General features: G+C 59.8%; 52 protein-coding genes and 5 pseudogenes (1 of these 57 running past the window's edge). 28 read left to right on the forward strand and 29 right to left on the reverse strand.

Annotated elements, in window-relative coordinates; translation table 11 throughout:
• Positions 1-162: 162 nt before the first annotated feature.
• From DXK50_RS22965 to DXK50_RS22985, 5 genes are read right to left on the reverse strand one after another with little or no spacing between them, the layout of a single operon-like run.
• Positions 163-435: a VirB3 family type IV secretion system protein gene (locus tag DXK50_RS22965; RefSeq protein ID WP_003116617.1), complete on the reverse strand. Its 273-nt coding sequence runs from the start codon at positions 433-435 to the stop codon at positions 163-165.
• A complete protein-coding gene (locus DXK50_RS22970) occupies positions 432-773 on the reverse strand; it encodes a TrbC/VirB2 family type IV secretion system protein (protein WP_014596913.1) in 342 nt (113 codons plus the stop codon). Before DXK50_RS22970 ends, DXK50_RS22965 begins: the two co-directional genes overlap by 4 nt.
• Entirely contained in the window at positions 745-1,713 is a 969-nt protein-coding gene (gene trbB, locus DXK50_RS22975) for a P-type conjugative transfer ATPase TrbB (RefSeq protein ID WP_212631948.1), read from the reverse strand. Before trbB ends, DXK50_RS22970 begins: the two co-directional genes overlap by 29 nt.
• Before the next feature lie 59 nt (positions 1,714-1,772).
• Positions 1,773-2,207, reverse strand: a complete 435-nt coding sequence (locus tag DXK50_RS22980; protein WP_212631857.1) for a CopG family transcriptional regulator — start codon at positions 2,205-2,207, stop codon at positions 1,773-1,775.
• Positions 2,204-4,195, reverse strand: a complete 1,992-nt coding sequence (locus tag DXK50_RS22985; RefSeq protein WP_212631858.1) for a conjugal transfer protein TraG — start codon at positions 4,193-4,195, stop codon at positions 2,204-2,206. Before DXK50_RS22985 ends, DXK50_RS22980 begins: the two co-directional genes overlap by 4 nt.
• A gap of 493 nt (positions 4,196-4,688) precedes the next feature.
• Here DXK50_RS22985 and DXK50_RS22990 point away from each other — a divergent pair, with 493 nt between their 5' ends.
• The 4 genes from DXK50_RS22990 to DXK50_RS23005 all read left to right on the forward strand — a co-directional run bounded on the left by DXK50_RS22990 (position 4,689) and on the right by DXK50_RS23005 (position 10,265).
• Positions 4,689-5,306, forward strand: coding sequence for a type II secretion system protein N (locus DXK50_RS22990; protein ID WP_212631859.1), 618 nt, complete (start codon positions 4,689-4,691; stop codon positions 5,304-5,306).
• Positions 5,307-5,421: 115 nt separating this feature from the next.
• A complete protein-coding gene (locus DXK50_RS22995) occupies positions 5,422-7,056 on the forward strand; it encodes a DUF6531 domain-containing protein (RefSeq protein WP_212631949.1) in 1,635 nt (544 codons plus the stop codon).
• Between the two features lie 17 nt (positions 7,057-7,073).
• Positions 7,074-9,884 carry an RHS repeat domain-containing protein gene (locus tag DXK50_RS23000; protein WP_212631860.1) on the forward strand — a complete coding sequence of 937 codons (2,811 nt, stop codon included), beginning with the start codon at positions 7,074-7,076 and terminating at the stop codon, positions 9,882-9,884.
• A 9-nt stretch (positions 9,885-9,893) separates the two neighbouring features.
• A complete protein-coding gene (locus tag DXK50_RS23005) occupies positions 9,894-10,265 on the forward strand; it encodes a hypothetical protein (RefSeq protein ID WP_212631861.1) in 372 nt (123 codons plus the stop codon).
• Positions 10,266-10,639: 374 nt separating this feature from the next.
• On the opposite strand, the gene DXK50_RS23010 is transcribed toward DXK50_RS23005, so the two are convergent.
• The 4 genes from DXK50_RS23010 to DXK50_RS23025 all read right to left on the reverse strand — a co-directional run bounded on the left by DXK50_RS23010 (position 10,640) and on the right by DXK50_RS23025 (position 14,867).
• Positions 10,640-11,119 carry a Mov34/MPN/PAD-1 family protein gene (locus tag DXK50_RS23010; RefSeq protein WP_212631862.1) on the reverse strand — a complete coding sequence of 160 codons (480 nt, stop codon included), beginning with the start codon at positions 11,117-11,119 and terminating at the stop codon, positions 10,640-10,642.
• Positions 11,107-12,729: a ThiF family adenylyltransferase gene (locus DXK50_RS23015; protein WP_212631863.1), complete on the reverse strand. Its 1,623-nt coding sequence runs from the start codon at positions 12,727-12,729 to the stop codon at positions 11,107-11,109. The genes DXK50_RS23010 and DXK50_RS23015 overlap by 13 nt, the downstream gene beginning before the upstream one ends.
• A gap of 27 nt (positions 12,730-12,756) precedes the next feature.
• The gene (locus tag DXK50_RS23020) at positions 12,757-13,905 is read right to left on the reverse strand and encodes a CBASS cGAMP synthase (protein WP_212631864.1); all 1,149 of its coding nucleotides are present in this window, start codon (positions 13,903-13,905) and stop codon (positions 12,757-12,759) included.
• Between the two features lie 311 nt (positions 13,906-14,216).
• Positions 14,217-14,867, reverse strand: coding sequence for a Cap15 family cyclic dinucleotide receptor domain-containing protein (locus DXK50_RS23025; protein WP_212631865.1), 651 nt, complete (start codon positions 14,865-14,867; stop codon positions 14,217-14,219).
• 1,584 nt (positions 14,868-16,451) lie between these two features.
• Here DXK50_RS23025 and DXK50_RS23030 point away from each other — a divergent pair.
• The 8 genes and pseudogenes from DXK50_RS23030 (at position 16,452) to DXK50_RS23065 (ending at position 24,120) form a co-directional block, all read left to right on the forward strand.
• Complete coding sequence (locus tag DXK50_RS23030) at positions 16,452-16,754, forward strand: hypothetical protein (protein ID WP_212631866.1); 303 nt, start codon at positions 16,452-16,454, stop codon at positions 16,752-16,754.
• 272 nt (positions 16,755-17,026) lie between these two features.
• Complete coding sequence (gene istA / locus DXK50_RS23035; RefSeq protein WP_212631867.1) at positions 17,027-18,571, forward strand: IS21 family transposase; 1,545 nt, start codon at positions 17,027-17,029, stop codon at positions 18,569-18,571.
• A complete protein-coding gene (gene istB / locus DXK50_RS23040) occupies positions 18,564-19,313 on the forward strand; it encodes an IS21-like element helper ATPase IstB (RefSeq protein WP_212631868.1) in 750 nt (249 codons plus the stop codon). Before istA ends, istB begins: the two co-directional genes overlap by 8 nt.
• Positions 19,314-19,315: 2 nt before the next feature.
• Positions 19,316-20,170: a hypothetical protein gene (locus DXK50_RS23045; protein WP_212631869.1), complete on the forward strand. Its 855-nt coding sequence runs from the start codon at positions 19,316-19,318 to the stop codon at positions 20,168-20,170.
• On the forward strand, positions 20,160-21,113 hold the full coding sequence (locus DXK50_RS23050; RefSeq protein WP_212631870.1) for a tyrosine-type recombinase/integrase: 954 nt from the start codon (positions 20,160-20,162) through the stop codon (positions 21,111-21,113). Before DXK50_RS23045 ends, DXK50_RS23050 begins: the two co-directional genes overlap by 11 nt.
• Before the next feature lie 303 nt (positions 21,114-21,416).
• Positions 21,417-22,949 carry a Fic family protein gene (locus DXK50_RS23055; protein WP_212631871.1) on the forward strand — a complete coding sequence of 511 codons (1,533 nt, stop codon included), beginning with the start codon at positions 21,417-21,419 and terminating at the stop codon, positions 22,947-22,949.
• A gap of 59 nt (positions 22,950-23,008) precedes the next feature.
• Positions 23,009-23,149 (forward strand): annotated as a pseudogene (locus tag DXK50_RS25590) (RHS repeat-associated core domain-containing protein); the annotation flags it as partial.
• Positions 23,150-23,811: 662 nt separating this feature from the next.
• Positions 23,812-24,120: a hypothetical protein gene (locus DXK50_RS23065; RefSeq protein ID WP_212631872.1), complete on the forward strand. Its 309-nt coding sequence runs from the start codon at positions 23,812-23,814 to the stop codon at positions 24,118-24,120.
• 566 nt (positions 24,121-24,686) lie between these two features.
• Here DXK50_RS23065 and DXK50_RS23070 read toward each other — a convergent pair.
• The 8 genes and pseudogenes from DXK50_RS23070 to hemA all read right to left on the reverse strand — a co-directional run bounded on the left by DXK50_RS23070 (position 24,687) and on the right by hemA (position 32,397).
• Positions 24,687-24,995 (reverse strand): helix-turn-helix domain-containing protein, encoded by a 309-nt coding sequence (locus DXK50_RS23070; RefSeq protein ID WP_212631873.1) that lies wholly within the window; start codon positions 24,993-24,995, stop codon positions 24,687-24,689.
• Positions 24,992-25,335, reverse strand: a pseudogene (locus DXK50_RS25025) (toxin). Before DXK50_RS25025 ends, DXK50_RS23070 begins: the two are co-directional and overlap by 4 nt.
• Positions 25,336-25,491: 156 nt before the next feature.
• A complete protein-coding gene (locus tag DXK50_RS23075; protein WP_212631874.1) occupies positions 25,492-26,418 on the reverse strand; it encodes a LysR family transcriptional regulator in 927 nt (308 codons plus the stop codon).
• Positions 26,419-26,431: 13 nt separating this feature from the next.
• Positions 26,432-27,631 (reverse strand): MFS transporter, encoded by a 1,200-nt coding sequence (locus DXK50_RS23080; protein ID WP_212631875.1) that lies wholly within the window; start codon positions 27,629-27,631, stop codon positions 26,432-26,434.
• 85 nt (positions 27,632-27,716) lie between these two features.
• A complete protein-coding gene (asnB, locus tag DXK50_RS23085) occupies positions 27,717-29,570 on the reverse strand; it encodes an asparagine synthase (glutamine-hydrolyzing) (protein ID WP_212631876.1) in 1,854 nt (617 codons plus the stop codon).
• A 22-nt stretch (positions 29,571-29,592) separates the two neighbouring features.
• The gene (locus tag DXK50_RS23090; protein WP_212631877.1) at positions 29,593-30,663 is read right to left on the reverse strand and encodes a Gfo/Idh/MocA family oxidoreductase; all 1,071 of its coding nucleotides are present in this window, start codon (positions 30,661-30,663) and stop codon (positions 29,593-29,595) included.
• The gene (locus tag DXK50_RS23095; protein WP_212631878.1) at positions 30,660-31,163 is read right to left on the reverse strand and encodes a GNAT family N-acetyltransferase; all 504 of its coding nucleotides are present in this window, start codon (positions 31,161-31,163) and stop codon (positions 30,660-30,662) included. The genes DXK50_RS23090 and DXK50_RS23095 overlap by 4 nt, the downstream gene beginning before the upstream one ends.
• A 1-nt stretch (position 31,164) precedes the next feature.
• The gene (hemA, locus tag DXK50_RS23100) at positions 31,165-32,397 is read right to left on the reverse strand and encodes a 5-aminolevulinate synthase (RefSeq protein WP_212631879.1); all 1,233 of its coding nucleotides are present in this window, start codon (positions 32,395-32,397) and stop codon (positions 31,165-31,167) included.
• Between the two features lie 156 nt (positions 32,398-32,553).
• Here hemA and DXK50_RS23105 point away from each other — a divergent pair, with 156 nt between their 5' ends.
• On the forward strand, positions 32,554-33,408 hold the full coding sequence (locus DXK50_RS23105; protein WP_212631880.1) for a helix-turn-helix transcriptional regulator: 855 nt from the start codon (positions 32,554-32,556) through the stop codon (positions 33,406-33,408).
• 17 nt (positions 33,409-33,425) lie between these two features.
• Here DXK50_RS23105 and DXK50_RS23110 read toward each other — a convergent pair.
• Positions 33,426-33,698: pseudogene (locus DXK50_RS23110) on the reverse strand (DUF3363 domain-containing protein); the annotation flags it as partial.
• Between the two features lie 82 nt (positions 33,699-33,780).
• Positions 33,781-34,695, reverse strand: a complete 915-nt coding sequence (gene gcvA / locus DXK50_RS23115) for a transcriptional regulator GcvA (RefSeq protein WP_212631881.1) — start codon at positions 34,693-34,695, stop codon at positions 33,781-33,783.
• A gap of 195 nt (positions 34,696-34,890) precedes the next feature.
• Here gcvA and DXK50_RS23120 point away from each other — a divergent pair, with 195 nt between their 5' ends.
• The 8 genes from DXK50_RS23120 (at position 34,891) to DXK50_RS23155 (ending at position 42,303) form a co-directional block, all read left to right on the forward strand.
• Positions 34,891-35,742, forward strand: coding sequence for a transketolase (locus DXK50_RS23120; RefSeq protein WP_212631882.1), 852 nt, complete (start codon positions 34,891-34,893; stop codon positions 35,740-35,742).
• Entirely contained in the window at positions 35,739-36,737 is a 999-nt protein-coding gene (locus DXK50_RS23125) for a transketolase family protein (protein ID WP_212631883.1), read from the forward strand. The genes DXK50_RS23120 and DXK50_RS23125 overlap by 4 nt, the downstream gene beginning before the upstream one ends.
• Positions 36,738-36,801: 64 nt before the next feature.
• Positions 36,802-37,566, forward strand: coding sequence for an SDR family NAD(P)-dependent oxidoreductase (locus DXK50_RS23130; RefSeq protein WP_013714840.1), 765 nt, complete (start codon positions 36,802-36,804; stop codon positions 37,564-37,566).
• Between the two features lie 99 nt (positions 37,567-37,665).
• Positions 37,666-38,640: a TRAP transporter substrate-binding protein gene (locus DXK50_RS23135; protein WP_181564198.1), complete on the forward strand. Its 975-nt coding sequence runs from the start codon at positions 37,666-37,668 to the stop codon at positions 38,638-38,640.
• Positions 38,637-39,203: a TRAP transporter small permease gene (locus tag DXK50_RS23140; protein WP_212631884.1), complete on the forward strand. Its 567-nt coding sequence runs from the start codon at positions 38,637-38,639 to the stop codon at positions 39,201-39,203. Before DXK50_RS23135 ends, DXK50_RS23140 begins: the two co-directional genes overlap by 4 nt.
• Entirely contained in the window at positions 39,200-40,459 is a 1,260-nt protein-coding gene (locus DXK50_RS23145) for a TRAP transporter large permease (protein WP_212631885.1), read from the forward strand. Before DXK50_RS23140 ends, DXK50_RS23145 begins: the two co-directional genes overlap by 4 nt.
• 38 nt (positions 40,460-40,497) lie before the next feature.
• Entirely contained in the window at positions 40,498-41,385 is an 888-nt protein-coding gene (locus DXK50_RS23150; RefSeq protein ID WP_212631886.1) for an NAD(P)-dependent oxidoreductase, read from the forward strand.
• A gap of 42 nt (positions 41,386-41,427) precedes the next feature.
• Positions 41,428-42,303 (forward strand): AEC family transporter, encoded by an 876-nt coding sequence (locus DXK50_RS23155; protein WP_212631887.1) that lies wholly within the window; start codon positions 41,428-41,430, stop codon positions 42,301-42,303.
• A 321-nt stretch (positions 42,304-42,624) separates the two neighbouring features.
• On the opposite strand, the gene DXK50_RS23160 is transcribed toward DXK50_RS23155, so the two are convergent.
• From DXK50_RS23160 to hisN, 8 genes are all read right to left on the reverse strand, one after another.
• Complete coding sequence (locus tag DXK50_RS23160; RefSeq protein WP_212631888.1) at positions 42,625-44,574, reverse strand: relaxase/mobilization nuclease and DUF3363 domain-containing protein; 1,950 nt, start codon at positions 44,572-44,574, stop codon at positions 42,625-42,627.
• 349 nt (positions 44,575-44,923) lie between these two features.
• The gene (locus DXK50_RS23165; protein WP_212631889.1) at positions 44,924-45,451 is read right to left on the reverse strand and encodes a S26 family signal peptidase; all 528 of its coding nucleotides are present in this window, start codon (positions 45,449-45,451) and stop codon (positions 44,924-44,926) included.
• Positions 45,448-45,690: a hypothetical protein gene (locus tag DXK50_RS23170; protein ID WP_014596880.1), complete on the reverse strand. Its 243-nt coding sequence runs from the start codon at positions 45,688-45,690 to the stop codon at positions 45,448-45,450. Before DXK50_RS23170 ends, DXK50_RS23165 begins: the two co-directional genes overlap by 4 nt.
• Positions 45,687-46,325, reverse strand: coding sequence for a ParA family partition ATPase (parA, locus tag DXK50_RS23175; RefSeq protein WP_212631890.1), 639 nt, complete (start codon positions 46,323-46,325; stop codon positions 45,687-45,689). Before parA ends, DXK50_RS23170 begins: the two co-directional genes overlap by 4 nt.
• A gap of 244 nt (positions 46,326-46,569) precedes the next feature.
• On the reverse strand, positions 46,570-47,397 hold the full coding sequence (locus tag DXK50_RS23180; RefSeq protein WP_212631891.1) for a replication initiator protein A: 828 nt from the start codon (positions 47,395-47,397) through the stop codon (positions 46,570-46,572).
• Positions 47,398-47,408: 11 nt separating this feature from the next.
• Positions 47,409-47,780 (reverse strand): helix-turn-helix transcriptional regulator, encoded by a 372-nt coding sequence (locus DXK50_RS23185; protein WP_461818889.1) that lies wholly within the window; start codon positions 47,778-47,780, stop codon positions 47,409-47,411.
• Between the two features lie 500 nt (positions 47,781-48,280).
• Complete coding sequence (locus DXK50_RS23190; RefSeq protein WP_212631892.1) at positions 48,281-48,793, reverse strand: antirestriction protein ArdA; 513 nt, start codon at positions 48,791-48,793, stop codon at positions 48,281-48,283.
• 338 nt (positions 48,794-49,131) lie between these two features.
• Positions 49,132-49,923, reverse strand: coding sequence for a histidinol-phosphatase (gene hisN / locus DXK50_RS23195; RefSeq protein WP_212631893.1), 792 nt, complete (start codon positions 49,921-49,923; stop codon positions 49,132-49,134).
• A gap of 324 nt (positions 49,924-50,247) precedes the next feature.
• Between hisN and DXK50_RS25235 the strand changes: the two genes are divergently transcribed.
• Positions 50,248-50,586, forward strand: a complete 339-nt coding sequence (locus DXK50_RS25235) for an aldehyde dehydrogenase family protein (protein WP_283089283.1) — start codon at positions 50,248-50,250, stop codon at positions 50,584-50,586.
• Positions 50,583-51,104 (forward strand): aldehyde dehydrogenase family protein, encoded by a 522-nt coding sequence (locus DXK50_RS23200; protein ID WP_349292201.1) that lies wholly within the window; start codon positions 50,583-50,585, stop codon positions 51,102-51,104. Before DXK50_RS25235 ends, DXK50_RS23200 begins: the two co-directional genes overlap by 4 nt.
• Here the strand turns inward: DXK50_RS23200 and DXK50_RS25030 are convergent.
• A pseudogene (locus tag DXK50_RS25030) lies at positions 51,031-51,406 on the reverse strand (hypothetical protein); the annotation flags it as partial. The gene DXK50_RS23200 and the pseudogene DXK50_RS25030 overlap by 74 nt on opposite strands.
• 584 nt (positions 51,407-51,990) lie before the next feature.
• On the opposite strand from DXK50_RS25030, the gene DXK50_RS23205 reads away from it, so the two are divergent.
• From DXK50_RS23205 to DXK50_RS25035, 4 genes and pseudogenes are all read left to right on the forward strand, one after another.
• Entirely contained in the window at positions 51,991-52,569 is a 579-nt protein-coding gene (locus DXK50_RS23205; protein ID WP_212631894.1) for a TetR/AcrR family transcriptional regulator, read from the forward strand.
• 78 nt (positions 52,570-52,647) lie between these two features.
• Positions 52,648-53,415 (forward strand): MBL fold metallo-hydrolase, encoded by a 768-nt coding sequence (locus DXK50_RS23210; RefSeq protein ID WP_212631895.1) that lies wholly within the window; start codon positions 52,648-52,650, stop codon positions 53,413-53,415.
• Between the two features lie 38 nt (positions 53,416-53,453).
• Entirely contained in the window at positions 53,454-53,864 is a 411-nt protein-coding gene (locus DXK50_RS23215) for an ester cyclase (RefSeq protein WP_212631896.1), read from the forward strand.
• A 704-nt stretch (positions 53,865-54,568) separates the two neighbouring features.
• Positions 54,569-54,700: pseudogene (locus tag DXK50_RS25035) on the forward strand (conjugal transfer nickase/helicase domain-containing protein); the annotation flags it as partial.
• A 121-nt stretch (positions 54,701-54,821) separates the two neighbouring features.
• Here the strand turns inward: DXK50_RS25035 and hglS are convergent.
• Positions 54,822-56,225, reverse strand: coding sequence for a 2-oxoadipate dioxygenase/decarboxylase HglS (hglS, locus tag DXK50_RS23225; RefSeq protein WP_212631897.1), 1,404 nt, complete (start codon positions 56,223-56,225; stop codon positions 54,822-54,824).
• A gap of 284 nt (positions 56,226-56,509) precedes the next feature.
• On the opposite strand from hglS, the gene DXK50_RS23230 reads away from it, so the two are divergent.
• On the forward strand, positions 56,510-56,555 hold the beginning of the coding sequence (locus tag DXK50_RS23230; RefSeq protein ID WP_212631898.1) for an SDR family NAD(P)-dependent oxidoreductase. It continues 719 nt past the right edge of the window; the window shows 46 of its 765 coding nt (coding positions 1-46); it begins with the start codon at positions 56,510-56,512; its stop codon lies beyond the right edge, outside the window.

A 56,555-nucleotide genomic window follows, 5' to 3' on the forward strand; every position in this document is an offset into this window, starting at 1 on the left:
GTGGCGCTGTCCAGGTCTGGCCCGCGAAAGCGCAGGCTGCGTTGGAACGAACCGTCCTTGTTTAATATGACGCCGGGTGCGACCAGACCGGCCCAGGGTAGCCAGTCTGCGAGCTGGGCGGGGCGGCGCTGGTATTCGGTGAGGTTCAGCATGGCGGCCTCCTCACACATCCAGCAGCGACGGCTGCTTGATGTGCCGGGCAAACACCTGCAGAAACTGCGGGTCTAGACGGGCACCCCACACCGCCAGCGAGTGGCCTACCAACCAGAGCGCCAAGCCTGGCAACCACAGCTGCAGGCCCAGGCCTACCACTGCCGCAAGAGTGCCGTTGAGGATCGCAACGTTGCGCGGGGCTCCACCGAGCAGAATCGGCTCGGCCAGCGAGCGGTGCAGCGGCACCTCGAAACCGGGGATGAGTTCGCGCTCGCCGTTCATGCGATCACCGCCCCGCCGGCAAAGCTGAAGAAGCTGAGGAAGAACGATGACGCAGCGAAGGCAATCGACAGGCCGAAGACGATCTGAATCAGCTTGCGAAACCCGCCGCTGGTGTCGCCGAAGGCCAGCGTCAGGCCTGTGGTAATGATGATGATCACCGCGATGATGCGCGCCACCGGACCCTGTACCGAATCAAGGATCGATTGCAGTGGTCCTTCCCAGGGCATTCCGGAGCCAGCGGCGAGCACTGGCAGGGAGGCGCTCAAGCAGAGGGCGCCGAGCATCAAGGCGCCGACGAGGCGACGACGATTAGCAACGCGGGGATGGCAGGCAGTCATGACTGTTTTCCTGAGTCAGTGAAGGAATGAATGCGGGGGCGATGGAAGTGAGTTGATAGCCGCGCTCGTCATAGCCGGTGACGCGGGCGATCTGCTGGACATAGCGCGTGCGGCCACGTCCGGCGAGAAACACCAACAGGTTGACCGCCTCGGCGATCAGCGCCCGCGGCGCGGCCAGGGCGACCTCCAGGATCAGTTGCTCCAGGCGCAGCAGCGCCCCCTGCGCGGAACCGGCATGGATGGTGGCGATACCGCCGGGATGGCCGGTGCCCCAGGCCTTGATCAGATCCAGTGCCTCACCGCCGCGCACCTCGCCGACCACCACGCGGTCGGGGCGCAGACGCAGCGTGCTGCGCACCAGATCAGCCATGGAGACCACGCCGGGCTTGGTACGCAGGGCGACGTGATCGAGGGCCGGGCACTGCAGCTCGACCGTGTCCTCCAGCACCAGCACGCGGTCGCCGCTGCCGGTCACTTCGGCTAGCAGCGCATTGGCTAGAGTTGTCTTGCCGCTGCTGGTGCCGCCGGCCACCAGGATGTTCTGCCGTTCACGCACGGCCACGCGCAGGTGTTCTGCCTGCGCGGCGCTGAGAATGCCGTCGGCCACGTACTGCTGAAGCGGGATGACGCCGGCGGCGCGTTTGCGCAGAGCGAAGGTCGGCCCGGCCACCACTGGCGGCAGTAGACCCTCGAAGCGCTCGCCAGTCTCTGGCAGCTCGGCGCTCAGTAGCGGCTTGTTGCGATGTACCTCCTGGCCGACATGCGCTGCCACCAGGCGGATGATCCGTTCACCGTCGGCAGATGCCAGCGTGCCCAGATGGGCTCGGCCAGCGGACAGGCGATCCAGCCAGAGCACGCCATCGGGGTTGAGCATTACCTCGACCACGTCAGGGTCATCCAGGGCGGCAGCGATCAGTGGGCCCATCGCCGTGCGCAACATGCGCGTGCGTCGATCCAGGGACGTTGCCGCAGCGCTCAGCATTGGGGAGGAGGCGACAGTCATGGACGCTCTCCCGAGACCTGGGCCTCTGCCTGAACCTCTTCGTGTACGTCTCTGACCAGGCTGCGTCCGCGCTGCAGGTGGCGCCCCAGTTGTTCGACGAACTGGCTGAATCGCAGCTTGCCCTGCGCGCGTGCTACTTCTTGGTGAGCCTCGGGTACAGGCGTGCTCACCGTGAGGTAGTAGCGCACATAGAGCGCCACGGTCTCGATCAGGATGTGCTGGTCGCGCTCCAGGCGCTCGAACTGACGTGACAGCCGGTCCAGGCGCTTGGCCATGGCCACCTCGCGCTGCTCGCCGGACTCGGGCGACAGCCAGGAGGCCAACGCCGCAGCGATGATCGAGGACTTCGACACGCCCTTGGTGATCGCCAGTTCGTTCAGGCGCTTGGCGTGTTCGGGTTGGATAAACAGGTTGAGGCGGGCTCGGCTCATAGGGCTATTCCATCGTCAGGGTCGAGGGCGGCCAGCCGCGCCACGCGTTGCAGGCGCGGATCCGGCTGGGTGGGGAAGGGAGTGGGGATGTCGTCCTCGTCGAGCAGCAGCAGGTCGCTGGCCAGCTCTTCGTGATCTGGCAAGTGGGCGAGTTCCGCCAGCTCTGGCTGACGGCGCGGGCCGCCGTCCTCGAAGGTCTCGTCGTCGGTCAGCCCGGCCGGTGAAGCGTCGACGACCACAGGCACATCCAGGTCGCTCCAGTCGTCCGCGCGTGGTGCCGGTGCGTCGGCATACCGGCCCGGCTGCAAGTGCGGCGCCGGCAGAACCCGGCTCTGGAAGTTGGTGTCGGTGAAGTAGCGCAGCTTCTTCGCACGAATCGGCGCCAGGCCCGAGAGCATCACCACTGCTTCGTCGCTGGGCAGCTGCATCACCTCGCCAGGAGTCAGCAGCGGGCGGGCGGTTTCCTGGCGCGACACCATCAGATGGCCCAGCCAGGGCGCCAGACGGTGGCCGGCGTAGTTGCGCTGCGCGCGCAGTTCGGTGGCAGTGCCGAGGGTCTCAGAGATGCGCTTGGCGGTACGTTCGTCGTTGGTGGCGAAGGTCACCCGCACATGGCAGTTATCGAGGATCGAGTGGTTCTGGCCGTAGGCCTTGTCGATCTGGTTCAGTGATTGCGAGATCAGGAAGGCGCGCAGCCCATAACCGGCCATGAAGGCCAGGGCCGTCTCGAAGAAATCCAGCCGCCCTAGCGCCGGAAATTCGTCGAGCATCAGCAGCAGCTTGTGCCGGCGCTCGATGCCGTCAGAACCGTCGAGCGACTCGGTCAGGCGCCGGCCGATCTGATTGAGGATCAGGCGGATCAGTGGCTTGGTGCGGCTGATATCCGAGGGCGGCACCACCAGGTATAGCGACACCGGATGCTCGGCCGAGATCAGGTCGGCGATGCGCCAGTCGCAGCGCGAGGTGACCTCGGCCACTGTCGGGTCGCGATACAGGCCGAGGAAGGACATGGCCGTGGACAGCACGCCCGAGCGCTCGTTGTCGCTCTTGTTCAGCACCTCCCGCGCGGCCGAGGCCACCACCGGATGGGGCGCATCGCCCAGGTGCGGCGTGGTCATCATCCGGTGCAGCGTCAGCTCGAAGGTGCAGGCCGGATCGGAGAGGAAGTTGGCAACGCCGCGCAGGGTCTTGTCTTTACCGGCGTAGAGCACGTGCAAAATGGCACCGACAAGCAGCGCGTGGCTGGTCTTCTCCCAGTGGTTTCGCCGCTCCAGCGCGCCCTCCGGGTCGACCAGGATATCGGCGATGTTCTGCACGTCGCGCACCTCGTGGGCGCCGCGACGTACTTCCAGCAGCGGGTTGTAGGCAGCCGAGGCCAGGTCGGTGGGGTTGAACAGCAGGCAGTGGGAGAAACGCGAGCGCCATCCCGCGGTCAGGCTCCAGTTCTCGCCCTTGATGTCGTGGATCACCGCCGAGGCCGGCCAGGAGAGGAGGGTAGGCACAACCAGGCCGACACCCTTGCCCGAGCGCGTCGGCGCGAAGGTCAGCACATGCTCGGGACCTTCGTGGCGCAGATACTGATCATCGAATTGGCCGAGGAATACACCCGCGGGCTGGGTCAGGCCGGCCTTGAGTACTTCATCGGCATCGGCCCAGCGCGCCGAGCCATAGGTCGTGACCCGCCGTGCCTGGCGCGCCCGCCAGATCGCCATGCCGATGGCCACCACCAATGCCAGCAGGCTGCTACAAGCGGCGATGCTGCCGCCGACATTGAAGACGTCCGGCGCATAGGCATCGAAGACGAACCACCACTCGAACAGACGCCAGGGGTGATACACCGGTGTGCCCAGAAACTCGAACCAGGGCGCCCCCAGGCGCGCCTGGTAGCCGAGCGCGGCCGCCGTCCACTGGGTAGCCCCCCACACCCCGGACAGGGTAATGGCCAACACCACCAGCACCTGGCCGTAAAGCACCGTTGTCGCATGCATCCTTGACCCCAACCTTCCAAGCAATACGCACGGCACGCCAATGTGCCGTGGGCGAGAGGTTCGGTACTGGGGGAGGAGGGGTCAAAGACCGTTTTGTCGAGGACTAAGAAGGTTGGGACAACACAGTTGACTGTGGCGGTTGGCGGATAAGCTAAGCAGGGCGTGGGGCAGATGGCCGGTAGAGGGCCAGCCGCAGGAATCGGCCGTTACTGTTTAGAAAGTTTGCTTTTGGCTGTGGGCGCTGGAACGTACGCGGCTGACATCGAAATCTGAGGTTCAGTGAAATGCAAAAAAGCAGGCGGAGTGAGGGCTCCACTCAAGTGCTTCTGGTTAACATCGACTGTTTTCAACAGACGCGGCCGTTCCGGCTCAAGCCGGGCGCGTAACCCAGGCTCAGGCATTCCAGCGGTACGAGTGCCGGCATCAGGACTGAGGGTTCTGGGAGCTTTTGGTAGGAAAGTGTCTTGCTGAGCACTACAATCACACCGAGTAAATGGAATTGCGGCTGACATACATGCAGGATTATGCCCTACGCCTTTGGAGCCATCGCTTCACGTTCCCCGCAGTGCTTGTGCTGATAGGGGGGATACTGTTAGTGGACATGGCACAGCAAGTTTTGGCGTGGAAAGAACTTCTCGCGGAGCCCTCGCTAGCATCAGCCCCCACAGTGCCAGATAGAACCCAAATCGACTTAAAGCAAGTTGAAATGCTGTTTGGTGTTACGGTACCGACCCGCCCACAACCGCAGAAAACCAGCCTTCCTTTGACTCTATTGGGTAGCTTTGTGAGCGCCCAGGCAAAGCATTCTGCTGCTGTCATCCAAGTATCAGGAAAGATGGCTAAGCGGGTAGCAGTAGGCCAAGAAGTAACTGCTGGGGTACGTCTAGAAGCGGTCTTTGCAGACCATATTGTGCTGATACGCTCAGGTATTCCCGAGCATTTGTTCTTCCCGCGAGGTATGGCGGAGCAGAGCAGAGAAAAGCGTAGTGGTTACCCGAGCTTCAACGCAGCTCAATTGCGTAAACTCCCTACGCAACCACCGAGCCGGGTTGCAGCGCAAAGACTTGAAGGGTTGCTGCAAGGATTAACTCGCTCCGAAGGTGTTCAGTAATCTCGATGTCTACCCCCTGCTATCAATTTGTGGAGTTGTACGCAAAAGTCCTCTGGCGGGATTCATAGTCTAGGTCTACGCTGAGGCCACCTTTCTCCACGGTAGGATCTCGGACATGGATCGTTCCTCTCGCGGGCTCAGTCTCGCCCTCGCTTTAACAGCCAGCGTGTTCTATCAACAGACAAGCTTGGCTGCGGCTAGCTGCACAACAGGTGGTATCAGCTATTTCGGGCTTGAGGCCTATGCAGCTCCACAGACTCCGAACGGTGCAGGTCAATACCTATACCAACTAGCCAACCTGCAGTGTTCAGGAGGCAAGGTCATTAAGTGGCTAGAGTCCAGCGCGTGGTATACCCCTGACCAGATGCTTGAAACCATTAGGTCTGCCAATGCAAATATGAAGCGCGCGTTTCCAAACACCTGCAAAACGCATGTCGTATTGCTTCATGACAATTTCACAGGGTCTGTTGATGGCGTTGCCGCGACCCAGTTCTCCGTGGGCAAGCAAACACATTACGATGTATTCGCAGGCCCGGTTTTCTATGATCGACCAACTACCAAGCTGACATGTCCAGAAACACCCGGCCTAGGTAATCCTGACCTTCCGGGCACCTGCCCCGCCCAGTCCGCAGAGTCCGGTGTCCCTAGCATGGGAATTGCGGATCCTGTCAACGTTTCCAATGGCAACAGTTATCAGGTCGAGATCGACTACCCCGGCCAACCGGGTACCTGGATGCACTTTGCCCGCTACTACAACAGCCGAACCGCAAACTGGACCAACACCTACTCGGCCAAACTCAAGATCGCCACGACAGAAATCATGCTGGTCAACATGGACGGTCGTGAGAGTCTATTTACCGTCTCCGGCGGCGTGGCCACTGCCTCGCCCCGAGAGTTGGGGCGCCTAGAGCAAACAGCCTCGGGCTGGCGCTATGACAACACCTACAGCGAACATCTGCACTTTGATAGCCAAGGCAGGCTGACGCGCATCGACCGTGCCAATGGCACATATGAGACCCTTGTCTACGGTACCAACAACATCGTGGTTACCGACTCGCTCGGCCGAACCATGACGCTTACCTTTAACACTGCCAAACGCTTGACTGGCCTGACAGCGGGCTCATTGCAGGTGGCTTACACCTACAGTACAGCCGGTCGTGTGACCAAGGCCACTCGCACTCAGGGCGGGCAGAGCAAGGCACGTACCTACCACTACGAGGATGCTAACGAAGGCGGCTTGCTGACTGGCATCACCGATGAACGCAACATCCGCTACGTAACCTGGGCCTATGACATCAAGGGGCGTGTTATCCGCAATGAGCTGAACGGTGTGCAGAACAAGTATCTGTTCGCCTACAACGCCAACGGTTCGACCACTGTCACCAATCCCTTGGGCAAGCAGGCCACCTATACCTTCCAAACTGTCGCTGGCGCCAAGCGCATCACCTCATTGGCGGGAGCCGTCTCGGCTAACTGCCCAGCCAGCAACTCAACCTTTACCTACAACGCTAGAGGGCTGATTGCTACGCGTAGCGACAACAAAGGGCACATCACCACTTACGACTACGACAGTCGTGGCTTGGAAATATCCCGCACAGAAGCTTCCGGCACCCCGCAGGCTCGCACCATCACCACTGAGTGGCACCCAACGCTCTACAAACCAGTGACGATAACTGAGCCGGATCGTGTTCTGAACTTTGAATACGACAGCCAAGGAAACCTGCTCAGTCAAACCATCACCGCGCTTTGATCAGAAGGAACTGACACATGAACATCATGCATCGCGCAAGCCTGCTCAGTTTGGCATTGGCTGCAGCTCTTGGTTTGCCGTCCGCTCATGCGGCCGAGCGCAGTTGGAGCTACACCTACAACAGTCAGGGTCTAGTGGAGACCGCCAATGGTCCGCGCACAGATGTCGGCGACGTCACCACTTATGCCTACGATGCCCAGGGTCGTCTGACCCAGGTAACCAATGCCCTTGGCCACATCACCCAGCTGTCCAACTTCGATAGTTTTGGTAACCCACAGACCGTGGTCGACGCCAACAACGTCACCACCAGCCTCACCTACACCCCGCAGGGCTGGCTTGCCTCGGTCACAACGGCCGGCAGCACCACCAGCTTCGAGCAGGACGCCATTGGCCAGATCACCAAAGTCACCCGCGGTGACGGAAGCTGGCTACAGTACACGTGGAGCGGTGCCCGGCGCCTGACCAAGATCACCAACAACCTGGGCGAGTCGGTCGAGTACGACTACGACCCGATGGGCAACCGCACCGCCCAGCGACTCAAGGATGCCTCGGCCACCCTGACACAGCAGCAGACCTGGGTCTACGATGAGCTTGGCCGCCTGCTGCGCGCGATCGGTGCGCAGAACCAGATCCAGCAGTACGGTTACGACCTCAACGACAACCCTACGCTCAGCACTACACCCAAGCAGCACAGCACCAACAGCAGCTATGACGCGCTCAATCGCCTAGTCTCCAGCACCGATCCGCTCAATGGTGTTACTGCCCTGGCTTACGACGGCCAGGACAACGTGACCCGAGTCACTGATCCGCGCGGCGTAGTCACTCAATACCAGTACGACGGTCTGGGCAACTTGACCCAACTGATCAGCAAGGACAGCGGCACTACTACCTACACCCACGATGCTGCCGGCAATGTGATCAGCAAGACCGACGCCCGCGGCGTGGTCACCACCTACAGCTACGACGCACTGAACCGGCTGACCGGCAAGCAGTACCCGGCTGCCCCGGCGCTCAATGTGCAGTACCACTACGACATGACCGCCGGCGGCAATCATGGCATCGGTCGCCTGACCGCCGTGCAGGATGCCAGCGGCGTGCTCGGCTACCACTACGATGCCCGCGGCAACCTGGTGGAGCAGATCCGTTCGGTGGACGTTGCCGGCACCGACCGTTATGACACCCTGCAGTACACCTACGACAACGCCAATCAACTGACGAGCATTGGCTATCCCGCAGGTTTTGCCGTGGGGTACCAGCGCAACAGCGCGGGGCAGGTCAGCGAGGTGGACATCACTATCGAAGGCCAAACCCCAGCGGCCTTTGCCACGGGCCTGAGCTACCTGCCTTTCGGTCCGCTGAAGAGCCTGACCTGGGCCAATGGCCTGAGCCTTTCGCGCGCCTATGACCAGGACTACCGTCTCACTCAGCAGAGCGTTGGACCGTGGCAAGCCACTTACGGCTACGACGCCAACAGCAATATTGAGAGTCTGCAAAGCGGCCTGTTCGGCGACCTGCAGTACCAGTACGATGAACTGGATCGGCTGACCCAGGAAGAGCAAGCAACCCTGCGCCAGGAATATGGCTACGACGCCGTCGGCAACCGTATCAACAAGAGCGTCGCCACCCTGGACAACGGCCAGGTGCAGAACAGCTCCACGACCACCCTCAGCTATGCCAGCGACAGCAACCGCCTGACCCAGATCGATGGCGTGCCCGTGACCAGCGATGCCGCTGGCAACCTGACCCAGGATCGCGCCCATCGCGAGCTGATCTACGACGCTCAGGGGCGCATGAGCCAGGTTAAGATCAGTGGCAGTGTCGTTGCCGAGTATCGCTACAACGCCCTCGGCCAGCGCACCCACAAGCTTACCGACAGCGCCACCACCACCTTCCTCTACGGTCCGGACGGCCAGCTGCTGGGTGAGAACCGCTACGGGAGCAGCGGCACACTGCTCAGCAGCCAGTATTACCTCTGGCTGGACAGCATGCCGATCGGTGGTATCACCCTTAACTTCGATGCTGCGGGAGCTGTGACCAGCAGCACCGCCTTCTACCTACATGCCGACCATCTAAACACCCCGCGCCTGGCCACCAACCAGGCCGGACAGGAGATCTGGCGCTGGAGGTCCGATGCCTTTGGTAACGGCGCGGCGACCAACGCGCCGAATAGCGGCCTGGACGCCATCAACCTGCGCTTCCCGGGGCAGTACTACGACTTCGAGAGTGGGCTGTATTACAACTACTTCCGCGATTACGACCCGGAGACCGGGCGCTATGTGGAGAGCGATCCGATTGGATTGGTGGGGGGGCTCAATACTTACGGATATGTCTACCAGAATCCGCTGGCCTATTCAGATATGTATGGACTGGAAGCAAACCCTATGTGTGTTGCTGCATGTAGTGCGGCTGGTGCTGTGGCTGGAAGCTATCTAGGAACTGGCGTTGGCGGTGCTCTAGGAGGCTTCTTGGGAGGACTCGGCGGTAGCGTTGTACCTGTGGGAGGGACAATTGCAGGAGGTATGTCGGGTGGCGCAGCCGGTGCGCTTGCAGGAGGGCGGCTCGGTACCATAGGTGGTGGTCTGGCTGGGGGAGCACTGGGGCAGGCATTTTGTCCAGACGATAAAAATAATTGCACCATGGCTTCCGCCTTTCAAATTGCAAGTGCCGGGATAACGGATGCTCATGAATTTAAAGAAGACTATGTTGGGGGCAGTATCTCTAGGTATGACATTTGCGCCTGTGATGACGGATCAATAAAAATCGCAGGTAGAGGGCAATGCTCAAAATCTGGCGCACCCATGATAGATACATGGGCCAGGTGGAAATAGGGATTGAATATGAATACTAGACTTTACATATATGCATCAGGTATCGAAAGCAGCATTCTAGCCATGTCCAAAAAAATAAATTGGCCCGAGTCTTCCATCCGACACTCCTCTATTGACACCAACAGATGGACATGGAGAACAAAGCATGAACAGTGTGGAAATTTCCCAGAAGAAGACTTGCTGATCTTTTTGAGAAAGCATAAGGAGAAGCTTATAAAATTAAGCAACTGCCGCCCCTCCCTCCAAGAGCTAAGTGTGATGATAGTTAGCGAGGCTACTCCAGAAGACCCACATCGCGGTTATTCAATTACATCCGAGCTAATTGCTGCACTGCATCAGCTCAATCTATCATTAGAAATTGATGTGGTTCCTGGCCTATAACACTCAGCGAGACCAATAAAGGCGCTGTTGTTTACTAGCAAGCAATAGCGCCATCTCCGTGATCCTCCAGCTTTCCATGCAATTTCAGGTCAGCTCCAGCTGTATCAATTTCACCAGCAGGGTATTCAGACTTTTTCGGTTCAGGGCGCCAGGTTAAGCCGGCACAGCGTTCAAGTTGGTGCAGCGCCTACACATGTGGGGGCCAGAGGGTTTAATATGGCCTGCTGTTCTGTATTGACACCTCGGGCCGGAAAAGGTTGAACGCGCTGCTGCTAACCTAACATCACTACTTGGACGTGCTCGAGCCCCATTCACCTACACCTGACCCGCCACCTCTGGCGAAGCTTTCCGCCATTAGAAGGGTATGAAAGTGGCTAGCTAGACAAACTCTTTAACAGAGTACGACAGCCATTCGCAAACATAAGCTCAACGTGCAACCCTTTGCGTCCCACGATCATGGCAAGCACGGGACGCTGATCAATCCGATCCGCAGCAAGTTTTCTCCATTCATGAAGATCCGTTCCAGATGGGCTGGGGTAATCCTCGGGATGGGTATGCCACTCCCCCAAATATCGAATTTCGCCCTTGCTGTGTCGCCAACGCTGAAATGCGATTCGTCGGTGACCGTGGGGGGAGCGCTCGAATAGATAACGGAGCCGCTTATCGAACCGTGAGGGTTTAGTGGCCTCAATGATCTCAAGGTGCGGCCCCCTCACTTTCCCCAAAAGTATCCCTCCAGATTCTGGGTCTGACTCTCGCGCTTGAATAAACCTGAGGACATCCCCCAAGACGCTTGAGTGTATGTACACCAGATGCTTTCGGTCATCGGTTGCCCAATCGGTTAACTGCAACATGCTGGGCAATTCTCTTTTGTGATTGGTGAGCAGTCATCCGATGCAGGAGAAAATCCTGGGGCTATAACCCGAGTTCTCAGGGAGGGCAGGCTATTGGATCCAACTAAGTCCAAAGCGGCTTCGACTGCTAAACAAGCTGCCTGAACAGAAACCGTTGCAGGAAACGGCACGTAGAGCCCCTCACAACCATGTCCCGCAAACACCTCTCCTAAATTCTCTTCCACAGAGCAGAATTGGCCATCTTTACCATAGTCGCACAGGCATCTGAAGCAGCCTCCTTGGCCGGGGCGCTTCAACAACGACCTAATCGCGACTCCACGGCCCTCGATCCAAACACTGAGAATTGGAAGTTTTTTATGGTACTTTTCGGCGATCCAATATCCTAAAGACTCGTCACCAGTTGCATCGATAAGCAGATCAAGTTCTGGCAGGCTCACGTCACGCACATCTCGCGCAATACCTTCGATCTCTGCAGAGGGCATCACTCGCTTTAGCTCGCTCTCAAGAGCATATGCCTTGAATTGGTTTAGCTGACCAAACCCTAAGCGATGGCGGCCCAAGTTATTTGCACCCAAGGTGTCGGGATCAATGATAGTCAACTTGCCACCGGAAACACCGGCGCCTGCTTTTACAAGCAGTTCTGAAAGATAACCGCCAATTGTGCCGCATCCAACCATGGCGATCTTCATGCCCGTGAGATTGCGAACGCCTGGCATGTTGCGCTCCGTAAGATATTTATCGTCAACTCTCTCAATCGAAACTTGAATGAGCTTTAATGGATAGAGATGCTCGTAGCTAGCAGAATGCCTCTTGAGTGACTTGCGCATCTCTATTGGAGGCAGTTCCACCATAAATCCGTATTTGTAGACAGGCGAAGCAATCACTATCAAGCAACCGAGATAGGCTGACCGGTACCCCGACTGCACCTGAGACAATATCTTTCGAGGAATATTCTTGTCTAAACTACGCTGCCAATAGATCAGTTCACCTAGGTTCTTGGGCGGCCAGCTTTCTTGTGAAGGTCGAGGTTTCGCGCACGTAGAGATCAAGACTACACAAGCATTCACCTCATAAAATTCGCCGCCCAATACTGATAGCTTCTTGGAGGTTCGCGCAAGATTGTCCGTGAGGAAGTAATCGTTATAAGCCCCCTCTCTGTATTTGTGCGTATAGACTTGAAGCACACCTGTTTCGGCGCTCTCTACATCAATGAAACAGAACCACTCTCCCCAGTATGCGAAGAACTCCTCCGCGAGATCATCCTGCATTTTATTTTGTAAAATTGCGTCGAGAACTTGCTCAGCCCGTTTTATTAGCGCAAGGTTCTGTCGAACGGGATCGTGAATATCGAAGACGTATGTCCCTTTCGCGGCATAGCACAGTTCACCACTAGCTCCGATATGAGGAGCCACTGGACGAAGCTTTTTGGGAAGGTCTGTTAGAAGAATTCGAGGGGGAGTGCGAAACTCTCGGTCAATTCCTAGTATGCAGCTTATTGGGCCATCGGCTGTTCTGAGAGCTCCACTCAATAAAAGTGCGCCCCCGATCGTTTGCTTCGGAAAGCGTTTAAAGCCCAGTGCCTGCAGTTGGAAAAGGAGCTCCGGGATCACCTCGGCATCATCCCTAACCATGAGGCGCTAACCTGCCTTCGTAGTCTTAACCAGCTCATGCGGCCCAGGTTCCGCAGGAGTAGCCTGCACGATCTCAGACACCGAGACGGCAATCACCAAATCCGCCCGATTCGGAAATCGGGTTCCGAACACATGGCGCATCCAATTGCAGGCTGTTTGTTTATCCGAAGCGTTGATTGCCCCGTCAAGATAGTTAAAGAACGCCTCAAATTGCACTGCAGCATCCTCCAACTCGTCAGGAGTAAGGCTATCTGTGAGATAGACCTCGGCGTCGATAGGGCTGCGTACCCCTTCGCGAAACGCGGCAGGAATTTGCCTCACAACATCTCTTAATGCCTGGTCATCGCGAGCTCTACGCTGCTCAAAAACCGATACTGCAGCCGCCATCAGAAGGATGGAGCTAGGGCCACCTTTACTCCAGGTTTTGTCGCGGAAAGCCTTCAAGTAGCGCACAACCCTGCGCAACTGAGGCCCGTGATCTTCCACTGCCTGGACAAACCACTCTTTCATCGCACGAGGATCAGACTTGATCCAGTCGTCCTCCCGGTGCGCTAAGAGCACATGATCGGTCGGCAGCGCCGTCCAACGGTCTTTTGCTGAGTCCATTGCATAGGTCAGCGCAGCATATCCCCTGGCCTCCATGCTTTCCTTGAGGAGAAGAAAATCCTCATCAGGAATCGCGTACAACGGAATGTCGATATGCGCGAAATCCGAAATCTCGATGCGAATGCATGTCGGTTTTTGAGACATCCTCCAGACTTTCTTTTCTTTCACCAGCGGGGCTAGTGCCGCCTCTGTGGCTTCGAAGAACAGAGCACTGGCCACGCTAGGCTTTTGGTGCTCCTTCATGATGCTCATCGGAAGATAGACGCCATCGTCCAAATCGGATTGCTGGGGGGGTGTCGTGTGGGGGCGGTTCAGAGTTTTGTAAGCCCAAGACCCCTGGATGTAGAACTTGGGCTCAATCTTCAAATCACTCAGGCCGTGATCATGCAAGACCTTAGAAAGACACTCCTTCAAGCTAGCTCGAAGCGTCGTTCGGATCTCGTTTTTAGCCTGATTAATGTATTCCTTCTCGTGCGGGAGGAGGTCGAGTTCAGCTAGGAAACTGGGGTTGTCCAAGGTGTTGTAGAACAGAGCACTCAGATTCAGCATGTAGCCTCCCCCGCATTCGTGCAGGACGAAATCAGCCAAAGGTTCGACAACGGATGATGTTCCTTTGCCGTTGCGCCATCATTATGACACGCCACTGCATGTAGATCAAACAACCAAATCCAAACACTACATATGGTGTTTTGAGAGAATTCCGAAATAGATCGGAGCGGCAATCCCAGAAGGCTGAGCATGGGTCAGGGCCGCATGATGGAAGTGGAGATTCAACTGAGAGGGAGCTACAGGCTATCGAAATGACCTGTAGCCCATGTAGCAAGGGAAAAAGCTAACGGGGGGGCGAAATGGCTTTTGTTTCAAGTTTTTTTCGCTCGACGATAAGTAATCCGACCCGCTGTATTCATCCCCTCAGTCCACTTTCGATCTGTCCAGTACGTGCCGGTCATTGTCAGACCATTTACATCATCCTCGGAAATAGTCACTCGGGCTGCACCGTTATGAATTGGAGAATCAGTAGTCTCGGGAATTGGAGTATGGTTTTCGTAGATGTAGTTAAGCTTGATGGTTGAATCATAGGGATCTCGATTAACCGAAACGCAAACGGTCTTAGAGCCTGAGTATCGGCTGTTAGCATCAAAGCCAATATGGATAAACAGAAGCCTCGACTTAATCTTTACCTTCCCCTTAACAGGAGAAGTCACCTTGCCATCTACTACCCCCTTCATTTCCTTTATTTTATCCCAATTTGAATCAAGGGTTACCTCCCACTCTCCGTCAATTGGCGGAAAGTAACCTCGGATAATTGGCAGCCTGCAAAATATTGGAAACAGCGGCGACTGGCCAAGCGCCAGAAAAATTAATGCAGCAATAGTAACTGATGAGGAAATTTTCCTAATCAATTCTCCAGCCGACAGACCGCTATCCATACTAATTAAAGTCAAAAGCACTGCCGCAACAAGTGCACCAAAAGCCTTTAGCATTCCCACGATGCCTACGGACTGATACATTCTCTATCCTCTTGAGTGTCGAATAAAACCCACAGCATTTAAATATGGTTGTGCATAGGGGGGTCGCCGCTGAAATGGTTGGCCAGGCCTCATCCAAAGAGACTCAAGTGACACGTCTTTGAAAAAAGAAGATCGGATTAAGGAACCTGAGCACGTACAAAAAGAGCTCCTTGATCTGGCATGATTGCCTCAGATTACTTGCAGAAGGCTGGGGGGCCAACCTACGACGCCGCTGGCTAGGATTCCTATTGCGCATTGCTTCTATGAGGCGCTCGGCAGCTTCAGCCAGGACTGCAGGGTCTGCTGACCGGATAGCATTCATCAGCTCCTTGCGCCTGCAAGCTTTGCCCTCAACGATCTCGTCAAAGCTGCTATCTGACTGGCGGCACCTGTTCATCTGGGCTGTCTCGTGAACTGGGGGAGCTAGAGCGTATCATGCAGAGCGACTGGGCAAGAACTCTCCCGGATACGCTTATTTTGCAGCTAGTTATTCTGGAGCAGTAGCTTTGCCGCTATTACCTACAGTGCCCTAGTTCTGGAATTTCACCTACCTACCGAGAGGAGCTTCTGCGTCCCCTGAGAATATTGCTGTAAGCATCCTTCCGACTTGGCTCCCTTGATGAGATTTGTTCAATAATGCCGACAGTATATTGAAGATCTACTCGGCTATTTTTGATCATGAATTCAAGGCCCAGGTCACCCCTAGAGCTCTTGCAGTACACACTAATAAATAATTGGTAAACCTGTCGATATATCTCGGCGGCGACCCCTTGAAACTCTCTTAAATGACTTATCTCCACAAAGAAGTCGGTGAGCAACTCCCTCAAGCGATAGGCTGTTATGTAATTTCCTTGAACCTCCTGGGCCCTAATTAATATTAGCAGCGCGGCTAGCTCATCAAGCCCTCGTCTATCTATGATGCGAAGAAACTTAGAATCTGACCTCATCCATCGACTGCCCGTTGAAAATTCTTTTAGCGTAATTTCTTGGTCTTGCTCATTATATTCAATGATATATCTGTGAAGGCCCGGATCAAGCTTTTGGGAAAGCCTGATCAGGTCGTCCGCCATGACTATTGGCTTTGAAATTAACTCCCAGACAGAGTGAGTTAAAATTCTACCCGTTCCAGGTAGCGCGCAATTTATCTCGGAGACAAGCTTTTCATTTTTTATATTGGCGCCATTCCAATATCTAAATAAGTCACTGCGATATCTAGAAAAGGAATCAGATCTCGAGGTTTTTAGTCGCCTATCAAGAGCTGCTGGGATTTGAGCTACTCGCTTTACTTCGAGGCGCTGAAGAAGTACGCCAACATAGTATTTGCTACGTATCGATCTTACAGGCTCTGGCAATATAGAAAAATATTCCATAGAAAGCGCCGAGGTAAAAATTTCGCACCACGCGAAGCGAAACACTCTTCTAAATGGCGAAGCCCTTAATCCATGCGGAGAATTAAGAAAAATGTAGTCTCAGTATTCCAAAAATCTGAGACTTTCTTCGATAGAGCGACGAAATGCAGCTATCTCGGGTGTGGAATAAACTCCATGAGGTCACGTTTTTACCGCATGACTTGGAACCGTCACGATGGACGAAGCCGAGAAAGCCCTGCTGATTGATGAGCTCGCCAAAAGCCTTGAAAGCGATTTGCTGGGCCGCTACGGCCCCGTAATGAGCGGAGATGAGCTATTGCGTGCTTTGGGCTACACGTCGAAGGAGGCCTTTCGGCAGTCACGGAGGCGGAACACTGTCGCAGTCCCTCTGTTTAACCTGGAACACCGGCGTGGAAAGCACGCTTTGGTGAAGGACGTTGCCCGCTATCTAGCGGAGCAGCGCTTCAGCGCTATGTTCGGCGTTTCACTCAATCATGAGCGAGGAGGTGATCCCTGATGAGCTAGCTACCGTGCGCGTAACCAACACAGTGAGGCGCGGATAAGAAAAAGCCCCCAGGACGGCAATCCCAGAGGCCTTTTGTGACAGTCGATGTGAAGACCCGACTGCCTTCAGTCTTATCCCCGAAGCCCAACCTGTCAAGACGAGAGCTAGTGCACAGGCACTGGCTTCGGGGCCTCTCTGTATCCCTTTTTCGATTGCGTCTAACGATGCCGGCCCAGCTCGTCCTACAGACAGATGGCTGGAGCCGGCTCGCGGAGGGTACAGCTATGCAAGTTCAAACCTACCGTAAGGCGTTGCATCTCCACTGCTGCTCAGCAATGAGCCAGCGACAGATTGCCAGGCTGGCGAGCATTTCCGTCAATACTGTCAAAAGGATTGTGTCTGTCGCACAGGCCAACGAATGGGATTGGGCAGCCGTTCAGGACATGGATGATCGCCAGCTTAAAACCTGCCTTCGCGGGGTTCGGCAGCAGGAGAATGGCAAGGTCATGCCGGACTGGGTAGTCACCCATAAGCTGATGCAGGCCAAGCACCAGACATTGATCCAGCTCTGGGACGAATACCGCGATCAACTCAAGTCCGCAGCCTATTCCTACTCACAGTTCACATACTACTACCGCGAGTTCCTGAGCAAGATCGACATCACCATGCGGCAGATCCATTACGCAGGCGACTGCATCTTTGTGGATTTCGCCGGCCAGACCATTCCGTGGTTCGACGCCGCCCAAGGCAAGCAGCGCGAAGCCCAAGTCTTTGTCGCGGCGCTGGGCTGTTCCAACTACGTGTTTGCCTGGGCCTGCGCCAGTCAGAAGTCACCGGACTGGATTGAGGCACACAACCGAATGTTCCAGTTCTTCGGTGGTGTCCCGAAGACGGTTATTCCGGACAATCTCAAGTCTGCAGTGATCACTCCAGGCAGCGAGCCGGTGATCAACAAGACCTACCAGGAGTTATCAGAGCACTACGGTTTCGTGGTGGTGCCGGCTCGGGTACGTCGACCGCAAGACAAATCCAAAGCAGAGCTCGGCGTGAAGCTCGCCACTCAGTGGGTGACCATGCCTCTCCGACGCCGGCAGTTCTTCAGCCTGGAGGAGATCAATGCGGCGTTGGCTGAGCTGCTGGAGAAATTGAATCGACGCTCCTTCAAGCGTCTGCCCGGCAATCGCTTCGAGCGGTTCCAGGAACTGGATAAACCTGCGCTGAGATCCCTGCCGCCCACCCCCTACGAATATGGCGAGTGGATGGCCGCCCAGAAGGTCGGCCCGGACTATCACGTCTATGTGCGCAACCATGCGTACTCGGTGCCATGGCGCTTGGTGGGCGAACGAGTAGAAGCCCGCGTCTGCCCTTCGACTGTTGCCCTGTTCCACCTGAGCAAGCGAATAGCCATTCACCCTCGCGACGACACGCCAGGGGAAGCGACAACTAACCCCAATCATCGCCCAGAGGCTCACCAAGCCTATGCCTCACAAACCGCACACCACTACCTCGAATGGGCTTATGGTCTTGGTACGGCTACCGCGGAGGTTGTGCAGGCGCAATTTAATGGTAAGGCTGACTTCTCCATCGCCGGCAGCAAGGCTTGTCAGCAGCTGCAGCGACTGGTCAGGAACTACGGCAATGCCAGAGTGGAGGCGGCTTGCGCGAGGGCCTTGGCCATCCAGTCGCCGACGATCAAAAGCTTGCGGTCCATCCTGCAACACCGCCTGGATGAGTTGCACCGGCCCGCGCATCCCGCTGCCGCCCTGATCCCACCCCACGCCAATGTACGCGGCTCCGACTACTACGCCGGGGAGAGCCGCCATGAATGAGCAGCAGACCATCGAGCAGCTCCAGGCGCTGAAGCTATTTGGTATGGCCAGCGCCATGACGGCACAACTGGAAAGTCCCGGCACACAGAGCCTGCCATTCAGTGAGCGCGTTGCTCTGCTGGTCGAGGCTGAATGCTACGACCGTGACAATCGTCGTCAGCGACGTCTCATGGCACAGGCGAAGCTAAAGATGCGCAACGCCTGTCTGGAGGATATCGACTACAGGCCACGCCGCGGCCTGGACAAGTCGCAACTGCTGTCGCTTGGGCAATGCCAATGGATCGAGCGTCATCAGCACTTGCTTATCACCGGGCCTACCGGCGTCGGTAAAACCTGGATGGCTTGCGCCTTCGGCATGCAGGCCATCCGGCGCGGCTGCTCCGTCGCCTATCACCGGGTCAGCCGGCTGCTGGAGGAAACCGAAATTGCCCGGGCGGACGGATCGCTGTCCGGCTTTCGCAGCAGGCTCGCGAAATGTCAGCTGCTGATCCTCGACGATTGGGGCATGTCGCCACTCTCTGATATTGGTCGCCAGGATCTGCTGGAGTTTGTCGATGATCGTACCGGGGCAGGCGCCATTCTGATTGCCTCTCAGCTGCCGGTCGCCAAGTGGTACGAGTACATCAACGAGCCCACCCTGGCGGATGCCATTCTGGATCGTATCGTTCACCGGGCGCACAAGATCGAGATGCGTGGCGACTCCATGCGCAAGAAGCACGGTCTCGAAGGTGGGGAGGACTAGCCATGTACGAACCCCATCAGATTCAGCAGCAGGATGTGCTGATCCACCACCCCATCATTCGCTGCGCTTACAACGACGGCGTGGCCGACAACCTGGTGGTCAGCCAGGTGCTCGACTACTACTCGGAGACCCTACGCCATCACTCTAAGGCCCTAGCCTTTCTGCAGCGCAGGGGCATCTATCAGCCCGATCTCTTGGCCCACTTTCGTCTGGGCTTTGCAGACCGCTCCCTGGGGCTTCAGCTGCGCAAGCTGGGCCACCTGCAGGAGGAGACGGTCAGAGGTGCATTGCAGCGTGTCGGGTTGCTAAGGGCCTCGGGGCACGAACTGTTTCGTGGAGCAGTGCTGTTCCCGATGCTCGATCAGCGAGGACAGATCTTTGGCGGCTATGGGCGTCGGATTACACCCAAGTTGACGGCGAACTCGGCCTATCACGTGCACTGGCATCTGGAGCATCGAGGCTTTTTCAACCAGGTAGCTCTGTTCGAGTTCCCCGAGTTGATTCTCTGCAAGAGCCCGATTGAAGCACTGACCTGGTGGTGCCACGGACATCGCAACGTGGCAGCCATCCTGGGGTTCGCCGGCTTTGATACGGAGCATCTGAGCATCCTGCAAAGCAGTTTGGTCAGGCTGGTTTACATCGCCTTTGGCACTTCACGCTCCGAGCTGGATGCAGCTCGCCGAATCGCCCAGTTGCTTGCTGATAACAGCATCGAGGTGCGTCTGGTGTTGTTTCCTCTCGGCCTGGACAGCAACGGTTTTGCTTCGTCGGTGGATGACCCTGCAAAGGAGTTATCGCGCCTGCTAGAGGAAGCCTTAGCACTTCCGGAGAGTAAGGGAGGTGACCATGAACGCTGAGACGTACCCGACCGACCTACCAGGGTGTGTGTCCTTCTACATCGATGACTGCTTGGCGCTCGGGCAAAGCGATGCGACGGCCAACACCAAGACAGCGTTGCTGAAGATGTTCGTGCTCTGGTGCCAAGCGCAGGGTATTTGCGAGGTCTCACAGGTCGATCTGAACGTGCTGGAGCGCTACCGCAAACACCTTTATCGCTACCGCAAGCGCCGCGATCAGAAGCCTTTGGAGCTTTCGACCCAACGCATGCGATTGATGGCAGTGACCGGCCTGCTCAAACGCTTACACGTCTATGGCATCGTGCAGTCGGAGCCCTACGCTCAGTTTCCGTTGCCCAGTGTGCCGCAGCAGATACCTAAGCAGATTCCCGATGAAGACGAGATCGAACCCATCCTGCATCAGACGATGATCAACGGTCGGATGGAGTTGAGGGATCGAGCCATTGTTGAGGTCTACTATGCGACCGGTATACGCCGGGCCGAGCTGGCTGGGTTGGATATCCGGGACGTGGATTTCAAGCACCAGATCGTCACTGTTCGCAAAGGTAAAGGCAGGCAGGATCGGCGGATTCCCATTGCGCAACGAGCCCTTGATTCGGTTGAGCAGTATCTCAGTGAACTCCGCGGCAGGCTGGCGACAGTAGCCAGCGGTGAAGCGCTCTTTCTCGGTGAAACAGGTAAGCGCATCCAGAACAGCAAACTGACTGAGCTTGTTGGCCGATGCATTCGCCGTTCCGGCATCGGCAAGAGCGGCTCCTGTCACGCTCTTCGCCACGCCACTGCGACGCACATGCTGCGAAATGGAGCGGACATTCGCTATGTGCAGGAAATGCTCGGACACCTGTGCATCGAGAGCACCCAGATCTACACCCGCGTGACCATCACGGATCTGCAAGGTGTTTACAGTAGAACGCACCCTGCAGCTCGGGGCTCAGGCCGCTGAGGTCGGTTTGGGGGCACTGATGAATTGCGAGCAGCGCGATCACGGAAGGGCGCGCTAGGAGGGCAGAAAAAACTAACCCCTTGGTGCGCAGTACGGGACGAGTCCCGCCCGAGGCGTGGGGGTTATTCTTGATGCCAAGGCTAATGGTGGCTGGGTGTTCAGTCAACCTTGAGGCAGTGCCGGCGGTCTGGTCTGCCTCCTTGGCAGCTCTGTCATTCTTATGGCCCGAGTAATCAGGTATAAGTTTTTTACAGAAATACGTGTAAATTATAGTTTTCTCGCGCTTCCTATAGGAAATTCGCCATGCGGCAACCCATTGAGCGAGCCGGATACAGCTGGCTGATCAACGCCCTCGATCTTCGCTGTGTGCCGCTTGATCATGAGTGTGTCATAGGCTCACGCCAAGCGCTCTCTCAGTCCGCCAGTGGCGTGAAAGTAGAGGTCTTCACCAAGGGATACGCCAGAGAGCAGCGCCCCATCGACCAGATGCTATTTGCGCTCTCGTACGAAGGGGTAAATCTGGGTGTCCTGGAGCGCGCCTTCCAGATTCCCGCAGTCCGGGATGACCTGGCTGCTGCGGTCGCTGAGAAGCCAGCCAGCGGCTATCTGCGCCGGCTCTGGTATATCTGCGAGAACATTGCAGGCCACCCGTTGCCTCTGCCCGACGCAGCTCAGAACATTCCCTATGAGCACCTGCTCCCACCGGAGAAATATTTCACCGGCCCAGAAGAGATGTCGCGCAGGCATCGAGTGCGGATGAATCTCCTGGGAACGCCTCAGCTTTCAGCCCTGATTTCCCGCCAGGGCTGGACAGACGACAGTCTGTTGAATGAGCAAATAGTCGAGCGCATGCATGACCAGATGGTTGATTTCTCGGTCACCGAAATTGCTAGAGCGGCGCAATACCTGCTGACGACCGAGACCCGCAGTTCCTACGAGATCGAGCACGAGCGGCCAGCTCCCGATCGAATCTTGCGATTTGTGAGAGTGCTGGAACAAGCGGGCCAGCGCTCTCTAGACGAAGAGTTTTTGTTCGAGATTCATCGGATAGCCCTCGGTACGGGGCGTCCCGATCCGTCCATTGGCGCATACAGGTATCTGCAGAACTGGCTCGGCCGCGGCGACCTGATCCATCTGATCCCGCCGGCGCCAGAAACAGTGCCTGAGATGATGGAGGAATGGTTTGTCATGCGTGAACGCGTCATGCGCAGTGATGCCCCAGCGCTAGTGAAGCTAAACGCGATCGCGCATAGCTTCATCTACATCCATCCTTTCATGGATGGAAACGGCAGGTTGTCCCGATTCATCATGCAGGACATTCTGGCCAATGAAGGCCTCAAGCTGCAGGGCATCATCCTGCCTATCTCCGCCGGCCTTCTGGTCAACCTGGAAAGTTACATCGGCACCCTCGACGCACTGTCACGGCGGCTACTTAGCGCTACGCAGTACCACCGGAGGGACTTGGCCAGCGACCCTGAACTGGATGAGGCGCATGCCCATCTGTTCGCCCACCTGGACTTCACTGATCTGCAGGGCGAGGTCAATAAAAGCGCTGCACGAGTTCTTGATGGACTCATGCGTGATGAGGTCAACCATCTCGTCCGCCGCGATAGATTCAAAGAGCAAATGAATCGCGAATTGGATCTGTCGAACCGGGATCTTGAGTTACTTATTGCGGTGATTTACGAGAACAGCGGGCGTGTTTCTAAGCGTAAGCGGGCTGGCTTGTTCCAGCATCTGACGGATGAAGATATTGCACTAGCAGAGAGCATCTACGCCGATCTACATGCGCCGGAAGAACCGGAGTCGGAGGTGACATTGGATCGCCTGCAGTAGGCTTCTCTTGGGGGTGAATGGCTGGTAGGTAGCCAAAGGGCCAAGGGTGGTATCGGAGATTAGTTTACAACTACTTCCGCGATTACGACCCGCAGACTGGGCGCTATGTCGAGAGTGATCCGATTGGACTTGAGGGCGGGTTAAATACCTATGGGTATGTAGAGGGTAATCCCCTGAGCTACTTTGATGCGTATGGTTTAACAGCTGAAGGCAACCATAAGCTTGATCCAGCGCAAGTAGAGCGAATCAAAGAGCAGCTAAAAGACCCAAATCTCGACAAAAAAACCAGAAACGCACTACAGAAAAAGCTAAATACTCATGAGAAAGCTATGGGGAAGAGAGGAAGTCGAAAAACCAAGGGAGGAAAGATTAGATCTATTAGCGGCCCACTTATTCACATCGAACTTGCCTGCATCGCTGGCGCAGCCCCATGCGAGCTGTGCGAATCGCTTGATTTCCCCAACCCCAACTGCCCTGTAGGTCTACGGTGTGAAGAAGATAACAACACTCCTGCATCACCTGCTCCAGCCCCCCCTTCATTTCCGGGCTGGAGCTCACCTCCACGCCCAGACATCATTGACCTAGGCCAACAATGACTAGTCTTGTAGACAGGTTAGCCAACGGCGCAACCTGCCGAGGGGCCGGCCTTCGCCGAAACCTTGTCGTAGTAAGGGTAGCATGAGTGAATATGGGTTTCGATCTGCGCGGGTCAAATGACCCGCCTTGTAAGGCTAAGATTCATTGTCCCAGGCCTGACAAAGGCACTTACTCCCCCCCTCAAAGCGGGTATGCGACATCAATAGTAAATATTGATCTGAGTGATAGTCTAAATTCATAGAAAAAAGAAATCTTAGGAGGCCGCATGCCTTGGTACGCAATAAGAAATGTATATCTCTTTGGGAAGAAGGACGATGGGAAAAATATTTTTGAAGAGCGCACAGTCTGCTTTGAAGCACCGGATCTTGAAACAGCCCATCTAAAAGGTGAGCAGGAAGCAGCTGAATATGCAGAGTGCTGCGGATTCGAATCTCACCCAGAGCAAGCCTGCTTCTTACAAGATGGAGAGCCCCTAATAGATGGCTATGAGGTCTGGTCTGAGCTTTATGAATCAGATAAAGATCTAGCTACATTTTATACTGACAGGTATACAGCATATGAATATATCCCTTGATTTTGTAGGATGGAGAATTATTAACCGCGCGAATCGAAACTCACCGTAGTTTCGTACCGCCGGTTGACACGAGAACAACATGGACTGGGCTGCGACCGCAACATTACTCGACAAGTTACCCTTCGACTAACCCGCCTAGGTCACTGTCTGCATTTGGGTTGTGTTTGCGCCGGCTGAGGCAATGCTCAACCATTTGATCGCATATTGCTGTCGCCATGCTCTATACATTGGACTTTGAGTGGATTTGATGGAGGAAGATCGCCCTTGCAGTCTGAATCAATTTTCCAGCAGGGTGTTCAGGTCTTTTCGGTTCAAGGTGTCAGGTTGTATCGGCACGGTGTTCAAGTTGGTGCAGCGCCTATAAGTGTGGGGGCCGGAAGATTTAATACGGTCTGCTGGCTAACGTTGAGTAAGCGAACGGGCTTCACACCTTGCTGGCGGGCATCCAACTGCGCGGCAGCAGCTTGGTCAGGGTGCTGGCCCTCTGAGTCAGCAGGCGCATGAGCACGTCCTTATTACCTATGGAAGAGTTCTGCCAGTGCCAAAGAGCCCGCCGCATTTCCTGTCTACGCCAGTTCGCGTATGAGGTCTGGATGCTTGCTCAGGATACGGATCAGGACAGTAGCTTGGTCGTTGGGCTTTGAGCGGTTCTGTTCCCAGTTCTTGAGTGTCGCTGGCTTGGCGTGAATGGCCTGGGCGAATACACCCTGAGACATCTTCAGCTTTTCGCGCAGTGCGACGATTTCCGCGCCTGTCGCGGGCTCGATTGGCGTGTATTCGACCTTGTGGGTACGCAGCGTACGCTTGCCTTCACGTGCTGCGGCCAGGTCGTCGAAGCCTTCGATCAGCTCGGAAAAAATATCGCGTTTGGTCATGGTGCTTGCCTCGCCTTCACTTCGCGCTCAAGGAGCGCTTTCAGCTGCCTACGCTGGTCACTGCTCAGGTCATCGAGTTCGTCTTTGTCATACAGGGTGAAGAGCTAGAACTGCAGACCGCGGAGCCAGTAGTAGTAAATCACCCGAACGCCACCTCGCTTCCCCTTGTTGCGCCTGACCGATCCGAAACGGACCTTCCGTAGACCACCGCTGTTAGCGATGACTGCGCCTGCCTCCGGGTTGGCCAAGAGCATCTGCTGGAATAGCGAGTACTCGTCGTCATCCAGGTGGACTTTTCGGTTGCGCTCAAGGGTGACAGCTCAACGAACAATGCTTTCATATGTATGCGCTATTTGCGTATATTTAATGGTGAGTGTCTTCTTGTCAAGAAATGAGCAGGTGGCCAGATACAAGAAATGCGGCAGCCTGGCTGGGCTGCCGCTAAGACGCTCTTCTGAAGGGGCTCGCTGCGAGGGGAGGCTTGTGTCTGGGGCGATCAGGCGATTTCCTTCTGTGATGTGTGATCCGGCAGCAACGCCTGGCTTTCCGTCGGGCTCACCCGCCCGATAAACCGCGCCAATTGTTCGGCCGGTTCGCCTTCGCGTCGTATCAGGTAGGTGGTCAGCATCGCAGGGCAGCCGGCCAGCGGCCGGGCCACGACGTCCGGGTTGTTGAGTTCGGTGATGCGCGCGAGGCTGGAAAAACCCAGCCCGTACCCCGCGGCGACAAGCGCCATCATCAGATCCAGGGTAGGGACGCGGTCGGCGACGGTCAGCCGTGTTTCCACGGCGCCCAGCACCTGCTGCAGCTGCTGCCAGAAGCCTTCGCAAACTTGCGGATCGCAAAGGACCAACGGGTAGCGCACCGCCTCGTCGAGCGGCACGCGCCGGTAGCTCAGCAGTGGGTGGCGGGCAGGTACCGCCACAACCAGCGGATCGAACCAGACCGGCTCGGCCACCAGGCCATCGCCAACCTCGTCGGACTGTGCAAGTCCGATGTCGAACAGGTCATCGTTCAGGCCCCTGACCTGCTCGCTAAAGGTGACTTCTGAGAGGCAGATCTCGACCTCGGGTTCTTCCTCGCGGCACTGGGCGAGCAGGGCGGCCAGGCGTGCCTGGGGTATACCGTCGGACAGCGCGACGCGAATACGTCCGCGGTAGCCGGCCGCCGCGCTCTTGACGCTGGCCTTGGCCTGGTCGACCACGGCCAGCACCCGACGCGCTTCTTCCAAGAGCACCTTGCCGGCCCAGGTCAGGCGCGTGCGCCGCGTGGTGCGCTCGAATAGTTGCACGCCCAGGCGGTACTCCAGCTCTTTGATGATCCGCGACAGGGGCGACTGTTCGATATGCAGGCGCGCGGCGGCACGGGCGAAGTGCAGTTCTTCTGCGACGGCGATGAAACAGCGAAGGTGGCGCAGTTCCACGGCCTTTCCTCCGTCAGTTGTAGGGTTCGGCTTGCACGTCGCCGTTCCAGGTTGGCTGGCGACGCAGGTTGACGACCTGCAGCAGGGCGCCCAGCGCGGCGACACCACCGGCGCTGGCGGCCAGGGTCCAGGTGGGCATTTGCAACAGCAGCACGAAGCCGCCGGCCGCGGCGCCGATGGCGCTGCCCAGGTAGAGCGCCGACTCGTTCAGGGCGATGGCCAGGTTGCCGTCACCTTGGGCCTGCCGTGCCAGGATCAGCTCGTTGTTCTGCGGCACCTGCAGTGCCCAGCCGACCGCGCCCCATAGCGCGATGGGCAGCATCACCAGCCAGGTACTGAGGGCCGCCGTCAGCGGCAGCACAAACAGCGACACGGCGAGGATCAGCATGATGGCGAAGGTCAGCACCGGGCCCTTGATGCGATCCACCAGGGGGCCGATCAGGAAGCTGCCCAGCACGCCGCCGATGCCCCAGACCCACAGATAGGGGGTGACCGAACGCACCGCGCCGTAGGCCGGGTCAGCCAGCAATGGGGCGATGAAGGTGTACATGCCCAGGCTGGCGATGGCGGCGAGCAGCGACACCAGCAGGATGACCAGCACATGGCCGTCGCCGAGGATAGCCAGCTTCTGGCCCAGCGTGGTGGCGGTGGCTGCCGGCAGGGAAGGGAGCTTCAGCAGCAGGCCGACAAGGGCCACCAGACCGAGCAAGGTTACGAGCCACAAGGCGGCCTGCCAGCCCAGCTGTTCGGCGATCAGCAGGCTGAGCGGCACGCCCAGCACCACGCCGCTGGCCATGCCGCCCATGATTATGGCAATGGCCTTGCCGCGGCGTTCCGGGGTGGACACGGCGGCCGAGGCGCCGATGCCCATGGCCAGGTAGACGCCTGCGCCGATACCGGCGATGGCACGCCAGGCCATGAGCACGGTGAAGCTCTCGGCCAGTGCACTGGCGGCGTTAGCAATGACGAACAGGCCCAGGGCTAGCAACAGGCCGGCGCGCTGACGATGTGCTGGGGTCAGGGCCACGAAGATCGGCGAACCCAGGCCGTAGGCCAGAGTGAAGGCGGTGACCAACTGTGCGGCCACCGCGACGGAGACCGCGAACGAGGCCTCGATCATCGGGATCAACCCGGCGGTGACGTAGGAGGCCATGCCAAGGGCGAAGGCCCCCAGCGCTATGAGGTAGATGGGTGATTGGTTGGGTGTGTGCATGCTCGGACTCGCTTGCGTTGCAGGAACGCGTGGGTGGTACAGCGGAGGGATGCGACCCCGCAACGGGGCCGCATCCGGTTGGGGACTAGAGTTCGAGGCTGACGTCGTACTCGTTCAGCCAGGTATTGAGGCCGACCGCCAGCTCCATGCCCATGCGCTCGTACATGGGCGAGATGCTGTCGAGCGGCTTGGCCAGGGTCTGCTGAATACGGCTGCTGTCGAGCAGTGGCGTGACTGGCGCATTACGATCCGCCTGAATGGCGGCCAGGGCATCACGCAGCGCCTGCTCGTAGGCCGGATCCTGCGTCGAGGGGTAGGGACTCTTGACCCGCTCGCTGATCGATTCGGGCAGCAGGTCGCGGGTCGCTGCGCGCAGGATGCTTTTCTCCCGCCCGTCGAAGGCCTTCATGGCCCAGGGGATGTTGAAGGCGTACTCGACCAGGCGGTGGTCGCAGAAGGGCACCCGCACCTCAAGGCCGACCGCCATGCTCATGCGATCCTTGCGGTCGAGCAGGGTCTGCACGAAACGCGTTAAGTTGACGTAGCTCATCTGCCGCATGCGATGGTCGACCGCACTTTCGCCCGGCAGTACCGGCGCCTCGGTGATGGCCTGGGCGTAGCTGTCGCGCAGGAAACTGTGCATGTCGAGATGGGCCAGCAGGCCCGGGTCGAACAGGGTCTTGCCGTCGAAGTACTTGCCGGTGACCGATGTCAGCCAGGGGAAGGTGTCGGCCTGGATCGCTTCCGGATCGTGGAACCAGCGGTAGCCACCGAACACCTCATCCGCGCTCTCGCCGGACAGTGCCACCGTCGAGTGTTTGCGCACTTCCTGGAACAGCCGGTAGAGCGACGGCCACATGTCGCCCCAGAAGGCCGGTGGCAGATCCAAGGCGCGAACGATCTGCGCACGCAACGCCGGATCGGCCAGCTCGCGGCTGTCGAGGACGATCTCCTGGTGACTGGAGCTGATCTTCTCCACCAGGTCGCGCACGAAGGGTGCATCGGGCGTACCGCGTACGGCATCGCCGGTGAAGCCGCTGCCGTGGTCGACGAAGTCGACGGAGAAGGAGCGGATGTTCTCCTTGCCGGCGGCCAGCAGCTTCTTCGAGGCTAGCGCGGTGATGATCGAGGAGTCCAGTCCGCCGGAGAGCAGGCTGCACAACGGCACATCGGCGACGATCTGGCGGTCGACGATGTCCTCCAGCAGGTCGCGGGTATGGCGGATGGTCTCGTCCAGCGTGTGTTCGTGCTCGCGCGCTTCCAGCTTCCAGTAGTGGCGACGGCCGAGGCCCTGGCGGTTGATGCGCACGATCTCGCCCGGCATCACCTCGCGCATGCCGGCGAACACCGCATGGCCTGGCGTCTTCACCATCTCCAGGATCTCGCGCAGGCCGTCTGCACGCACCTTGCGCGGTACCAGCGGGTTGGCCAGCAGCGCCTTGGGCTCGGAGCCGAACACTACACCGTCCGCGGTGGGGAAGTAATAAAGCGGCTTGACGCCCATGCGGTCGCGGATCAGCAGCAGCTCCTGTGAGCGCAGATCCCAGATGGCGAAGGCATACATGCCGTTGAGTCGCTCTACGAAGGCCTCGCCCCATTCGACATAGGCACGCAGCACCACCTCGGTGTCGCTGCGGGTCACGAAACGGTGGCCAAGTCGTTGCAGTTCGGTGCGCAGCTCGCGGAAGTTGTAGACCTCGCCGCTATAGGTGATGACGGCGACCTCGCGTGGGCCGCCGTGCATCGCCGTCATCGGTTGGCGACCACCTTCCAGATCAATGATCGACAGGCGCCGATGACCCAGGCCTACCGGCCCGTCGATCCACAGTCCGCCGGCATCCGGCCCGCGCAGGGCCACGGTGTCGGTCATGCGCTGCAGGGTGTCGCGTTGCGTTTCCAGGTTCTGGCTGTAGGACAGCCATCCAGCGATTCCACACATAGTCGTTCTCCTTGTGATTGGGTTACCCGAGGCTTTCCAGGTCGCTGTCCTCGGCCAGCAGCACGCGCGTCTCGCCATGGATGTAGCGCGCCGGTGCTGGGGTTTGGGCATGGGTTTCCATGTCGTTGAGCAGGCGCTGCAGCGCTACGGCGGTGTCGAGGCCGGCGAAGGGCTGGCGGGGCGGCTCCTTGAGCGCCACGGCGCGCACCACCTGCCGGCACAGCCGCGAGAGCTTGTGCAGGGTGTCCAGGCCTGGCTCTTCGGGGGCGGTGGCGAACTCGTGCAGCAACTCCTCGGCGCCGTTGGTACCGCGCGTCCAGATGCGCAACTGGTCGTGATCCCAGCGCGGGGTGTCGAATACTAGGCGTGCATGGATCAGCCGGGCGTCGCGGTCGACGAAGCTGAAATCCACGGTGCGCTGACGCACGATGTTGACGAAGCTGGAGTAACCGGTGACCCGCGCCTCGCCCAGGCTGGCGGTGAGCAGCACGGTGTCGAGCACTTCTGGGCCGGAAATGGAGAAATCCGAGCGCACGCCGAGCACGCCATCGAGCTGGAGCTGGCCGGCGCGCGGGCAGATCCAGCCGAGCAGATCCAGGGCGTGAATCACCTCGCTGGTCACGCCGCAAGTAGGGCGATAGTCGTTAATGCGATCCTTGCCCCAGTGGAAGCTGGCGCGTACCAGTTGCCAGTCGTGACGCTCTACCCAGTCTCGCAACTGCTGGGTTGCGTCCGAATAGCGCTCCACCAGGTCCAGGGCAAAGCCGCCGACCTGATCCAGTGCACCGAGCAGCTCATCCAGGTCGTCACCGGGCGTGACCAGCGGCTTCTCGCAGAGCACGAAACCCCGGTAGCCGGCCAGTTGCTTAAGTACGGGCGCATGGCTGTGGTCGTTGACGCTGACGACCACGATGTCTGGCTCGAACAGCTGCAGCGCGCGGTCGACGCTGTCGAAGTAGGGCCGCTCGGTCGTCTTCTGCCGGCGCCCGGCATAGGCCAGCGACAGCGGCAGGCCAGTGCTCGTGGCGATATGCTCGAAGGCGCGGCGGTAGCGGTTGCCGGCGTAGCCCAGGCCGATGATCAGGATCTTCATGCCGAGGCCTCCTGACGGATCAGCAGGCGCTCGTCGCTGACGGCGAAGCCCAGTTTCTGGTACAGCGTGCCGGCAGCCGCGGTGCTCTGCAGTACCACGCAGCCCACGCCGCGGTTGGCGAACCAGCGTAGCAGGTGCCGCATTAGCTGCCGGGCGATGCCGCGACCCCGCCACTGTGGCTCCACCACCACTGATTGCACCCATCCGGACAGGCCGTTGAGGCAGCCCGGTGCCGGCGCGCGCTGGTCGATGATGGCCGTTGCGCAGCCCAGTACCTGGCCGGATTCTTTGTGCTCGGCGGCGAGGATCTGCACGCAGTCGCTCTCGCTCAAACGGCTGTTCAGCCAGCTGCGGTAGGCCGCCCGCCAGCGCGCCGCCTCCTCCGGCGTCTCGCTCGAATAGCTGGCGTTGGTGCCGTCCAGCAGATACGCGCGCAGTTCAACCAAACTGGCCAGGTCGGCCTGGGTCGCCGGACGTACTGTGAAGGAGGACTGTTCCATCTCAGGCCACCTCCGCAGCAAACACCTCGGATGCCAATGGGATGCTGAAGTGGTCGAAGGTCTCCCGCAGCGACACTGCCAGATGCTCGATCTGCGCATCGCTGTGGTTCGGCGTAGCGTTGACGCGGAAGCGCTCGGTCCCTACCGGCACGGATGGATAGTTGATTGGCTGCAGATACACGCCATGGCTATGCAGCAGACGTTCGGCTGCCGCTTTGCAGCGCTTGGCTTCACCTACCAGCACCGGGAGCACATGGGTTTGTGAGCAGCGCATCACCGGAACATCATGGTGCTTGAGGCGCTCCCGCAGCTTGGCGGTCTGGGCATGCAGGCGATCGCGCTCGGCGCGGCTGGCCTTGAGGTGTTCGACGCTGGCCAGACAGCCTGCGGTAATTGCCGGCGGCAGCGAGGTGGTGAAGATGAAACCTGTGGCGAAGGAGCGCACCGCATCGACGATCACCTGGGTCGAGGCGATATAGCCGCCGATTACGCCGATGGCCTTGGCCATGGTGCCCTGGATGATGTCTACCTGATCGGCCACGCCCAGCTCGGCGGCGATACCGGCGCCGCGCGGGCCATACATGCCCACGGCATGCACTTCGTCGAGGTAGGTGAGGGCGTTGTAGCGCTTGGCGACCGCGACGATTTCGGCGATCGGGGCAATATCGCCGTCCATCGAGTAGACCGACTCGAAGACCACGATCTTCGGCTGACCCTGCGGGTAGCTGGCGAGGATCTGCGCCAGATGCTCGACGTCGTTATGTCGGAAGATCTTGCGCTCGTTGGGCGTCGAGCGAATGCCGTTGACGATGGAGGCGTGGTTCAGTTCGTCACTGATTACTACGCAATCGGGAATACGCCGCAGCAGACACTGGAGGGTGGCGTCGTTGGAGCCGAATCCGGTGGGGAAGACCAGCGCCGCTTCCTTGCCGTGCCAGTCGGCCAGGCTTGCTTCCAGGCTGGCGTACACCTCGTGCGAACCGCCGATATTGCGCGAGCCGCCGGAGCCCGCTCCGTAGGTCTCCAACGCATCGTGCATCTGTTCGCGTACTGCAGGATGTTGCGACATCCCGAGGTAGTCGTTGCTGCACCAGACCACCACCGGTTCTTGCTCACGGCCATCCAGTTTGGCCAGCGGGTACTGGCCGCAGATGCGGCTGAGGGTGGTGAAGGTGCGGTACTGGTTGGAGGACTTCAATGTCTCCAGTTGTTCCCGAAGAAGTGCTTGGTACATCCGTTTATCTCCTTAGCGAGTTGATGACACGTCTCTGTGTGGTTCCTCATCAAGCGAGAGCCCTGGCACGGGTAATTGCGGCCAGGTCGGGCTATTCTTCTCGGGATTTATAGGGGTTACAATTTGACTGTTTATCCTAGTACTGGAGGTAACCGGATGAGCGCGCCTCGCACAGCTGAACGCACTCGGGTAGAGCTGGCCGAATTCCTGCGTAGCCGCCGTGAACGCATTTCGCCGGCGGAGGTGGGGCTGCCTTCAGGTGGCCGAAGACGCACGCCTGGGCTGCGCCGCGAGGAGGTCGCGGCCCTGGCCGGGGTGGGTTTGTCCTGGTACACATGGTTGGAGCAGGGGCGGGACATCAGCGTGTCTGCGACCTTCCTCGACAACCTTTCGCGCACGCTCAAGCTGGATGCCACCGAGCGTCGCCACCTGTTCCTGCTGGCTCACCAGCGCCTGCCGCCAGAGCCGGGCAAAACCTGGTGCACGGTACCTGCGCTGATTCACCGCCTGATGGGTGACCTGCCTTTGCGTCCGGCCTACGTGCTCAACCTGCGTTGGGATGTGCTGGCTTGGAACGCTGCAGCAGATAGGGTGTTCGGTTTCTCCGCGCTGCCGGCGGATCGCCGCAACCTGTTGTGGATGCTGTTCACCAGCCCGGCCATGCGCCAGTTGTTCAACCCTTGGGATGAGCAGGCGCTGCAGATCCTCTCCAGCTTCCGCCGCGACTTCGTGAGGGCGACCCAGGATCCGGATATCGCTGCGCTGGTGAAGGACCTGGAGAAGGCCTCGCCGGACTTCAGGGAATGGTGGCGGCAGCAGGACATCCACGGCCCGTGCCAGGGGATCCGGCATCTTAAGATCGATTCGGTCGGCCAGGTGGTGTTCGAACACACCACGCTGACCATCGACGAGGATCGCCACCTGCGGCTGGTCTACTACGCAGCCAGGGAAGGCATGCCGCAGAGCCGCGACTTCGAGCAGTGGCTGCAACAGGAGCCGGCGCTGGTATAAGCCCCGGCGCCTGTTGCTCAACCAATCGACGGCCCGCGCTGGCGACCCAGTTGCCAAGACACGCTGTTGCCCTGAATCACTGCCGACACGCTCTGCCCGAGCCTCTGCTCGATCACCGGCTTCCACGGCACCAGGCTGAAGCCGATGCCATCGGCGAGCAGGGCATAACGGCCGCTGGCCAACTGCACGCTGCGCCAGTAGATCCCACTGACGCGCTGGCCCTCGACCGCCGGGCGGTACTGCATCTCCTCTTCGGTCGAGTTCTTATGTGCAGCAGTAGCTAGTTCTCTCAAGGGATTTTTACACACGCTTGCCTGAACTTAGCCACTGCATGTTCCGCTGGATAAATTGCATCGGGAGATTACCGTACGCTTAAACTTCGAAGCGGCTGCAGCGACCTTCGAGCTCGCTAAAGAGCCAGTCCTGAAAGCTACGTATCTTCGGCAGCTCCGCTCGTGAGCGCAGGAGGTTGAAGGTGTAACCCTGCACCTTGGGTCCTGTCAGGCCAAGTGGTGCGACCAGTTGCCCACTGGCCAGCTCGCGTTGGGCGAGCAGCAGGCTTTCGAGGCATATCCCTAAACCATCAACGGCTGCACTGATAGCCATGAACGAGCGATCGAAGCGCGGGCCACGTGAGATATCCAGAGGAACCTTGCGGTGTTGGCGCATCCAGTCGCGCCAACTGATCAGGCACACCTCGCTGTGAATCAGGGTGTGATGGCGCAGGTCTTCCGGCGCGCGGATGGCGTGTGTGCCGTTCGCAAGCGATGGCGCACAGAGCGGCACGATGGTTTCTGCGGGGAAGGGCAGCACCATGGTGCCGGCGGGTTGCAGCCGTTTCATGCCATAGCGGATATCGATGTCCACGCCCTGGGTCAGCAGGTCGGCAGGTGCTGGATACGAAGAATTCAGCCGCACGTCGATGTCCGGCTCCAAAGCGCTGAACCTTGCCAGTCGGGGCATCAGCCACTGGGTGGCGAAACTGGGTGTCGAGTGCACGGTGAGGACGTCGCTTTTGGCGGTGCGCCCCAGCTCGCGAGTCGCCATATCAATTCTGGCAAATGCCGCCGAGATTTCTTCTGCGTACACACGGCCGGCATCGGTCAGCACCACCGCGCGATGCACCCGATGGAACAAGCGAACACCAAATTGCTCCTCCAGCAGCTTTATCTGATGGCTGATCGCTGAAGGGGTGACGAAGAGTTCCTCCGCTGCCAACGCAAAGGAAGACAGGCGTGCCGCTGCCTCGAAGGCCTGAATTGCCTTGAAAGAAACTCGGTTTTGCATGGTTTTTTCACATTAGCTCAGTTCATCTATCTGCCGTAACTATTCGTTTGAGCTCAAAAAATCAAGGGAATAGGCTTTGTCTCACTCGCCAAGCGTGCTGATTCAGCGCCCAGGCAGGCCTGGAGATTCTCTCTCCAATCGAGACATATGAGGCTCCGGCAGCATCCAGTGTCGGGCCATAGCAAGGAGAACTGCGTGCAGAACAATAATTCTTCCGTCCACGCCAAGGTTGCCGAAGGCGCCTATCGCATCCGCCGCTTCGCGCTGCAGATGGGCGAGGTCCAAGGCCAAGGCTACGTCGGTCAGGCGCTGGGTTACGCCGACGTGCTGGCGACCGCCTATTGCCATGCGCTGAACCTGCGTCCAGATGACCCAAGCTGGGAGGGCCGCGACCGCTTTCTACTGTCCCACGGCCATTACGCCATCGCGTTCTACGCGGCGTTGATCGAGGCGAAGATTATTCCTGAGGACGAACTGGAGACATACGGCAGCGATGACAGCCGCCTGCCCATGTCCGGCATGGCGACCTATACCCCAGGTATGGAAATGTCAGGCGGCTCGCTCGGCCAAGGCTTGCCGATTGCGGTGGGCATGGCGCTCGGCCTGCGTCTGAAGGGTAACCCGGCTTTCGTCTACAACTCGATGTCCGATGGCGAACTGGACGAAGGCTCGACTTGGGAGGCAGCCATGAGCGCGGCTCATCATGGCCTGGGCAACCTGATTTGCCTGGTGGATATCAACAACCAGCAAGCCGACGGCCCTTCGACCAAGGTGCTGGGCTTCGAGCCACTCGCTGACAAGTGGGCTGCGTTCGGCTGGCATGTTCAACGTGTCGACGGCAACGACCTCGCAGCAGTCATAAAGGCCTTCGATACCGCGCGCCATCTCACCGAAGCCAAGCCGCGCGTGATCCTCTGCGACACCTTGATGGGCAAGGGAGTGCCATTCCTCGAAGCCCGCGAGAAGAACCACTTCATTCGCGTCGACCAGGCCGAGTGGCAGCAGGCCCTCGATATTCTCGACCAAGCCCAGGGAGTCGCCCGATGAGCACCACCGCCAAGAAACCACGCCTGACCACCTCAGCGATGATCGCCTCGATTGCCTCCGAAGGGCAGCGTGTACAGTCAGCCCCATTCGGCAAGGCCCTGGTCGAACTGGCCGCCAACCGCCCGGAGATTGTCGGCCTTACCGCCGACCTGGCCAAGTACACCGACCTGCATCTGTTCGGGCAGGCCTACCCGGATCGCTTCTTCCAGATGGGCATGGCCGAGCAACTGCTGATGGCTGCTGCCGGCGGCATGGCCAAGGAAGGTTTCGTCCCGTTCGCCACCACCTACGCGGTGTTCGCTACGCGGCGTGCCTTCGACTTCGTGCACCAGGTGATCGCCGAGGAAAACCTCAACGTCAAGCTGTGCTGCGCGCTGCCTGGTCTCACCACCGGCTACGGCCCCAGCCACCAGGCCACCGAAGACATTGCACTGATGCGTGGCATCCCCGGTATGACCATCGTCGACCCCTGTGATGCGCTCGATACGGAGCAGGCCGTGCCGCAGATCGCTGCGCACAACGGCCCGGTTTATATGCGCCTGCTGCGCGGCAACGTGCCGCTGGTACTCGACGAGTACGGCTACAGCTTCGAACTGGGCAAGGCCAAGATGCTGCGCGATGGCCGCGACGTGCTGGTGATCTCGTCCGGAATCCTGACCATGCGCGCGCTGGAAGTAGCCAAGGCGCTGGAGGCGGATCGGGTCGACGTTGGCGTGCTGCACGTGCCCACCATCAAGCCGCTCGATGTTGCGACCATCCTGCGTGAAGCGGGAAAGGCCGGACGCCTTGTGGTCGTGGCGGAGAACCACACCTCGGTCGGGGGGCTTGGCGAAGCCGTAGCCACCGCGTTGCTGACTGCTGGGGTGACTCCGCAATTTCGCCAGATCGCGCTGCCCGATGCCTTCCTCGACGCCGGTGCGCTGCCTACGCTGCATGACCGTTACGGTATTTCCACCGAGGCGATGTCGGCCACCATCAAGGGCTGGCTCGGCTGAGCGCGGCGCGACCTCGCCCTGTATACACGTGCCGGATAACGGCGCAACTGCAAGGAATCCATATATGAACAACGCTCTTCTGCTCGACGGCAAGGTTGCCATGATTTCAGGCGCGGCCTCGGCGCGCGGCATCGGCCTGGCGACTGCTCGCCTGTTCGCCAGCCATGGCGCCACGGTGGCCATTCTCGATCTCGATGAGGGTGCTGCCATCGAAGCGGCTGCTGCCATCGGCCCACAGCATCGCGGCTATGCCTGCAACGTGGCGGACAAGGACGCCTGCCTGCAGGCCACCGAGCGCGCCATCGCCGACTTCGGGCGTATCGATGTACTGATCAACAATGCCGGCATTACCCAGCCGGTGAAGACCCTGGAAATCGATCCGGCAAGCTGGGATCGCATCCTCGACGTCAACCTGCGTGGCGTGTTGTACCTGTCCCAGGCTGTCATTCCACACATGCAGGCCCAGGGCAGCGGTTCCATTGCCTGCATGTCGTCGGTGTCGGCCCAGCGTGGCGGCGGCATCCTCGGCGGCCCGCACTACTCGGCAGCGAAAGCCGGTGTCCTGGGGCTGGCCAAGGCCATGGCGCGTGAATTCGGGCCGAGCAACATCCGCGTCAATTGCGTCACCCCAGGCCTGATCCAGACCGACATCAGCGCCGGCAAGCTCAGCGATCAACAGAAGGCCGAGATCGCCGCCAGCATCCCGCTCAATCGCCTGGGCAACGCCGAGGAAGTCGCTGGCGCCTACCTGTTCCTGGCCTCGAATCTGTCGGCCTACATCACCGGTGCGGTGATCGACGTCAACGGTGGCATGCTCATCCACGGTTGAGTAATACCCGGTGCAGGTGAGGGCTCTGCCGCTCGCACCTGCAACCTGCAGCAAGCAAGACATGCAGACAACATCAATAAAAAAAGCAAGGTGAAGCTCATGAAAAAGACACTGATCGCACTCACCGCGACCTTGGCACTGGCTACTGCCTCCACCAGTTGGGCGCAACAGGTACTGCGCCTCTCCCACAACGCCGCGCCGGGTAACCCGAAGGCGGTGGCGTCCCTGAAGTTCGCGGAACTGGTCGAGCAAAAGACCGAAGGTCGGGTGAAGGTCGAGGTGGGTGGCAGCGCCCAGTTCGGCGACGACGTCGAATCGCTGACCAATATGCGCCTGGGCACGCTGGCGTTCAGCACCAACTCCCAGGGCAGCACCGCCGGCGTGGTACCGGAATTCAACCTGGTCGGCCTGCCGTTCCTGTTCCGTGATCTCGAACACGCCTACAAGGTGGTCGATGGCCCGGTCGGCGCCAAGCTCGACGAGGCAGCCAACAAGAAGGGGCTGGTGGTGCTGGCGCTGTGGGACAACGGCATTCGCCACACCAGCAACAATAAACGTCCGATCGTGAAGCCTGAAGACCTGCAGGGAGTCAAGGTGCGTACGCCGCCGGATGCCATGACCCTGGACATCTTCAAGGCGCTTGGCGCTAACCCTGGCCCACTGGCGTTTTCCGAGTTGTACATCGCCTTGCAGCAGGGAGTTTTCGACGGCCAGGAAAACCCGCTGATGAACGTCTATTCCTCGAAACTCTACGAGGTGCAGAAGTACATCTCCTTGACCGGGCATAAATACGAGACCACGCCGCTGCTGGCCAGCAAGATGATCTGGGCCTCGCTGTCCAAGGCCGACCAGCAGGCGATCAAGGAGGCCGCTGCAGAGGCCGGCAAGCTTAACCGTGAGATGTCTCTGGCTGCCGATATCGAGTTGCGCACCAAGCTCACCGAAGCCGGCGTCGAGATCAACGAAATCGACCAGGCCGAGTTCGCCGCCAAGACCAAGCCGGTCTACGACAAGTGGTCGAAGCAGTACCCCGAACTGGTCGAGCTGATCGTCACGGAGGCGGGCAAGCAATGATGGCCGCTCAAAACCCCGGCAAGGAAACGGCGCAGGCCGGAGCTCTGACGCAGGTGGTGAAGTGGGTGGACAGCGCAATCGTAGGCGCCAGCGTGGCGGTCGTGATTGCGGCGCTGGTGGCCATGTTCGTAGCGCTGATGGCCGAGGTAGTCGTGCGCTACCTGACCAATCAGGGCATGGGCTGGCCCACCGAAATGCCCAATATCCTGTTTCCCTGGCTGGTCATGGGCGGCATCGTGCTGGCTGCCCAGCGTGGTCAGCACATCGCCGTCACTGCCATCCAGGGCTGGTTGGGGCGCGGTGGCAACCGATTGTTGCTGATCGGCCATCAATTGCTGATCACCGCAACCTTCTTCTACCTGGCCTGGGTCGGTCTCGACGTGATCGAGATCACCGGCGGCGAGATCTACCCCGTCACCGGCATTTCGGCGAGATGGGCTTATCTGGCCATGATCACCGGGTTCGTCGGCCTTGGCCTCACCGCATTGACCACGCTGGTTCATCTGCTGCAAGCCGGCGATCCGCTCGCCGTCCGTGCTCACAACATCGAGGACGACCTATGACCCTCATGATGCTTCTGGTATTCGCCGTGCTGCTGGCACTGGCAGTACCGGTCGGCTATGCACTGCTGATCAGCTCGGGGCTGGCGGCTGTCGCCGTCGGCGGCATACCCAGCGTGGCGGCGATCGTGAAGATCTTTCAGCCCACGCAGAGCTTCCCGCTGCTGGCCATCCCGTTTTTCATGCTATCCGGCAGCCTGATGATGGGCGGCACGCTGGGCAAGCGCCTGATCGACTTCGCCACCATGCTGGTCGGCCGCTTCCATGGCGGGCTCGGCCAGGTCACGGTGGTCGGCTCGACCGTATTCGGCGGGGTGTCCGGCTCGGCCGTGGCGGAGGCCTCGGCGCTCGGTTCGATGCTGATTCCCTGGCAGAAGCGCGAGGGCTATCCGGGCGCCTTTGCCGCTGCGGCAACCGCGTCGTCGGCAACCATCGCCGGGCTGATTCCGCCGTCGATTCCGCTGATTCTCTACGCTGCCGTGTCCAATCAGTCGATTGCCGCGCTGTTTCTCGCCGGCCTGGTGCCGGGGCTGTTGCTGTGCGTCGGCTTCATGCTGACCTGCTACCTGTCAGGCCGTCTGCGTGGCTTCAAGCGGTTAGCCAGTGAGGTCACCTTGAAAGGTGTGCTGCGTGTGACCATTGCGGCAGCGCCGGCACTGGCCATGCCAGCCTTCATCGTGATCCTGCTGCGCGCTGGCATAGCCACACCGACCGAGGTCAGCGTACTGGCCGTGTTCTACGGTTTGATGGTGAGCATGCTGGTCTATCGCGACCTGACCCTGCGCCGCCTCTACGACGCGCTGGTGCACACCGCGATCACCACCGGTGTGGTGATGTTGGTGATCGCCGCCTCGAACCTGGTGGGCTATGTGCTGACCGTCGAGTCGGTGCCGACCGCCGTGGCCGAATGGACCGCACAAACCCTGAGTTCGCCGTGGATGGTCATCCTCATGCTCAACCTGATCATGGTTGTGGTCGGCATGTTCCTCGACCTGCCGGCGGCGATCCTGCTGCTGGGGCCGACCTTCGTCGCAATCGGCAACGCCATTGGTCTCGACCTGACCCAGCTCGGCATCATGATGGTGGTCAACCTGAGCATCGGCCTGTTTACCCCTCCGGTGGGCACCACGCTGTTCATCGCCTCGGCAATTTCGCGCGAGAAGGTTGGGGCGGTGGTGCGCGAGCTTTGGCCGTTCTACCTGGTGGCGATAATCGTGCTTGGCCTGGTCTCCTTCGTGCCGGCTTTCACCCTGTACTGATCAGCGCAGCCCGGGGCTGCGCTATGCAAGGAATTCCCATGACTACGATTGCATTTGCCGGGCTTGGCTCGATGGGCCTGCCAATGGCCAAGAACCTGCTCGCCGCGGGCCACGTTGTGCGTGGTATCGATCTCAATTCTGCGGCGCTCGCCACACTCACTGAGGCGGGCGGGGAGTCGGCAGCCGACGCTGCCTCTGCCGCCAGCGGTGCCGATGTGCTGATCCTGATGGTGGTCAATGCCGCCCAGGCCGAGCAGGTACTGTTCAATGACGGTGCGCTGGAGGCACTGGCCGAGAATGGCGTCGTCTGTCTGATGGCGACCTGTCCACCGGCTGCCGTAGAACGTATTGCCGAGCGAGTTAAGGGGACGGGGCGGCGCTTCGTCGATGCCCCGGTGTCGGGCGGCACCGCCGGCGCTATCGCCGGTTCGCTGACGATCATGGCGGCCTGTGAGCGCGCCACCTTCGAAGCGGTGCAGCCGGTGTTCCGGGGTATCGGCCAGCGTATCTTCCATGTCGGCGAGCGAGCCGGGCAGGGCGCCACGGTCAAGGCCGTCAACCAGTTGCTGTGCGGCGTGCATATCGCCGTGGTCGCCGAAGCTTTCGCGCTGGCGGTCAAGGTCGGGGTCGATCTGCCGGTGCTGCTGGAGATCATGGGCGGTTCGGCGGCATCGAGTTGGATGCTCAAGGATCGCGGCCCGCGCATGCTGCAGTTCGAGCCCGAGGTCAGCAGTGCGGTGGATATCTTCGTCAAGGATCTGGGCATCGTCCTCGAAGCCGGGCGCGACGCGCAGGCCGCACTGCCGATTGCCGCCGTGGCGTACCAGCTGTTCCTGGCCACCTCCGGACGTGGCGAGGGACGAGCCGACGACAGCCAGGTGATTCGAAGTTATTACGCCCTCAACGGTACGCCCACGCAGGGCTGAGTCGCCCAGTACAACCCACTCACCAGCGGCTAAGGTTGCCCCATGCTCGTGCAGATCGTGAGCATCGTTTTTCCCGTGTTCACAGTCATCGCGGTCGGCTACCTGTACGGTCGCAAGCATCGTCCCGACATGCTCGCGACCAACCAGGTGAACATGGGCATCTTCGTGCCCGCGTTGATTTTCTCCGCGTTGGCGGGCAAGAGCGTCGATCTGGCCGAGGTGCAGATGATCGCTCTCGGCGGCCTGGTTATCGTGCTCGGCTCCGGCTTGCTCGGCTGGCCCATCGCTCGCCGGCTGGGCTATGCACCGAAAACGCTACTGCCACCGATGATGTTCAAGAACGCCGGCAACATGGGGTTGCCGCTGCTGCTGTTCGCCTTCGGCGAACAGGTGCTGCCGGCGGCGGTGGTGCTGTTTCTTGTAGAGAACGTCCTGCATTTCGCCATCGCCACTTGGTGGCTCGGGCGTAACGCCAGGGTGTGGGGGCTGCTCCGCGAACCGGTGATCATCGCCGGAGTTGCTGGCGTGCTGGTGAGTATGTCGGGTATCGCGATGTGGCCGCCTTTTCTCTCCGCGATCAAGATCATTGCCGACGTATCCACGGGCCTGATGCTGTTTTCCCTCGGGGTGCGCCTGAACACTGCGCCCTTCGCGCAGTGGCGCATCGGCACGGTCGGTGCTGTGGCGACACCGCTGACCGGCATGCTGATCGCCTACCTGTTCTGCCTGGCGTTTGGCCTGTCGGATCGCGAGACGGACATCCTGCTGATATTCGGCGCGCTGCCGCCAGCAGTGCTCAACTTCATGTTCGCCGAGCGCTACGCTCAGGAGCCGGAGAAGGTCGCGTCGATCGTGATCCTGGGCAATCTGGTCGCGCTGTTTTCCATTTCGCTGGCATTGGCCTTGCAGCTGGCCTAGATGCATCTTTCATGAACCTAAATTTCACGCAAAGCAGTTGGGGCGACTCCTGTCACAGACCAACTGCTTGTGACCCTAGCGCGTGGTAATGCAGCAAGCGGTTGCAATCAACTGCCAACCGGCTTCCTTCGTGTCCAGTAGGTAGCAAGAAGCCCTGTCAGTTGGTTCTTCCTCTGCGGATAAGTTTCACCAGTCCTGCCGTGCGCGAGCTGTTCAACCTTAGGATGAGCAGACGATACAGATCCCCACCAGCTTCCGCCGCGACTTCAAGCAGTGGCTGCAGCAGGAGCCGGCGCTGGTATAGGCCCCGGCGCCTGTTGCTCAACCTATCGACGGCCCGCGCTGGCGACCCAGTTGCCAGGACGCGCTGTTGCCCTGAATCACCGCCGACACGCTCTGCCCGAGCCTCTGCTCGATCACCGGCTTCCACGGCACCAGGCTGAAGCCGATGCCATCATCGAGCAGGGCATAACGGCCGCTGGCCAGTTGCACGCTGCGTCGATAGACGCCGCTGACGCGATTGCCCTCAACCGCCTGACGGTATTGCATGCCCGTCTGCTGCGAGATCTCGCGCGCTGCAGCCGTCAGCTCCCGCCCGCGTAGCGTGGCCAGCAGGTTGCGTGCAAGCACCACGCGTTGGTCCAGGCGTTCGGCCAGCCCCTGTTCAACCAGGAAGTCGGCGCGCTGCCGCAACGCTTCGCGCACCTCCTTGCCAAAACCTTGGTCGACCAGTTCGCGGTTGCCGCTGATCAACTGCTGGTCCAGCCAGGTCGCACCGACGGCGCGCACCTGCTGCTCGAGGGGCAGCGGCGTACGCAGCTCGACGGCGACATCGCCCAGGCGGCGGGCGTCATGCTGCCTGCCTTGCTCGGGCAGATCGGCCGGCACCCGCCAGACGCCCTCGGCCAGACGCTCGACGATGCCGGCCCGGCGCAGCGCTTCCAGACGGCGCACATGGCGCTCGACCAATGCCTCGGGATCATGCCCGCCGCTCGACAGCGAGCGTGCCAGGGCCAGGTGGTGATCGGTGCGATAAAGGCCGTCCGCAGCGAGCGAAACAATCGAGCGATCCACCGCGCGCGGCTCGCTCACACTGCGTGTTTCCACCAGGCCGCCGATGGGGTAGTCGGCCAGCTCCGCACGGGCAGGCAAGGCCAGGTAGTGAGCCTTGCCGTCGAGACCGTCGACCACCAGGTAGCCGCGGTCGTGTAGCTCGTCGGCCAGGCCCTTGGCCACGATCCGGCCGACCACAACAGAACCATCCTTGCCTGGCTCGAAGACCGCGAGCTCGCGCTGCACGCTACCCATGGCCCGCTGCATCGTGCGCACGATATCGCCGCGTTCACCCATTGCACGCAGAGTGGCCTCGGCGTCGTCACGCAGGATCCATTGTCCTGGCCGAACTTCATGTGCGAGTTCAAGCTTCTGCAATTGCTGCAGGCGGCCGATAAGCAACTGCCGGCGCGGATGGTTGGCGAGCGATTTCAGGCTGAGCACGCCGGTCTGGTGTTCGCGCAGCAGGGTGCGATCCAGGCTGGTGAAACGCTCCTGCTGCACCTCTCGCTGCAGGCTCTGCTGGATCTCCAGTTCGGTGCGCGGGCCGAGCCATTCGGTGGCCAGCTCCGCGGCGCGGTTGCGCATGCCCTCGGCGATGTAGTCACGAGCGATCACCAGATCCTTGCCGGTGTCGTCCTTGCCACGCAGGACGATGTGGGTGTGCGGGTTGTCGGTATTCCAGTGATCGACCGCCACCCAGTCGAGGCGGGTGCCGAGGTCGGCCTCCATCCGGCTCATCAGGTGGCGGGTGTAGGTGCGCAGGTCGTCGAGCTGCTCGGCATCCTCGGGTGAGACGATGAAGCGAAACTGATGGCGGTCTTCCCGGCCACGTTCCTCGAACGCATTGAGGTCGGCCCGGTCGGTCATTGGCCCGTAGGCGTGGCCCGGCTCGCCTTCGCGACTGACGCCGTCGCGCTCGATGTAGCGCAGATGGCTGAGCGTCGAGCGCTTGCCAGCCTGGCGCAGGTTGACCAGGCGCGTCTTGATGGTGACGCGACGGGCGTTGGACGGCAGTTGCTGCTCGCTGAAGCGAGCCGCGACATGCCCGCGGCCGAGCCGAGCGCCGGGCTGGTGGCTTGCCTTGCGCGGCTTTCCGGTGCCGGCCTTGTTGGCCTGACGCAGTACTTGGTTGACGAAGGTTTGGCCGTGTTGCTGCGGTTTGCCCGGCTGTGGGCGAAAGCGCAGTTCGTCGTCCGGACGGCTTCCCTTGCTCATGTTTTAGACTCCTCCAAGTTGATCGCAGTACGGCGTGTCAGGCACGCTTCTAAGCCATTGCCGCTGTGGGGCGAACACGATTTCGGCACCTGGCGACGTAGGCTCTGTGTCGCCGCCAACCCCCGTGCAGACTGCTTTCTGGGCCAACTAAGTGCCGCCCCCTTTTATCTTGCCCTCCGCTTTTTCGGTGCCTTTGTGCTGCTGAGCTGAGTAATCAGGAGAGGCAGGGCGACGACTTCCAAAGTGTTGGCCGGCAGGCGAGGGCAGAGGTATTTGCAGCCAGGCGGCCCTCGACTGCACACACCGGGCGCACGCACTCGGCAGGCGGGTCGACAGGTAAACGGCCAGCTCATCGACGTGACTCCAGCCACAAGGGCTGCGCCCGACCGATCACTGCGTCGGCAGACACCGGGCCGAAGTAGCGGCTGTCGAACGACGCCGGGTTGCTGCTGCTGAGCAGGAACAGCTCATCGCCAACCAGGCGTCGACAGGCCTGCCAAGCTGGCAGCGCTCGACTCTGTCGATCCCACCTCATGCGCCTGGCAACAAAGACTCCATCGATACGCACTTGGCTGCCTTGCACGCATACCCGTTGCGGCGCTAATGCCTCCACGGTCTTGAGCAGCGGCACGTTCGCCGGCAGGTAGCCGCGCTGAGCCGCCAGCGACCTCGCCTCCGGCGGCAGGCGAACCAGCACCAGATCGCCAGGCACCAACGAGTTGGCCGGCGAGATGCGGTACCAGCCGACGGGCACGCTGTTGGACGCGTTGTAGACCAGCCGTGGTGGCGACGTCGCAATCGCTGCCCAACCCAGGGCCATCAGACTGCCGACGAGCAGCGCCAGTGGCCACAGCACGCCGCAAGCACCAAACGTCATGACGTAGCCTCCGGGAACTGCCGCTCCAGCACTTCGCGCAGCATCTCTGCCATGGTTACGCCACGGTCGAAGGCCGCCAGCTTGATGCGCGTACGCAGTGCTGGCGTGACATCCAATGTCAGGCGGGCGCTATAGCGCTCGACCTTGCCGTTGTCGACGGTGGCGCCCTGACGTATCCAGGCTTCGGCCTGCGGATCGGCCAACGGGCGTGCACCGATACCGATGCGCTTGCCGCTCATGGCGACCACCTCAGCAACTCGTCGACCAGGCTGCTGACCTCGCGCGCGGCGGCGCTGTCCGGCGCCAGTTCACGTGCCAGGCGACCGGCTGCCACGCTTTCGGCAAAGACGATGCGCTGGCGTACCTCGGCCTGCATCGCCGGTAGCGGTTGCTCGGCCAAGGCGCCGCGCGCTTCGCGGCCGATCACCGTGGTGCTGACGCGGCGGTTGATGGCGAACGCCGCGCGCAGCGTCGGCCTGAACACCTGCGCCTCGCGGATCAGGTTGACCATCTCCGCGCTGGCCCACAGGTCGTAGGGGCTAGGCTGCACCGGGATCAACACGCGATCCGCTGCCAGCAGCGCCGAGCGGGCGAGGGCGGCGATGCGCGGTGGTCCGTCGATGATCACGTGATCGGCGCGACGAGCCAGCTCCGGTGCTTCCTGGTGCAGCGTTTCGCGCGCCAGGCCGACGGCGCTGAACAATCTCGGCAAACCTTGCTGGCTGCGCCGCTGCGTCCAGTCCAGCGCCGAGCCCTGTGGGTCGGCATCGAGCAGGATGACGTTCTGCCCGCGCAGGGCCAGTTCGCCGGCGATATGGGTGGCGAGGGTGGTCTTGCCCACCCCGCCTTTCTGGTTCAGCAGGGCGACAATCATGGCCGGATCTCCCCGGTCAGACTGCCCCAATGAGCAGCTGTCCACACACGGGCGCTGCCCCAATAACAAGTTAGAGCTTTTAAGTTAGTTAAGTTAAGGGAGGCTGGAAGCTCCGCCAGTCGTGGCCTGCCGCGGAGTTCGTGCGCCTGAAGGCACGTGCACCGCGCTCCTGATAGCACGGGCCGGCGTGCGCCTGAAAGCACGTCTGGATTCACAGCTTTTCCAGAAGATATCCCCGTGCCGTCTACGGCACGCGCCGGAAGGCCAGCAGTTCGGTCGAGCGGGACAGACGCACGACCTCCAGGCGATACCCGGGCAGCGATTGGCGAGCCGCCAGCGCACGCAGGTCGAGGGCGAAGTCCGAGTAGCGCGCCGAGCTGCCCGACTTGCGGTACAGGTGGCGAAAGTCGAACTGCCAGCCGTCCTTCTGCTTGCCGCCATGCTTGCGCACCAGGCGATACAGCCAGCGCTCGATGCCGCCGGTGAGGCGGAAGTAGGCCGGATCGATGGTTAGCACAAGGGCCTGATCCAGTACCCCGCTGTAGAACCAGTCCGGCAGGATCAGCTCGATGCCCAGTGGCCGGCCATCTGCCGCGGCCAACTCCTTCCACTCGTTGATCCAGGAGAAACGGTGCAGGCGTCGGCCAGTGGTCTCGCGAATCGAGGTGGCCACGCTGGTCGACTGTAGCCGATCCAGCGCCGCCCTCAGGCGCTGGTAATCGCGCAGCGAGGTGCCGCGGCCGATGAAGCGCAGGATCTGGTAGGGCGTTGCACGCATCAGGCGCGAAGTGGGGATGCCCGCATCGCGCGCCTCGACAAGCTGGCTGGCCGCCCAGATCAGGATGTCGGCATCCCAGATCGTGGCGATGCCATGCTCCCAAGTGCCTTCCACACGCACCGTCACCTCGCCCGAGCGAAAGTCGATTGGCACGGTGCGCCGCGACTTGGCCAGCGAGAAGAACGGATGCGCCATCAGATCCTGGGCGTCGCGTGGCGCCATGTCTCCCGGCAGGGCGCGGAACAGATCCAGTTGCTCGCTCTGCGAAGTCAAATCGAGATGCCGACAGTTCATAGGCGAAGGTTTCACTGATCATCACGCTGTGCTCCCGGGTGGCGGTCGATATACTCGGGATCGAAGGTGGTCTCGAAGCTGCGCTCACCGGCCCAGGCTTCGAGATCAGTGAGCGCGTACATTACCCGCCGGCCAAACTTGTGGAAGCGCGGCCCGCCGCCGATTACCCGCTGCTTCTCCAGCGTGCGCGGCGACAACCGCAGGAAGGCTGCAGCCTCGTTGTTGGTGAGGTAGCGAGGGGTAGGGCAGGCCTGCGGCGCTTGCGCCTCGCCAGCGCCCTCCACGGGCCGCATGGCATGCGTCGTCGGCCCGGCCTTGCGGTGCAGCGGGGCATCGAGATCGATGCGACGCGGGTGATGGGAAAGATTGGTTGAGTGCGACATGGTGTGTCCTCCGTTGACGTGGGAGGTGCACCGTGCGGCAGCATTCGCATTCGATCATGCCGGGTTGGGTCTGGGCGAATGTGCAGGCAGGAGGGGCGGGGATTGATACCGGGACGGTCTGGACGCTGACCGTATGCGCCCTTCTACGCGCGTCACCGGCCATGGTGCCCAAGCACGTCAAGCTCCGCGCGTGCAGCCTACGAATTTACGGGTCTATGGCTTTCCACAAAACCGGAAAACCGCATCGGCGGATATCCTTAAAAACGTAAATCCGCTTCCCCACAGATCTGTAGATCCGTAAAACCGTGGATACGGATCGACGGATTTGGGCAAAACCGTAAGACCGTAACGGTCTCAATCAACTGGCAGCACAGCGTGGTTGCTTCAGGCTGATGGCCGGGGGCACGTCCCCGTGCATCAGCCTTCCGGGTGGGGCGCGCGGGTGGCCGCCAGGACAGGGGCGCAAAAAAGACACCGGATCGCCCCGGTGCCTTCCGCTGTTAGCGATTCCAGAACACATGCACCTGCTCGAAGCCGGTCTCCAGGGTGAACACGTCGCCGCTGTATTCCATATCGTGCGCCATGGCGCGGTAGTCGATGTACATGGCCAGGTGCTGCGGAATGCTGCTGGTTTCCTCGGTCAGCTCCTGGGCGTAGTCAGCCAGCGAGCTGTAGCAGCCGCAGTAATCCTCCTCGGCCGCCTTGCGTGCCTGCTCCAGGTCGTTGAAATGCGCGAGCAGCGCGCCGCCGAACTCGGGGTATTCCTCGATAAAACACGCAATCTCATGGGCGCTCTCGAGGCTTTGGTACTCGCCGAGGCGGTAGCCGTCGAAGCCCTCGAAGTCGTGGATGGCATACTCCTCCGCCCCCTCGACCGGCGAGGCCGCCAGCATGGCACTGACCTGCGCCTGGATGTCGTCCAGCTCCAGAGTGGCGTCGATCCAGACGCCATGCAGGTGACCGGCGTTGTAGGCGGCCAGGTCGGCAACGTAGATCCTGATGTGTTCGCTCATGGCTTTCGCTCCTTCGTCTTCAGGGTTCTGCGCTTGCGCTGCGCATGAACCCCTGCCGACTAGGGCGACTAAGGCGGTCGTGAAAAAATCAGGAAAAATCGCGGAGGCTCCACCCAGCGCAGCGGCCGGGTGGAAACCGTCTATTTTTCTTGATTTTGAGGGGGCAAGACCCCCTGCTCTTGAGAATTTGCCATGGCTCAGGTCAGACCTGAGACCTCGTTTCGGCGAGTGTCAGAGTCTTTCTGTGGCCGACCTAATCACCCGTGGTAAAGGTCTTGACGCGCTCACCGCAGTCCTGATGCGAAAACATGAGGAGTATTAGTTCCTAGTATCGAGAGTCAGGTTACGTGCCGTAGTCGTTCGAGTACTTGGTCGTGGAGTCGTGGGTCGCCACAGGCTACGACAGTCCCGCCGTTCTGCGCCGACCTACCATCCCAGGATGTGATGATGCCTCCAGCGCCTTCAATGATTGGAATCAGAGCCTGAATGTCATAGGGCTTGAGGTCTGCTTCGACGATGATGTCGACAAAGCCCGAGGCAAGCATGCAATACGCATAACAATCACCGCCATAGCGCAGCAAGCGAACCTTGTCAGCCACGGATTGGAATGCCGCCTGCTGTCCCGGCGTTTCGAACATGTCGGGAGTCGTGCACATCAATGTCGCGTAAGACAGACTATCGCAAGGGCGGGTCTTGATCTTCACACCGTTGCAACAGCTTCCGCGTGAGGTGCCAATAAACCTTTCTCTGGTAAAGGGTTGGTTCATGAGTCCGAGAATCGGCAACTGGCCATCGTTCAGCGCAATCAATGTACCCCAGAGGGGAAGGCCAGTAACAAAAGCTCTGGTTCCATCAATTGGATCGAGCACCCAGGTCAGCTCACTGGTGCCATGTACAACACCTTCCTCTTCTCCAAGGATTCCGTGATCTGGGTAGTGGGTGGCGATGAGATTCCGCATCGCGCGTTCAGCGGATGTGTCGGCTACGGTGACGGGGTCGAAAAGTCTACCCCCTTTATCCGCAATATCGCTCAGTTGCCGAAAATGTGGCTGGATGGCTGCTGCTGCTGCATCCGCCAAGCATTCTGCAAAGGCTGAAAATTTATTCAACTGCTCTGCCGTTATCGTCATCGTTTCAGGTCCTGTCTCTTGGACGTTCAGTATTGACGTCAAGTGGCTCGTCAGCGGGAAGGGTCGGGATGGTCGCATATTGCCTTGACTTGGTGTGAGTCTTCATTCGCTCAGGACTGACCCTCATGGCTCTGCATCTTGGCTCGCGGTTACTGGGCGTGCCCAGTATTTCGGATAAAGACTGCCAAGCCTTGTTCGTGTCCTGTTTTTGAACACTTTTTCCCTTGGCTCTCAGTGAGTTGGGGGTGGCACGGCTTGTGCTGTCCGATAATGAGAACAATGCCAGGGGTTTGAAACCCCGTAATCACACCGAAAGGTAAATTCATGAGCCAGAGGTCAAAATTGCTGCCCGGAGAGCTCTGGAACGAGCGCCTGTTCGACGGTGTATGGGAGCGTTCGCCAGTGAATGTCAGTCCGGTTGTCGAACCGGCAACAGGGGCGGTACTGGGGAAGATCAGCATCGCCGATCCGGCTACCGTCGCTGAGTCGGCACGGGCGGCAAGGATCGCCCAACCGGCTTGGTATGCACTGTCCTATGATGAGCGTGCGGCGACGATGCGAAAGGCAGCTGCGCTTGGTGAGCAGTACTTTGAGGAGATTGTCGATTGGGTCGTCAGGGAGAGTGTTTCCTCTCAGGCCAAGCGACTTTCGAGGCCCGTGTGACTATCAAGGCCCTTCATGAAAGTGCTGGTCTGCCTGGACGCAGCCAGGGTGAAGTGTTGCCGTCCCAGTCAGGGTGTTTGAGCTTGGCCCGACGCCGTCCACTGGGGGTGGTAGGGGTTATCTCACCGTTTAATTTTCCACTCTATCTGGCGATGCGTGCTGTGGCGCCAGCTCTGGCGGTCGGCAACAGCGTTGTGCTCAAGCCCGATCCGCGCACTGCGGTCTGCGGTGGTTTGATCATTGCTCGATTGTTCGAACTGGCCGGGGTGCCAAAGGGCGTACTGCACGTATTGCCTGGTGGTGGTGATGCCGGGGCGGCACTGGTCGCAGCCCCCGATGTGGCGATGATTCAGTTCACCGGCTCGACGCCCGCGGGCCGTAAAGTGGGCGAAGCGGCTGGCCGACACCTGAAGAAGGTTTCGCTTGAGCTCGGTGGCAAGAACTCGGGAACAGATTTCCGGAGCGCCAGCCCAGGTATGCGTCTTCGACGTCCGTACGCCGCTCGGTGCCCTCGGTGAATCCTCCTGCATCCCCATCACCCCAGGTGCCGGAGGTCAGAAGGTTGAAGGCGCCGTACAGGCTGCCGCCATTTCCCAGTTCTTGGCTGCCACTGAGACCTTATTTGATATAGCCCTCGCGCCAGCTAGAACTCCCTGCCTCTCGATTCCCGAATACGGCGTAGTTCTCGTCGCTGTGCATGGCTGCGAATATGGCTTCGAGATCGGACGCTGCCGTTCTGGTTGTAGAGCTCATAGGCGTGCACTGGAAGGCAGGTGGCAAGTGCTAGCGCCAGCGGGGCGCATTGCTTGGGATGAGGCATCAGCGGCATGTTCTGTTCCTTGTGATTATTGGGGTGTTGGACGTGCTTCGGGGGTGGGCATCGGTCGGTCTCCAGAGATCTGAATGTGCTCGGCTCGCTTCTTTGGAAAGCCGACTGGTGTTAGCCAGGCTTACAAATCTGGATGGAGCTAACGTCTGGTCGCCTCGACCACATCGCGCGATGGCCATTCGCTCGGAGAGCGTTTAAGCCAGCGCGGGGCGGTGACCATGGCTCAATCGGCAAGCCTCATGCCAACGCCGTCATGTGGGTTTAAGTATTTGTAATGTATGGATTTATTTTTATTTTCAGGCTTGATGCGTGAGCGGGGGTGTCGAACTTCGGAACAGTCGAATTGGAGATTTTGAACACCGCTGTGTTCAAACGATTTTCCCGGCAGGGGCCAGGTTGTACGGCGGTAGGTAGTCCGGGGGCTGACCAGTGCCGGCCATTGCGCAAACGAGTCGACGTCGGGTTTGGCAGGGTGAAGAAAATAATATTGGACTGATCGATCCTTAACCTTTACCCTGTTCACTCATTGGGCTCGATTGAGCCATTCCCGTTTTTTGTCAGAGTTCCGCTGAATCATGGCCAGACCGCAAGAGTTCAACACCGCCGAAGCCCTGCACAAGGCCATGCTCGTGTTCTGGCGCAAGGGCTACGAGGCTACCTCATTGGTCGATTTACTCGAGGCCACAGGGTTGAGCCGAAGTAGTCTGTACGGCACGTTTGGTGGGAAGCGCGAGTTGTTCATTGCCGCTTTTGACGCCTATCGCAACGAGCGGGAGAGGGATATGAAGCGAGTCCTGAGGCAGGGGAACGCTCGCCGAGCCATTGAGGAGTTCTTTCGTATGCTTTTCGCCAACCTTGGGGCGCAAGAGCCGGCTCAGGGCTGCATGAGCATCAACCAGGGCGTCGAGATGGCGCCCCATGATCCTGAGATCCGCGCGCGGGTTATGGAGGACTTCCGCCACATCGAGGAGGCGTTGACCAGTGTGATCGAACGAGGGCAGGGGGATGGTTCCTTGACCAGTACGAGGAATGCCCGCGAGCTGGCTCGCTTGTTGGTTCTCGCCTTCCCTGGCCTTCAGGTGATGGCCCGCATTGGGTATGCACAAGCTGATCTTGATGGCGCGCTGAGTCTTTTGCTTTCCAATCTCGACTGATCTCAGGAGCGGGATTTTTTTACCCAAAATGGACCGTTCGGTCCCTAATAGATAAAAGCCGGAAACGAGGAGATACCCATGAAGATTCAACAGATACGCAACGCAACGCTGATCATCGAGTATGCCGGAACGAGGTTTCTGATCGACCCGTTGCTGGCGGAGAAGGGCGCCTATCCTGGTTTTGAGGGCACGGCGAACAGCCATTTATTCAACCCCACCGTTGCCCTGCCTGTGCCAATGGACGAGATTCTGAATGTGGATGCGGTCATCGTTACCCACACCCACCCCGATCATTGGGACGAAGCTGCCAAGGCTTTGTTGCCAAAGGGCCTGCCGGTCTTTGTCCAGCACGAACAGGATCGTGAGCTGATCACATCTCAAGGTTTCACTGATGTCCGTTTGCTGAAAGGTGCCGAATTTAACGGTATCTCGCTGGTTCAGACGTTGGGGCAACATGGCTCTGATGCGGCCATCGAAGCCATGGGGGAAATCCTTGGGGAGGTCTGTGGGGTGGTGTTCAAACATCCCCAGGAAAGGACTGTGTACCTCGTTGGCGATACTGTCTGGAACCAGTACGTCCAGGATGGCCTGAAAGAGCATGACCCCGATGTCGCGATTCTCAACGCTGGCGATGCTCAAGTTCCCGGCCTTGGTTCGATCATCATGGGCAAGCACGATGTATACGAGGTCTACAGGGCCGCGCCGAAGGCGACGCTTATCGCCACTCATATGGAGTCGGTGAATCACGCGGTGCTGACGCGTAAAGAGCTTCGCGATTTCTCCGCTGAGAAGGGTATGACCGACCGCCTGCTGGTTCCTGAGGACGGCGAGACTTACAGCCTCTAGGTCGAATCCATCAACACTCACCGCAAGAGAGAGAAAACATGTCAGTCGAAGCAAACAAGGAAATCGTCCGCCAGTTCTACGCGGCTATCCAGCGTGAAGACTACGAAGCCGTGGCCAGCTTGTGCCATAAGGATTTCAAGTTCTACCTCCAGGTAGACACCCCCATTCTTGGAGCAGAAGGCTTCGTCCAGTCGGAAAAGAAGAACTTCGATGCCTTCGAGGGTTTCACCTTCAAGATTGAAACCCTGTTGGCAGAGGGTAACCAAGTAGCGGCCTATATGACTTTCGATGGGCTGCAGACCGGGGTATGGGAGGGCAATGAGCCGAAAGGCGCACGTCTGCATTTTTCGCTCATGATGCTGTTGACCATCTCCGACGGAAAGATCATTGAGAAGCGCGCGCACTTCGACCGCATGGACGTTCGCCGGCAGCTCACTAGCGCAGCTTGATCTTAGGGGGTATGGACGTTTCGATGTGAACCATATCGCTGCGCCAGATGTGCGCTGTGGTTGGGGCAACCCGAGAGACGCGGGGCTTGGCAATGGTTATTTCCTTGCCAAGTTCCGCATTTACCGCGCAATCAAATGTTTGTCCGGTGCGTCATTGCTGGAAGGCCTATCTGGCTGTTCAAACTTCATATCTTGTGCCGGGTACCGAGCAGAACGGCTTCAGGACGGGCGTGCGCGAAACGCCAACAGGCCCAAATGGCGTGTATGTACGCAGGCTCTCGAGAGGAGGGCGTCGAATAGACCGTTGACGACAAGATTTGCATCGTCACGGCGTACATGCATGGCTGGCCGACCAAGCTGCCCATCCCCGATCCGCAGTGATTGGCGCTGCTGGAGCTCCACCAATTGGAAAAACTCCCAATGCTGGATCGATTCCGGCGTATTACCAACCTATTGGGGCTGCGCTAGCTATCGGAGGTGATTGCGCCAGGCTCGGAATGGGGAGCTCGGGTATTGCCGATTCATCGGTGCTCCTGGCGTACCGCGATGCCATGCTGAGTCCATGCCCGCTGATTGCGATCAGCAGCATGCCCAGGTGGCCACGATCCTCAAGGCTACGGCGCGGTTCCGGCCGCGTTGATCACCCCCGTTCGCACCGGCATCCATGCGCGAACGGCCATCGGTTGCCGATGGCGATGCCACGGACGTGCGAAGTGACCGGGCCAAGGAAGTCGCGGAGACTTCACGGCTACCTGCTTCAAGACCCGCGGAACCTGTTCAACGACATACCGCCGAACAACCCTTACCTGTCGCTGTCATCACCCGGTTTGACGTAATGGCCCCTCCGTGGAACGTCATGAAACAGTGAGCGGCTGTCCCGGGCGATGGCGCCCGGTCGTCAGCGGTGCGCGCGGCGCCCCCCTATGGGCTGCCGCTGCTACCTGGACGGACGATAGATCACGACGCGACGGCACACTCGAGCATCGACAGGCCGAGGGCCGCGCCACACTCGTCGAGCGAGCGCTGCTGGGTAGCGGCGTAGAGCTGCAGCTCGTCGAGCACCTCGGCGCCCAGGGCGGCGTGGAAGTCCGCCTGGTTGGAGCCGATAGCGTAGCTGGCCTGCGCGTTGTTGCCGAGGTTGGACTGGAAGATGCCCGCGGCGCTGACCGGCAGGAAGTCCTCGTACACCAATGGATCGAAACGGATATGGCCGGCGGCGATCAGCGCCTCCAGGGGCGGCGGGTGCTCGCTGGCGACGCGGCCCTGCTCGGTGACGCTGTAGCGGAAGTAGGCTAGGCCCTCGGCGCGCATCTGTGCGTAGCTGTCGGGGAAGGCGCGAAAATGCTTCGCAAGCATCTCGCCGTACAGCGCGGCATTGTGTTCGCTGGGCGCCTCTCCGAGCTCGGCGCGGGCGGCATTGAGCAGTTGGTCGTACAGCGCGCGGCCTTTCCGGGTCAGGGCGGCGCCACGCTGTTCGATCTCGCCGAAGCGCGCGGTGTGGCTGCCTTCGGCGCCCTGCAGGTCGGTGAAGGCGACCCGCTCCTGCAGCGCCTTGAAGCTGGTCTGGCGCAGCAGGATCGGGCACCGGCGATGGGGCGGCCCCTCGACCACGGCCTTCGGCGTGATGCCGCGGCTGGGCATGCCGGCCTGGATCCGGTCGATATCCAGGGTGCGCGGGGTCAGGTGATTGATATGCGGGCCCTTGAACGCCACCACGTCGGCGATCAGGCGGTGCTGGGAGTGCAACAGGTCGTATTCGGCGGCGCTGACGGTGGCCTGGGTGTGCCAGCGGAAGGTTTCCAGGGCCTGGGTCACGAACTCGTGGGCATCCGCCTCGTTCAGCCCGCCGTCGGCCTCGCATTGCTCGATCAGCTCGAGTACCCGCGGGGTGAAGATGTTGCGCTTGGCCAGCAAGCTGGCGGCCAGTTCGCGCAGCTCGGGGTCGTCGATCAGTTCCAGGCGCAGCAGCGAAGTGAACACGCGGAACGGGCTGCGCTGCAGGGCGTCTTCGTGCACCGCGCGGAAGGCCGTGGAGTGCACCGGCACACCGGCCGGGCCGAGGTCGTAATAGCCCACCGGCTGCATGCCCATTACCGCGAACAGGCGGGCTATGGTGGCCAGCTCGGCGGCGGTGCCGACGCGGATGGCGCCGTGGCGTTCCATGGCCAGGCGCTCCAGTTCGCCGCTGTGTTGCAACTGTTCGGCGATTTCGGGGCTGTCTTGCAGCACCTGCTGGTTGACCTGCTCGACCAATTGCAGGAGATCGCCATAGAGCGGTACTTCCGCCTTGTACATGTCGGACATGGCACGAGAGAACTGCGCGCGAATCTCGGATGGATCGATGAACGCCGGTTTGCTCATGATCAAGCAATCTCCTGGAAGGCATGGGTGGATTTATGCCTGGGCATGGATTGGATTCTGGGCAGCAGCGCAGCGGGGTACAAACGACATTTTCTCAGTAGCTCATTCGCTGGGGGAATGTGCAGGCCCCGATATCCAACCAATCGCCCTCACGTCAGAAAAATAAAAACCTTATTAAACAATAAGTTAAGATTTCATATATCCATGGATATATGGACGCCTCAAGACCCACCGCCCTAGCTTGTCATCAAATCATCACTCACAAGATGTAAGCGGAGGGCAAGATGGGCAGACTGACCGGCAAGGTGGCATTGATTACTGGCGGCGCAG

Source organism: Pseudomonas sp. KB-10, assembly GCF_018221585.1.
In the GTDB taxonomy this organism is placed as follows: Bacteria; Pseudomonadota; Gammaproteobacteria; order Pseudomonadales; family Pseudomonadaceae; genus Aquipseudomonas; species Aquipseudomonas yangonensis.

Bases quoted from the DNA above. Each gene is read 5' to 3' on its own strand.
- DXK50_RS23010 (WP_212631862.1), bottom strand. From the start codon at position 11,119: ATGTTGCAGTTAACCGATTGGGCAACCGATGACCGAAAGCATCTGGTG.
- DXK50_RS23005 (WP_212631861.1), top strand. From the start codon at position 9,894: ATGAATACTAGACTTTACATATATGCATCAGGTATCGAAAGCAGCATT.
- DXK50_RS22995 (WP_212631949.1), top strand. From the start codon at position 5,422: ATGGATCGTTCCTCTCGCGGGCTCAGTCTCGCCCTCGCTTTAACAGCC.
- DXK50_RS23145 (WP_212631885.1), top strand. From the start codon at position 39,200: ATGACCCTCATGATGCTTCTGGTATTCGCCGTGCTGCTGGCACTGGCA.
- DXK50_RS23020 (WP_212631864.1), bottom strand. From the start codon at position 13,905: ATGCTGAATCTGAGTGCTCTGTTCTACAACACCTTGGACAACCCCAGT.
- DXK50_RS23025 (WP_212631865.1), bottom strand. From the start codon at position 14,867: ATGTATCAGTCCGTAGGCATCGTGGGAATGCTAAAGGCTTTTGGTGCA.
- hisN (WP_212631893.1), bottom strand. From the start codon at position 49,923: ATGACGATAACGGCAGAGCAGTTGAATAAATTTTCAGCCTTTGCAGAA.
- DXK50_RS23180 (WP_212631891.1), bottom strand. From the start codon at position 47,397: ATGAACTGTCGGCATCTCGATTTGACTTCGCAGAGCGAGCAACTGGAT.
- asnB (WP_212631876.1), bottom strand. From the start codon at position 29,570: ATGTGTGGAATCGCTGGATGGCTGTCCTACAGCCAGAACCTGGAAACG.
- DXK50_RS23170 (WP_014596880.1), bottom strand. From the start codon at position 45,690: ATGAGCGGCAAGCGCATCGGTATCGGTGCACGCCCGTTGGCCGATCCG.
- hemA (WP_212631879.1), bottom strand. From the start codon at position 32,397: ATGTACCAAGCACTTCTTCGGGAACAACTGGAGACATTGAAGTCCTCC.
- DXK50_RS22990 (WP_212631859.1), top strand. From the start codon at position 4,689: ATGGAATTGCGGCTGACATACATGCAGGATTATGCCCTACGCCTTTGG.
- DXK50_RS23130 (WP_013714840.1), top strand. From the start codon at position 36,802: ATGAACAACGCTCTTCTGCTCGACGGCAAGGTTGCCATGATTTCAGGC.
- DXK50_RS23030 (WP_212631866.1), top strand. From the start codon at position 16,452: ATGGACGAAGCCGAGAAAGCCCTGCTGATTGATGAGCTCGCCAAAAGC.
- DXK50_RS23150 (WP_212631886.1), top strand. From the start codon at position 40,498: ATGACTACGATTGCATTTGCCGGGCTTGGCTCGATGGGCCTGCCAATG.
- DXK50_RS23090 (WP_212631877.1), bottom strand. From the start codon at position 30,663: ATGAAGATCCTGATCATCGGCCTGGGCTACGCCGGCAACCGCTACCGC.
- DXK50_RS23065 (WP_212631872.1), top strand. From the start codon at position 23,812: ATGCCTTGGTACGCAATAAGAAATGTATATCTCTTTGGGAAGAAGGAC.
- DXK50_RS22970 (WP_014596913.1), bottom strand. From the start codon at position 773: ATGACTGCCTGCCATCCCCGCGTTGCTAATCGTCGTCGCCTCGTCGGC.
- DXK50_RS23205 (WP_212631894.1), top strand. From the start codon at position 51,991: ATGGCCAGACCGCAAGAGTTCAACACCGCCGAAGCCCTGCACAAGGCC.
- DXK50_RS23095 (WP_212631878.1), bottom strand. From the start codon at position 31,163: ATGGAACAGTCCTCCTTCACAGTACGTCCGGCGACCCAGGCCGACCTG.
- DXK50_RS23215 (WP_212631896.1), top strand. From the start codon at position 53,454: ATGTCAGTCGAAGCAAACAAGGAAATCGTCCGCCAGTTCTACGCGGCT.
- DXK50_RS23165 (WP_212631889.1), bottom strand. From the start codon at position 45,451: ATGACGTTTGGTGCTTGCGGCGTGCTGTGGCCACTGGCGCTGCTCGTC.
- DXK50_RS25235 (WP_283089283.1), top strand. From the start codon at position 50,248: ATGAGCCAGAGGTCAAAATTGCTGCCCGGAGAGCTCTGGAACGAGCGC.
- DXK50_RS23185 (WP_461818889.1), bottom strand. From the start codon at position 47,780: ATGTCGCACTCAACCAATCTTTCCCATCACCCGCGTCGCATCGATCTC.
- DXK50_RS23210 (WP_212631895.1), top strand. From the start codon at position 52,648: ATGAAGATTCAACAGATACGCAACGCAACGCTGATCATCGAGTATGCC.
- DXK50_RS23000 (WP_212631860.1), top strand. From the start codon at position 7,074: ATGAACATCATGCATCGCGCAAGCCTGCTCAGTTTGGCATTGGCTGCA.
- DXK50_RS23080 (WP_212631875.1), bottom strand. From the start codon at position 27,631: ATGCACACACCCAACCAATCACCCATCTACCTCATAGCGCTGGGGGCC.
- istB (WP_212631868.1), top strand. From the start codon at position 18,564: ATGAATGAGCAGCAGACCATCGAGCAGCTCCAGGCGCTGAAGCTATTT.
- istA (WP_212631867.1), top strand. From the start codon at position 17,027: ATGCAAGTTCAAACCTACCGTAAGGCGTTGCATCTCCACTGCTGCTCA.
- DXK50_RS23135 (WP_181564198.1), top strand. From the start codon at position 37,666: ATGAAAAAGACACTGATCGCACTCACCGCGACCTTGGCACTGGCTACT.
- DXK50_RS23125 (WP_212631883.1), top strand. From the start codon at position 35,739: ATGAGCACCACCGCCAAGAAACCACGCCTGACCACCTCAGCGATGATC.
- DXK50_RS23105 (WP_212631880.1), top strand. From the start codon at position 32,554: ATGAGCGCGCCTCGCACAGCTGAACGCACTCGGGTAGAGCTGGCCGAA.
- DXK50_RS22985 (WP_212631858.1), bottom strand. From the start codon at position 4,195: ATGCATGCGACAACGGTGCTTTACGGCCAGGTGCTGGTGGTGTTGGCC.
- parA (WP_212631890.1), bottom strand. From the start codon at position 46,325: ATGATTGTCGCCCTGCTGAACCAGAAAGGCGGGGTGGGCAAGACCACC.
- hglS (WP_212631897.1), bottom strand. From the start codon at position 56,225: ATGAGCAAACCGGCGTTCATCGATCCATCCGAGATTCGCGCGCAGTTC.
- DXK50_RS23140 (WP_212631884.1), top strand. From the start codon at position 38,637: ATGATGGCCGCTCAAAACCCCGGCAAGGAAACGGCGCAGGCCGGAGCT.
- DXK50_RS23055 (WP_212631871.1), top strand. From the start codon at position 21,417: ATGCGGCAACCCATTGAGCGAGCCGGATACAGCTGGCTGATCAACGCC.
- DXK50_RS23070 (WP_212631873.1), bottom strand. From the start codon at position 24,995: ATGACCAAACGCGATATTTTTTCCGAGCTGATCGAAGGCTTCGACGAC.
- DXK50_RS22980 (WP_212631857.1), bottom strand. From the start codon at position 2,207: ATGAGCCGAGCCCGCCTCAACCTGTTTATCCAACCCGAACACGCCAAG.
- gcvA (WP_212631881.1), bottom strand. From the start codon at position 34,695: ATGCAAAACCGAGTTTCTTTCAAGGCAATTCAGGCCTTCGAGGCAGCG.
- DXK50_RS23160 (WP_212631888.1), bottom strand. From the start codon at position 44,574: ATGAGCAAGGGAAGCCGTCCGGACGACGAACTGCGCTTTCGCCCACAG.
- DXK50_RS23050 (WP_212631870.1), top strand. From the start codon at position 20,160: ATGAACGCTGAGACGTACCCGACCGACCTACCAGGGTGTGTGTCCTTC.
- DXK50_RS23190 (WP_212631892.1), bottom strand. From the start codon at position 48,793: ATGAGCGAACACATCAGGATCTACGTTGCCGACCTGGCCGCCTACAAC.
- DXK50_RS22965 (WP_003116617.1), bottom strand. From the start codon at position 435: ATGAACGGCGAGCGCGAACTCATCCCCGGTTTCGAGGTGCCGCTGCAC.
- DXK50_RS23045 (WP_212631869.1), top strand. From the start codon at position 19,316: ATGTACGAACCCCATCAGATTCAGCAGCAGGATGTGCTGATCCACCAC.
- trbB (WP_212631948.1), bottom strand. From the start codon at position 1,713: ATGTTGCGCACGGCGATGGGCCCACTGATCGCTGCCGCCCTGGATGAC.
- DXK50_RS23155 (WP_212631887.1), top strand. From the start codon at position 41,428: ATGCTCGTGCAGATCGTGAGCATCGTTTTTCCCGTGTTCACAGTCATC.